The organism is Rhizobium sp. SG570 (assembly GCF_012275345.1).
Taxonomy (GTDB): domain Bacteria; phylum Pseudomonadota; class Alphaproteobacteria; order Rhizobiales; family Rhizobiaceae; genus Rhizobium; species Rhizobium lusitanum.
Window position 1 is genome coordinate 56,682 of sequence record NZ_JAAZQI010000004.1, and the last position, 54,910, is coordinate 111,591.

The 54,910-nt window shown below is 61.1% G+C and carries 56 protein-coding genes and 1 pseudogene (1 of these 57 running past the window's edge); 27 read left to right on the forward strand and 30 right to left on the reverse strand.

The window, feature by feature from the left end:
* From FHT28_RS10165 to FHT28_RS10175, 3 genes are all read right to left on the reverse strand, one after another.
* Positions 1-616: the 5' end (the start) of an acyl-[ACP]--phospholipid O-acyltransferase gene (locus FHT28_RS10165; RefSeq protein ID WP_168596165.1), read on the reverse strand. 2,780 nt of this gene lie to the left of the window's left edge; 616 of the gene's 3,396 nt are visible here — the first part of the coding sequence; its start codon is at positions 614-616; its stop codon lies beyond the left edge, outside the window.
* 90 nt (positions 617-706) lie between these two features.
* The gene (locus FHT28_RS10170) at positions 707-988 is read right to left on the reverse strand and encodes a YiaA/YiaB family inner membrane protein (RefSeq protein ID WP_034506376.1); all 282 of its coding nucleotides are present in this window, start codon (positions 986-988) and stop codon (positions 707-709) included.
* Positions 989-1,025: 37 nt separating this feature from the next.
* A complete protein-coding gene (locus FHT28_RS10175) occupies positions 1,026-1,715 on the reverse strand; it encodes a PspA/IM30 family protein (RefSeq protein WP_168596166.1) in 690 nt (229 codons plus the stop codon).
* Positions 1,716-1,825: 110 nt separating this feature from the next.
* Here FHT28_RS10175 and FHT28_RS10180 point away from each other — a divergent pair, with 110 nt between their 5' ends.
* On the forward strand, positions 1,826-2,428 hold the full coding sequence (locus tag FHT28_RS10180; protein ID WP_168596167.1) for a TetR-like C-terminal domain-containing protein: 603 nt from the start codon (positions 1,826-1,828) through the stop codon (positions 2,426-2,428).
* A gap of 22 nt (positions 2,429-2,450) precedes the next feature.
* Here FHT28_RS10180 and FHT28_RS10185 read toward each other — a convergent pair whose 3' ends face one another.
* From FHT28_RS10185 to FHT28_RS10220, 8 genes are all read right to left on the reverse strand, one after another.
* Positions 2,451-3,230 carry a polysaccharide deacetylase family protein gene (locus tag FHT28_RS10185; RefSeq protein ID WP_246704837.1) on the reverse strand — a complete coding sequence of 260 codons (780 nt, stop codon included), beginning with the start codon at positions 3,228-3,230 and terminating at the stop codon, positions 2,451-2,453.
* 307 nt (positions 3,231-3,537) lie between these two features.
* A complete protein-coding gene (minE, locus tag FHT28_RS10190; RefSeq protein ID WP_037192635.1) occupies positions 3,538-3,798 on the reverse strand; it encodes a cell division topological specificity factor MinE in 261 nt (86 codons plus the stop codon).
* The gene (gene minD, locus FHT28_RS10195) at positions 3,795-4,610 is read right to left on the reverse strand and encodes a septum site-determining protein MinD (protein WP_037192637.1); all 816 of its coding nucleotides are present in this window, start codon (positions 4,608-4,610) and stop codon (positions 3,795-3,797) included. The genes minE and minD overlap by 4 nt, the downstream gene beginning before the upstream one ends.
* A 29-nt stretch (positions 4,611-4,639) precedes the next feature.
* Entirely contained in the window at positions 4,640-5,371 is a 732-nt protein-coding gene (gene minC / locus FHT28_RS10200) for a septum site-determining protein MinC (RefSeq protein WP_047638396.1), read from the reverse strand.
* Positions 5,372-5,716: 345 nt separating this feature from the next.
* The gene (locus tag FHT28_RS10205) at positions 5,717-6,133 is read right to left on the reverse strand and encodes an organic hydroperoxide resistance protein (protein WP_037192642.1); all 417 of its coding nucleotides are present in this window, start codon (positions 6,131-6,133) and stop codon (positions 5,717-5,719) included.
* Positions 6,134-6,321: 188 nt separating this feature from the next.
* Positions 6,322-7,644, reverse strand: a complete 1,323-nt coding sequence (locus tag FHT28_RS10210; RefSeq protein WP_168596168.1) for a HAMP domain-containing sensor histidine kinase — start codon at positions 7,642-7,644, stop codon at positions 6,322-6,324.
* Positions 7,641-8,381: a response regulator gene (locus FHT28_RS10215; RefSeq protein WP_168596169.1), complete on the reverse strand. Its 741-nt coding sequence runs from the start codon at positions 8,379-8,381 to the stop codon at positions 7,641-7,643. Before FHT28_RS10215 ends, FHT28_RS10210 begins: the two co-directional genes overlap by 4 nt.
* A gap of 96 nt (positions 8,382-8,477) precedes the next feature.
* Entirely contained in the window at positions 8,478-9,527 is a 1,050-nt protein-coding gene (locus FHT28_RS10220; protein WP_168596170.1) for an alpha/beta hydrolase, read from the reverse strand.
* A 395-nt stretch (positions 9,528-9,922) separates the two neighbouring features.
* On the opposite strand from FHT28_RS10220, the gene FHT28_RS10225 reads away from it, so the two are divergent.
* Positions 9,923-11,689: a cytochrome c biogenesis protein DipZ gene (locus FHT28_RS10225; RefSeq protein WP_168596171.1), complete on the forward strand. Its 1,767-nt coding sequence runs from the start codon at positions 9,923-9,925 to the stop codon at positions 11,687-11,689.
* 46 nt (positions 11,690-11,735) lie between these two features.
* On the forward strand, positions 11,736-12,494 hold the full coding sequence (locus FHT28_RS10230) for an alpha/beta hydrolase (RefSeq protein WP_168596172.1): 759 nt from the start codon (positions 11,736-11,738) through the stop codon (positions 12,492-12,494).
* Between the two features lie 45 nt (positions 12,495-12,539).
* Here FHT28_RS10230 and FHT28_RS10235 read toward each other — a convergent pair whose 3' ends face one another.
* Positions 12,540-13,157 (reverse strand): class I SAM-dependent methyltransferase, encoded by a 618-nt coding sequence (locus tag FHT28_RS10235; RefSeq protein WP_168596173.1) that lies wholly within the window; start codon positions 13,155-13,157, stop codon positions 12,540-12,542.
* Between the two features lie 289 nt (positions 13,158-13,446).
* Positions 13,447-13,638 carry a hypothetical protein gene (locus FHT28_RS10240; protein ID WP_047554517.1) on the reverse strand — a complete coding sequence of 64 codons (192 nt, stop codon included), beginning with the start codon at positions 13,636-13,638 and terminating at the stop codon, positions 13,447-13,449.
* Between the two features lie 48 nt (positions 13,639-13,686).
* Here FHT28_RS10240 and FHT28_RS10245 point away from each other — a divergent pair.
* Positions 13,687-13,830 (forward strand): annotated as a pseudogene (locus tag FHT28_RS10245) (aldehyde dehydrogenase family protein); the annotation flags it as partial.
* 108 nt (positions 13,831-13,938) lie between these two features.
* The gene (locus tag FHT28_RS10250; RefSeq protein WP_047554515.1) at positions 13,939-14,457 is read left to right on the forward strand and encodes a cytochrome b/b6 domain-containing protein; all 519 of its coding nucleotides are present in this window, start codon (positions 13,939-13,941) and stop codon (positions 14,455-14,457) included.
* 96 nt (positions 14,458-14,553) lie between these two features.
* Here FHT28_RS10250 and solA read toward each other — a convergent pair whose 3' ends face one another.
* The 6 genes from solA to FHT28_RS10280 form a co-directional block, all read right to left on the reverse strand.
* Positions 14,554-15,702, reverse strand: a complete 1,149-nt coding sequence (solA, locus tag FHT28_RS10255) for an N-methyl-L-tryptophan oxidase (RefSeq protein WP_168596174.1) — start codon at positions 15,700-15,702, stop codon at positions 14,554-14,556.
* Position 15,703: 1 nt separating this feature from the next.
* The gene (gene hutH, locus FHT28_RS10260; protein WP_168596175.1) at positions 15,704-17,209 is read right to left on the reverse strand and encodes a histidine ammonia-lyase; all 1,506 of its coding nucleotides are present in this window, start codon (positions 17,207-17,209) and stop codon (positions 15,704-15,706) included.
* Positions 17,206-17,982, reverse strand: a complete 777-nt coding sequence (locus tag FHT28_RS10265; protein WP_037192671.1) for an ATP-binding cassette domain-containing protein — start codon at positions 17,980-17,982, stop codon at positions 17,206-17,208. Before FHT28_RS10265 ends, hutH begins: the two co-directional genes overlap by 4 nt.
* Positions 17,983-18,006: 24 nt before the next feature.
* The gene (locus FHT28_RS10270; protein ID WP_168596176.1) at positions 18,007-18,711 is read right to left on the reverse strand and encodes an ABC transporter permease subunit; all 705 of its coding nucleotides are present in this window, start codon (positions 18,709-18,711) and stop codon (positions 18,007-18,009) included.
* 10 nt (positions 18,712-18,721) lie between these two features.
* Positions 18,722-19,447, reverse strand: coding sequence for an ABC transporter permease subunit (locus FHT28_RS10275; protein ID WP_037192677.1), 726 nt, complete (start codon positions 19,445-19,447; stop codon positions 18,722-18,724).
* Between the two features lie 102 nt (positions 19,448-19,549).
* On the reverse strand, positions 19,550-20,389 hold the full coding sequence (locus tag FHT28_RS10280) for a transporter substrate-binding domain-containing protein (protein WP_037192679.1): 840 nt from the start codon (positions 20,387-20,389) through the stop codon (positions 19,550-19,552).
* Between the two features lie 194 nt (positions 20,390-20,583).
* Between FHT28_RS10280 and hutC the strand changes: the two genes are divergently transcribed.
* Positions 20,584-21,339, forward strand: coding sequence for a histidine utilization repressor (gene hutC / locus FHT28_RS10285; protein WP_037192682.1), 756 nt, complete (start codon positions 20,584-20,586; stop codon positions 21,337-21,339).
* Positions 21,340-21,375: 36 nt separating this feature from the next.
* Here hutC and FHT28_RS10290 read toward each other — a convergent pair whose 3' ends face one another.
* Positions 21,376-21,723: a hypothetical protein gene (locus tag FHT28_RS10290; RefSeq protein ID WP_037192685.1), complete on the reverse strand. Its 348-nt coding sequence runs from the start codon at positions 21,721-21,723 to the stop codon at positions 21,376-21,378.
* Positions 21,724-21,992: 269 nt separating this feature from the next.
* On the opposite strand from FHT28_RS10290, the gene FHT28_RS10295 reads away from it, so the two are divergent.
* A complete protein-coding gene (locus FHT28_RS10295; protein ID WP_037192688.1) occupies positions 21,993-22,250 on the forward strand; it encodes a hypothetical protein in 258 nt (85 codons plus the stop codon).
* 55 nt (positions 22,251-22,305) lie between these two features.
* On the opposite strand, the gene FHT28_RS10300 is transcribed toward FHT28_RS10295, so the two are convergent.
* Entirely contained in the window at positions 22,306-22,743 is a 438-nt protein-coding gene (locus FHT28_RS10300; RefSeq protein WP_047554502.1) for an Lrp/AsnC family transcriptional regulator, read from the reverse strand.
* Positions 22,744-22,885: 142 nt separating this feature from the next.
* On the opposite strand from FHT28_RS10300, the gene FHT28_RS10305 reads away from it, so the two are divergent.
* Together FHT28_RS10305 and FHT28_RS10310 are read left to right on the forward strand one after the other, a co-directional pair.
* Complete coding sequence (locus tag FHT28_RS10305) at positions 22,886-23,935, forward strand: ornithine cyclodeaminase (protein ID WP_168596177.1); 1,050 nt, start codon at positions 22,886-22,888, stop codon at positions 23,933-23,935.
* Between the two features lie 10 nt (positions 23,936-23,945).
* Positions 23,946-24,875 carry an arginine deiminase-related protein gene (locus FHT28_RS10310; protein WP_246704838.1) on the forward strand — a complete coding sequence of 310 codons (930 nt, stop codon included), beginning with the start codon at positions 23,946-23,948 and terminating at the stop codon, positions 24,873-24,875.
* A gap of 84 nt (positions 24,876-24,959) precedes the next feature.
* Here the strand turns inward: FHT28_RS10310 and FHT28_RS10315 are convergent, their stop codons facing one another.
* A complete protein-coding gene (locus FHT28_RS10315) occupies positions 24,960-26,279 on the reverse strand; it encodes an MFS transporter (RefSeq protein WP_168596363.1) in 1,320 nt (439 codons plus the stop codon).
* Positions 26,280-26,517: 238 nt separating this feature from the next.
* Between FHT28_RS10315 and FHT28_RS10320 the strand changes: the two genes are divergently transcribed.
* Entirely contained in the window at positions 26,518-27,402 is an 885-nt protein-coding gene (locus FHT28_RS10320) for a LysR substrate-binding domain-containing protein (RefSeq protein ID WP_168596178.1), read from the forward strand.
* Positions 27,403-27,726: 324 nt separating this feature from the next.
* A complete protein-coding gene (locus FHT28_RS10325) occupies positions 27,727-29,517 on the forward strand; it encodes a PAS domain-containing sensor histidine kinase (RefSeq protein WP_168596364.1) in 1,791 nt (596 codons plus the stop codon).
* 34 nt (positions 29,518-29,551) lie between these two features.
* Here FHT28_RS10325 and FHT28_RS10330 read toward each other — a convergent pair whose 3' ends face one another.
* Positions 29,552-30,016, reverse strand: coding sequence for an Lrp/AsnC family transcriptional regulator (locus FHT28_RS10330; protein WP_037192698.1), 465 nt, complete (start codon positions 30,014-30,016; stop codon positions 29,552-29,554).
* Positions 30,017-30,141: 125 nt separating this feature from the next.
* Here FHT28_RS10330 and alr point away from each other — a divergent pair, with 125 nt between their 5' ends.
* Both alr and FHT28_RS10340 read left to right on the forward strand, forming a co-directional pair.
* Positions 30,142-31,275 carry an alanine racemase gene (alr, locus tag FHT28_RS10335; protein ID WP_168596365.1) on the forward strand — a complete coding sequence of 378 codons (1,134 nt, stop codon included), beginning with the start codon at positions 30,142-30,144 and terminating at the stop codon, positions 31,273-31,275.
* A gap of 31 nt (positions 31,276-31,306) precedes the next feature.
* Positions 31,307-32,557 carry a D-amino acid dehydrogenase gene (locus FHT28_RS10340; protein WP_168596179.1) on the forward strand — a complete coding sequence of 417 codons (1,251 nt, stop codon included), beginning with the start codon at positions 31,307-31,309 and terminating at the stop codon, positions 32,555-32,557.
* A gap of 37 nt (positions 32,558-32,594) precedes the next feature.
* Here the strand turns inward: FHT28_RS10340 and FHT28_RS10345 are convergent, their stop codons facing one another.
* The 3 genes from FHT28_RS10345 to FHT28_RS10355 all read right to left on the reverse strand — a co-directional run bounded on the left by FHT28_RS10345 (position 32,595) and on the right by FHT28_RS10355 (position 37,322).
* Positions 32,595-35,621 (reverse strand): glycoside hydrolase family 38 C-terminal domain-containing protein, encoded by a 3,027-nt coding sequence (locus FHT28_RS10345; RefSeq protein ID WP_168596180.1) that lies wholly within the window; start codon positions 35,619-35,621, stop codon positions 32,595-32,597.
* 164 nt (positions 35,622-35,785) lie between these two features.
* Entirely contained in the window at positions 35,786-36,082 is a 297-nt protein-coding gene (locus FHT28_RS10350; RefSeq protein WP_168596181.1) for a hypothetical protein, read from the reverse strand.
* Positions 36,083-36,125: 43 nt separating this feature from the next.
* Entirely contained in the window at positions 36,126-37,322 is a 1,197-nt protein-coding gene (locus FHT28_RS10355) for an MFS transporter (protein ID WP_168596182.1), read from the reverse strand.
* 119 nt (positions 37,323-37,441) lie between these two features.
* Between FHT28_RS10355 and FHT28_RS10360 the strand changes: the two genes are divergently transcribed.
* The 6 genes from FHT28_RS10360 (at position 37,442) to FHT28_RS10385 (ending at position 42,755) form a co-directional block, all read left to right on the forward strand.
* Positions 37,442-38,254 carry a helix-turn-helix transcriptional regulator gene (locus FHT28_RS10360; protein WP_037192706.1) on the forward strand — a complete coding sequence of 271 codons (813 nt, stop codon included), beginning with the start codon at positions 37,442-37,444 and terminating at the stop codon, positions 38,252-38,254.
* A 102-nt stretch (positions 38,255-38,356) separates the two neighbouring features.
* Positions 38,357-39,133, forward strand: a complete 777-nt coding sequence (cobF, locus tag FHT28_RS10365; RefSeq protein WP_168596183.1) for a precorrin-6A synthase (deacetylating) — start codon at positions 38,357-38,359, stop codon at positions 39,131-39,133.
* Positions 39,134-39,233: 100 nt separating this feature from the next.
* Entirely contained in the window at positions 39,234-40,625 is a 1,392-nt protein-coding gene (cobG, locus tag FHT28_RS10370) for a precorrin-3B synthase (protein ID WP_246704839.1), read from the forward strand.
* A 2-nt stretch (positions 40,626-40,627) separates the two neighbouring features.
* On the forward strand, positions 40,628-41,260 hold the full coding sequence (locus tag FHT28_RS10375) for a precorrin-8X methylmutase (RefSeq protein ID WP_168596185.1): 633 nt from the start codon (positions 40,628-40,630) through the stop codon (positions 41,258-41,260).
* The gene (locus FHT28_RS10380) at positions 41,257-41,994 is read left to right on the forward strand and encodes a precorrin-2 C(20)-methyltransferase (RefSeq protein WP_168596186.1); all 738 of its coding nucleotides are present in this window, start codon (positions 41,257-41,259) and stop codon (positions 41,992-41,994) included. The genes FHT28_RS10375 and FHT28_RS10380 overlap by 4 nt, the downstream gene beginning before the upstream one ends.
* Complete coding sequence (locus tag FHT28_RS10385) at positions 41,991-42,755, forward strand: precorrin-3B C(17)-methyltransferase (RefSeq protein WP_168596187.1); 765 nt, start codon at positions 41,991-41,993, stop codon at positions 42,753-42,755. The genes FHT28_RS10380 and FHT28_RS10385 overlap by 4 nt, the downstream gene beginning before the upstream one ends.
* Here FHT28_RS10385 and FHT28_RS10390 read toward each other — a convergent pair.
* Positions 42,719-43,489, reverse strand: a complete 771-nt coding sequence (locus FHT28_RS10390; RefSeq protein ID WP_168596188.1) for a cobalt-precorrin-6A reductase — start codon at positions 43,487-43,489, stop codon at positions 42,719-42,721. The two genes, FHT28_RS10385 and FHT28_RS10390, sit on opposite strands and share 37 nt — an antisense overlap.
* On the opposite strand from FHT28_RS10390, the gene cbiE reads away from it, so the two are divergent.
* From cbiE to nikR, 3 genes are all read left to right on the forward strand, one after another.
* Positions 43,473-44,714, forward strand: coding sequence for a precorrin-6y C5,15-methyltransferase (decarboxylating) subunit CbiE (gene cbiE, locus FHT28_RS10395; protein WP_168596189.1), 1,242 nt, complete (start codon positions 43,473-43,475; stop codon positions 44,712-44,714). The genes FHT28_RS10390 and cbiE overlap by 17 nt on opposite strands.
* Before the next feature lie 19 nt (positions 44,715-44,733).
* Positions 44,734-45,492, forward strand: a complete 759-nt coding sequence (cobM, locus tag FHT28_RS10400) for a precorrin-4 C(11)-methyltransferase (RefSeq protein WP_168596190.1) — start codon at positions 44,734-44,736, stop codon at positions 45,490-45,492.
* 119 nt (positions 45,493-45,611) lie between these two features.
* Entirely contained in the window at positions 45,612-46,049 is a 438-nt protein-coding gene (gene nikR, locus FHT28_RS10405) for a nickel-responsive transcriptional regulator NikR (RefSeq protein ID WP_168596191.1), read from the forward strand.
* A gap of 35 nt (positions 46,050-46,084) precedes the next feature.
* Here nikR and FHT28_RS10410 read toward each other — a convergent pair whose 3' ends face one another.
* Positions 46,085-46,897 carry a TIM barrel protein gene (locus FHT28_RS10410; protein ID WP_168596192.1) on the reverse strand — a complete coding sequence of 271 codons (813 nt, stop codon included), beginning with the start codon at positions 46,895-46,897 and terminating at the stop codon, positions 46,085-46,087.
* 158 nt (positions 46,898-47,055) lie between these two features.
* Positions 47,056-48,084, reverse strand: coding sequence for a LacI family DNA-binding transcriptional regulator (locus FHT28_RS10415; protein WP_037192727.1), 1,029 nt, complete (start codon positions 48,082-48,084; stop codon positions 47,056-47,058).
* A gap of 149 nt (positions 48,085-48,233) precedes the next feature.
* On the opposite strand from FHT28_RS10415, the gene FHT28_RS10420 reads away from it, so the two are divergent.
* The 5 genes from FHT28_RS10420 (at position 48,234) to FHT28_RS10440 (ending at position 52,557) form a co-directional block, all read left to right on the forward strand.
* On the forward strand, positions 48,234-49,322 hold the full coding sequence (locus tag FHT28_RS10420; protein WP_168596193.1) for a fatty acid desaturase family protein: 1,089 nt from the start codon (positions 48,234-48,236) through the stop codon (positions 49,320-49,322).
* A 27-nt stretch (positions 49,323-49,349) separates the two neighbouring features.
* Positions 49,350-49,664, forward strand: coding sequence for a MocE family 2Fe-2S type ferredoxin (locus FHT28_RS10425; protein WP_168596194.1), 315 nt, complete (start codon positions 49,350-49,352; stop codon positions 49,662-49,664).
* A gap of 10 nt (positions 49,665-49,674) precedes the next feature.
* Positions 49,675-50,901, forward strand: coding sequence for an FAD-dependent oxidoreductase (locus FHT28_RS10430; protein WP_168596195.1), 1,227 nt, complete (start codon positions 49,675-49,677; stop codon positions 50,899-50,901).
* 81 nt (positions 50,902-50,982) lie between these two features.
* Entirely contained in the window at positions 50,983-51,543 is a 561-nt protein-coding gene (locus tag FHT28_RS10435) for an NADPH-dependent FMN reductase (RefSeq protein WP_168596196.1), read from the forward strand.
* A 126-nt stretch (positions 51,544-51,669) separates the two neighbouring features.
* Positions 51,670-52,557, forward strand: a complete 888-nt coding sequence (locus FHT28_RS10440) for a DMT family transporter (protein WP_168596197.1) — start codon at positions 51,670-51,672, stop codon at positions 52,555-52,557.
* A gap of 3 nt (positions 52,558-52,560) precedes the next feature.
* On the opposite strand, the gene FHT28_RS10445 is transcribed toward FHT28_RS10440, so the two are convergent.
* Entirely contained in the window at positions 52,561-54,903 is a 2,343-nt protein-coding gene (locus tag FHT28_RS10445) for a polysaccharide biosynthesis tyrosine autokinase (RefSeq protein WP_168596366.1), read from the reverse strand.
* Between the last annotated feature and the right edge of the window lie 7 nt (positions 54,904-54,910).

The following is a 54,910-nucleotide window of genomic DNA, read 5'->3' on the forward strand; positions in this document are numbered from 1 at the left end:
TGACGTTCCTATCGACGACAAGATCGGGCGCCTTGGAGCCGGTTGAGGGGATCATGCGTGCGGCAAACCAGCAGAGGACGGAAAGCCCCATCATCATCGGGCCGAAGATCCAGACGTTGTCCCCCTGCCGGAAGGCGACGGCCGAGACCATCGTGCCGGTGAGAATGGCGATGAAGGTTCCGCCCTCGATCCAGGCATTCGCCTTGGGAAGGTCCCTGCTTGCGAGGTGATCCGGCAGGATGCCGTATTTGATCGGCCCGAAGAGCGAGGAGATGACGCCGAAGCCGAAAAGGGCGAGCATCAGGATCCAGATGGACGAAAAGGCGATGCCCACCACCGAGATGGCTGCGACGACGAGTTCGCAGCGCTTCAGAAGCTCGGCTATCTTGGCTTTGTCGTATTTGTCGGCAAGCTCGCCGGCAATCGCCGAAAGCAGCAGGAACGGCACGATAAAGATGCCGCCCGCCAGCGTCACCAGCGCGGCACCCTGGGCTGCCATCTGCGCGAGAATGACGAAAATCAAAGTCTGCTTGAGAAAATTATCGTTGAAGGCGGTGAGGAACTGCGTCCAGAACAGCGGCGCGAATTTCCTCGATCTCATCAAATGGGTTTGCATGACGTTCCCCTTGTTCGGTGAACAAGACGCCACAGAGTGGTTACGCAAAGGTTGAGCGCGAATACAACTCTGTGGCGTCGTTAATAAAGGTTAGTCTTGACCGTCACGATTGAACTTAACGAGAAGCTTCTCGGTGCGGGCATCCTCCACCTTGCGGATCAATTTGTCAGCCTCGGAATTATCGCGAACCGTCTTGGTAACGTTGACCGTCGTCTGCACCAGCATCAGGATGCCCATGGCGAGATAGCCTTTGCCCCATAAGTCGATCGGCATCATGTAAAGGCCGACGAAGAGCATAAATGCGGCGGCGGCAAAGGAGACATAGGAAAAGCTGACCCAGGCCTGGGAATGTTTCTGGAAGCTGTCGTTCATGATCGTACCCTCTCTAATATGTTTGGTGTGTTCGGTTTCAGGCTGCTGAATTCATGCGCTCGCGCAGGCGGGCAAGCACGTCGTCGGCCGAGGGACCGAGCGGTGCACCGAAGCCGGCATTGGCGAGCTTTTCGATGATGATTGCGGGCCGGTTTGCGGCGTCCATTTCCTTCAGGGTTGACGTGGCAATTTCGCATCGATCCTGATAGGCGCGAAGACGGGCCAGCGTCTCCTCGGCTTCGTCCAAGTTCGCCAAACCTGAGCCATCATTGCAGACTGCATTCAGCTTCTGTGTCTGCTCGGTCGCACGCGCCAGGCGCTCGCCGCGCTGTAACCCCTGCAGGCGCGCTTCCGAGGACCGGACTGTCGCCTTGAGCTTGGCGATCGTCGTGGCGAATTGCGCCTGTGCCTTCTCGGAGGAACCGCGCTCGGCTTCAAGCTCGGCAATCGCCTCGGCCGCTTGCCGGGCGAGTTCGTCATTGCCCTTCTGCAGGGCCGCGACGGCCCGGGTTTCCAGATCCGCGATGCGACCGACGATCGCCGCGTGCTGGCTCTTTTCCTGCTCATTCTGTGCGACGGCGATTGCCACCGCCCGCCGCGCCGACTGAATGGCGCCGGCTGCATCGCGGATCTGCTGGGCAAGCAGAGGCATGGCGTTGCGATCGATGAACGCCTGCTCCGCATCATAGGCCCGACCGCGGATGAGCGTCAGAATTACATTGAACATTTGTCGTCTCCTGTTTATGAACGATGTTCACGAAGAGAGATATGCCAGACTCATGAACGTTGTTCAAGGATAATTTGAACAACGTTCAAAAAATCGGATCGGAATGGTTAATGGCGAGAAAAACCCAGGAAAAGCGCGAGGATCTGAAGCTGCGGCTGATCGAGGCGGCGCGCCATCGCATCGCGGCCGATGGCCTCTCCAACTTGCGAGCACGCGATGTCACGCAGGATGTCGGCTGCGCTCTCGGAGGACTCTATACCGTCTTTGCCGATCTCGACGATCTCGTCATCCACGTCAATTCGGCGACATTGAAAGCACTGGAGGCCTCTCTTGCTCTGGCTGAGGTCAAGGACCGAACGCCGGCGGATCGGCTGCGCAACCTTGCACGCGGCTATCTGCGATTCGCAGTCACCAACCGCAATCTATGGAAGGCGCTCTTCGACCATCGCCCGCCGGACGAACGCCCTACCCCCGAATGGCATCTGGAAGAGCATATGTTCCTGATGGGCATCATCGCCGAACCGCTTGCCGAGCTGCAGCCCGCCATGTCCGAGACGGCCCGCGCCATTCGCGCCCGAACGCTGTTCGGAGCTGTGCATGGCGTCGTCAGCATCAGCCTTGAGGGACGCTTCGTCGGCCTGCCCGTCGAAAGCCTGGAAAAGGAGCTCGACGACTTCATCCTGACGGTCGCGGCAGGGGCCGCGGTGCGGTAGCGCTATGCGTGTTTTGGGGCACTCAAGGATGTGACGGCGCGTATGTCCTGATATCGCCGAAGGCGTAGCCGCGCTGACGAAGCGTGCGGATAAGCGCCTGCAGGTTTTCCTGTCCATTGAATTGATCCTGAAACATCTCATCATGCATGAGCAGGATCATCTTGCCCGGCTGGGTAAAGCGGCCGTACTGAAAGAGGTGATCGATTTCGTTGATCAGATGGTCCACCGATTGCACCGGCTTGCCGTCATTGCTGTGCACCCATTCGAAATCCCAGCCATAGAGATAGAAGCCCGCTTCGGCGACGAGCTCGTAATCCAGCCATTCGCGCTCCCATTGGGCGACGTTGATGGAAAGATCCTCCCTGGAAACAGTCGGAAGCCGAAAGACGTCCCTGCCCGGCAATCGCGCATTCACCATCGGCGTGAGGCCGAGCACCTGGTTGGCGTGAAGCATGTCCGCGACGACAGCCTGGGTGTTGGAGTAATACCGCCTGTAGCGATTGTTGGCGTGGGTGTAGCTGTGATTGCCGACCGTCACCAGCGGCATTGCCTTTGCCTCGGCCAGCAAATCGCGGCCCGCAGGGATGGTTTCCACATGCAGGCCGACCATGAACATGGCTGCCGGGACATTTTCCTTACTCAACACGGAAAGGACGTTTTTCGTCCCCGGCAAGGGGCCATCGTCAAACGTCAGGTAGATCGTCCGGTCGGCGGCTGAGGCGCCGATGGCGCAGGCTGTGAGGAAGAGGCCCGCAAGCAGCCATCTGAACACCGCATTCCACGGGGAATTCAATCCGCCCAAACCTGCAACCTCCCGCTTCATTGCAGCAAACTGGCATATCGTTTCCGACAAGGAAAGCAGCATGGCGCCCCGAAAAGCAAAGGGCGCTCGACCCATTTCTGGGGAGCGCCCTTGCTTTTAACCCGGACAGCGAACACCGCGTCGACACAGAAATGTCAGCGCGGCAGGCCATCGATACAGGTGATGGCGTGCAAATAATAGCGAATCGCGCATTTTGCAAGAGCGAACTTCAAGGAAATGCTCAGGGTCCGCCAAAAGGGAGAATCCTTCGGCTTCGTCCTCGCATAACCGCGATATCGCGCTTCAATCAGGCAGCCTGAAGGGCTGCGTCCCTGGGAATCTCGACATCGATCTCCAGCATGGAGACATGCTCGTCGCGATCCATCTTGACCTGCACCTTATCGCGATCGACCTGAACATGCTTGGCGATGACGGCCAGGATTTCCTCGCGCAGAATGGATACGAGATCCGAGTCCACCGAGGCACGTTCATGGGCAAGGAGAATCTGCAGGCGCTCGCGCGCCATGGGTGCAGATTGCTGCTTGCGGAACAGTCCGAAAATGTTCATGCGGCCCTCCTTGCGAAGATCTTGCCGAAGATGCCCCGCTTTTCGCCGGGGATGGTGATCGGCAGCTGCTCGCCGGCAAGGCGGCGTGCGGCTTCGAAATAGGCGAGAGCCGGCGCACTGCGGGCATCCGCGAGCGTCACCGGCGAACCGATATTGGAAGCACGAAGAACATCCATGCTTTCCGGAATGATCCCGAGCAGGGGAATGGAGAGTATCTCCAGCACGTCATCGACCTTCAGCATGTCGCCGCGCTCTGCGCGAGCGGCATCGTAGCGGGTCAGCAGCAGGTGCTTCTCCATGCGCTCGCCGCGCTCGGCCTTCAGCGTCTTGGAGTCCAGCAAGCCGATGATACGATCGGAATCGCGTACCGAGGATACCTCGGGATTGGTGACGACAACAGCGACGTCGGCGTGCCGCATCGCAAGCGTTGCGCCGCGCTCGATCCCGGCCGGGCTGTCGCAGATGACCCAGTCGAAGTGGTTCTTGAGCTCATTGATGACACGCTCGACACCCTCGGGCGTCAGGTTGTCCTTGTCGCGCGTCTGCGAAGCCGGCAGCAGGAAGAGCGTTTCCAGCCGCTTGTCGCGGATCAGGGCCTGCGGCAGCCTGGCATCGCCATGGATGACGTTGACCAGATCGTAGACCACGCGCCGTTCGGCTCCCATCACCAGGTCGAGATTGCGGAGGCCGACGTCGAAATCGACGACGACGACCTTTTCGTTTCTCTGCGCCAGAGCCGCCCCCAATGCGGCAGTCGAAGTCGTCTTCCCAACTCCGCCCTTGCCTGATGTGACGACGATTACCTTGCCCATCTCGCTCTCCTGTTTTGGCCCGCTTCGGCTCAGATTAGTTTTTCTGCCATGATCGTCTCGCCATCCAGCCAGAGCTGGACGGGTTGTCCGCGAAGGCCGGGTGCGACGTCTTCCGCCATTTTGTAGATGCCATCGATCGCCAGCAGCTCGGCCTCGAGCTTGCGGCAAAAGATTCGCGCCGATGCATTGCCGATAGATCCGGCCATGGCCCGGCCGCGCAAGGTGCCGTAGATATGCACGGACCCTCCGGCGATGATTTCCGCGCCTGATGCCACCGATCCGATGACGGTGACATCCCCCTCCGGAAAGATCACCGACTGGCCCGAACGGACCGGCTCGCGGATGATCAGCGATTGGGTCACCGGGCGAACCTCGGCGGGCGCCGGCTTGCTTTCGCTGTTTCGCCGTTCGACGACCGGCTCGGTCTCGGTCACCTCGAAATCGGCTGCCGGACGACCGCCCTTCAGCACCGGCGGCATGCCGGCCCCGACGATGGACGGACGTCCGCCCTCGATGCCCATGATGCTGACATTGCGGGCGGCAAGCTCGCCGATCAGCTCCTTGAGCTGCGCACGATCGATCGGCAGATCGGTTATGTCGAGCACGACCGGCCGCCCAAGAAAGAAGCCGGCCGAACGGGCTGCAAGGTCATCGAGCCTTATCAACCACTGGTCCAGCGGCAGATCGGGCGAAAGCATGACCGCAAGAAAAGAGCGGCCCTTGATACGGATCGAGCGAGCGTCTGTTAGCACTTTGGTCATCTATGTGAATAAATCGTTGACCTTGTGTACCGTTGACATGGTTAACAGTTGGTTAACGTCCGCTGTGATTTAGGCTTGATCCGCCCCATACGGCGGCAATGCTCGCAAGCGGCGAGAGCTCTTTCGAACCAGGATCGTAGACGCACGGCGCGGCAAATATAGCTGCGGCGGCGAGAAGAAGAATAATTGGTCTCATGAGGCTCTCCAGATGCGAGGCCGGAGCCGATCCGCATCATCCCGCGAACGCGGAGGCGGCCCCGCAGGTTAAATTTTGCGGTGTCGACAACGACATTGCGCGCCGCGCATTCAAGCGAGCGGCGCGCAATATCAACGCTTAAGCGACGCTCAGGCGAGCTTCAGTTCGACATTGATGTTGCCGCGGGTCGCCTTCGAATACGGGCAGGTCTGGTGTGCTTCTTCGACGAGCGTCCTTGCCAGGTCGGGTTCGATGCCGGGCATGCTGACAGTCAAGCGTGCCTGCAGGAAATAGGCACCTTCCGTGGTCCCCAGATCCACTTCCGCATCGACCGCAAGATCGGCCGGGAGCTTGATCTTCCGCTTGCCAGCGGCAAGGCCCATCGCGCCGATGAAGCATGCCGACCATCCGGCCGCGAAAAGCTGCTCGGGGTTGGTGCCGGCGTGGGCGCTGCCGGGAGGCGAAAGCTGGACATCCAGTTGGCTGTCATCGCTGCGCGCGGAGCCATCGCGGCCACCGATGGTATGGGTTTTGGCGGTGTAGAGAACCTTGTCGATCTTCGTCATGGAACACTCCTTTTGTTGCGTCGCCCGCTTTGTTGTGTCGTCTGGGGCGACGTCAGTTGACGGAGTGGTTTTTGATGGACCGACGTATCCTGCATGTTTCCGAAATCGCCGGAAATGTCACGGAACGTACACCCATATCGGCCGGACACAATTGCTTACAAAGACGCTGAAAATCTTTTGGCAGGACATCAGGCGATCGCGACTTCAGCAGCCAGTCCGCCGCCGTCGCGATTGTAGAGCCTGACGGAGCCGCCAAGCGTCTGGGCCAATTGCTGGGCTATCGCAAGGCCAAGCCCTGTGCCGCCCGTATTGCGGTTGCGCGATTGCTCCAGCCGGAAGAACGGCTGCATGGCCGATTCTATCTGGTCTGGCGGAATGCCCGGGCCGCGATCGAGGACCGTTATGACGACGTCGCCTGTATCCCTGCGTTCCACGGAAATTTCCGCTGCCCCGGCGAACTTCAGGGCATTGTCGATGAAGTTGGTGAGGATGCGGCGAAGGGCATGCGGTTTTGTCGCCACTGTTCCCTGAATCAGGCCGAGAATCTCGACCGATTTGCCGGTATCCTGATAGTCATAACAAATGCTTTCGATGAAGGAGGCGAGATCGATGCGGGAGCTCTTCTCGCCGTTGCCGTGGGCGCTGCGCGCATAGGCGATGCCATCCTGCACCAGCCGCTCGATTTCGCCGAGATCCTGCAGCAGTTTCGTTTTCTCGGGCGATTCGTCGGCGATGTCAGCGCGCAGGCGCATGCGGGTGATCGGCGTCTGCAGATCGTGGGAGATCGCCGCAAGAATCTGCACGCGCTCCTCGAGATAATGCGCGATGCGATCCCGCATAGCATTGAAGGCCTTGGCGGCGTGGGCGACCTCGCTCGGCCCTCGATCGCTCAACGCCTCTCCCTTCTTATTGGGATCGAGCGCGTCGGCGGCCGCGGCGAACTCGGCGAGCGGGCGGATTGCCAGACGAACGGCAAACCACGTACACAGCACGATGACCAGCATCTGCACCACGAAGACGTAAGGCAGCCAAGAAGCGATCGGCATGATGCCCTTCGGCGTGACGTCGATCGTCAACGGGCTGCCGTCGCTCAAATTCAGATGCGCCTGCAGGCGCGAAATAGGACCAGGTATTGATTCGATGCGTATGGGAAAGCGATGGCCAACGGCATCCTCGATCTTGGCGGCAATTTCCGCGCCATGACCCGAGGTATCCGGCACGCCCGGCAGCCCCGGCCCCAGCTCGAAATGGTAATTGCCGCGGCTGAGCCAATCGACGAAGCCGGCCCTCTCGTCGGCCGGCAAACGGTCAAGCACCGCGATCGACGTCGCGACGTCACTCTCCAGCGTACCGAGCATGACGGCCTTTGCCGACATGTAGCGCTCGAGGTAGAGCACGCTGAAGGAAAGCCCGTAAGCGATCGCAAGTCCGACCAGCAGAATCATTGAAATGCGCGAGCGCAGGGTGCTGGGCCACGATAGGCTCCGGCGCAACAGGGCCGCCGTGCTCATGGGCGCAGCTCCGCGATCTCGACCGGAACGGAGAAGACATATCCCTCGCTGCGGACCGTCTTGATGTAGGTCGGCTCGCGCGCATCGTCGCCCAAACGCTGGCGAAGCCGGCTGACGAGCAGGTCGATCGACCGATCGAACAGATCTGCATCGCGGCCCTGGGTGAGGTTCAGCAGCTGGTCGCGATTGAGCACCCGCTGCGGGTGATCGATGAAGACGCGAAGCAGGCGGTATTCGGCGCCGCTCAAGGCGATTTCCGTTCCGTCCCGATCGAGAAGGTGGCGGCCGACCGTATCGAGCCGCCAGTCGCCGAAGACGAGCAATTGCCCGGCTTCGCTGATCTGCAGGTTGGGTGGCAGCATTCGCGTGCGCCTGAGCACGGCCTTGATGCGGGCGAGAAGCTCGCGGGCGGCGAACGGCTTGGGCAGGTAATCGTCGGCGCCCATTTCGAGCCCGAGGATCCGGTCCATCTCGTCGCTGCGCGCCGTCAGCATCAGAACAGGCGTCGCCTTATGCTTTCCCGCGCGAAGCTCACGGCAAAGCACCAAGCCATCGTCACCCGGCATCATGACATCGAGCACGATCAGATCGACCGAATTGGCCTCGAGAAAACTGCGCATCTGGCGGCCATCGGCCGCTGTCGTCGTCCTCAAGCCGTTCTTCGTCAGATAGCTCGACACCAGCTCGCGGATTTCACGGTCGTCATCGACGATCAGGATGTGGTCGATATGCTCCATTTGTCTTCTCACTCAATCACTATCGTAAGTGTCAGCCTACGAACATTCTTCGAGGCGCCGGCATATGCCAGCGCCCCCCCGCACACTATCGCCGAACTAGAAACGATCAACATCTATCACAGCCTGCGCAAACGCCTGCGGCGCTTCCTGGGGAAGATTGTGCCCAATGCCGCCGGTGATCGTGCGGTGCTCGTACTTGCCCGAGAACTTGGCCCGATAGGCTGACGGTTCCGGGTGAGGTGCGCCGTTCGCATCGCCTTCCATGGTGATGGTCGGGATCGAGATCACAGGTCCGGCGGCCAGTGTCTTTTCATAGGCATCGTACTTCGCCTCGCCTTCGACGAGGCCAAGGCGCCAACGGTAATTATGGATGACGACCTCGACATGGTCGGGATTGTCGAAAGCGGCAGCCGACCGGTCGTAGGTCGCATCGTCGAAGGCCCATTGCGGCGAAGCAGTGCGCCAGATCAGCTTGGCAAACTCATGCCGGTTTTCCTGATAGCCAAGGCGGCCGCGCTCGGTGGCAAAATAGAACTGATACCACCAGGCAAGCTCGGCCTTCGGCGGCAGGGGCTTGCGGTTGATCTCCTGGCTGCCGATCAGATAGCCGCTGACCGACACCAGCGCCTTGCAACGCTCGGGCCAGAGTGCCGCCATGATGTCGGCGGTGCGAGCGCCCCAGTCATAACCGGCAACGACGACTTTTTCGATCTTCAAAGCATCGAGAAGCGCGATCATGTCGGCAGCAAGAGCTGCCTGTTGACCGTTGCGCGGGGTCTGGCTCGAAAGGAACCTGGTGGTGCCATAGCCGCGCAGATAGGGGATGATGACACGATAGCCGGCGGCGGCCAGCACCGGTGCGACATCGACGAAGCTATAGATATCGTAAGGCCAGCCATGGAGCAGCAATACGACCGGACCATTTGCCGGGCCGGCCTCGGCATAGCCGATATCGAGTACGCCCGCATCGATCTGCTTCAGCGCACCGAAGGACGTGTGAGTGCCGGCCTTGACGGCGGGTACGGCAACAGAAGCCTTCGGCTGCTGCGCGGCGGCGATGGTCGGGAGGCCGAATTCGGCGGCAGCAACGGCGACTGCGGCGATGCCAAAAAAGCGCCGGCGATTATGGTTGATTTCCTCGTACATCAGTCTCTCCTGTGGAATGGATGTTGAGGGCAAGAAAGCCGGCCGCATGTGTCGCCGGTGTGTCGTTAGCCGCCCGATTTTGAATGCCCATGTAGCTTCCGGCGGCGCAGATACAGTCTGATACAATCGGCAGCCCCTGGCCGCGGGGTAATCGCTTATGAAATGAAGTCGTTGCGGCGCGACCCCTTCTCCCCAGCGGGGAGAAGGAGCTTGCTGCACTGGCATCGTTTCGTTTGTATCGCAGTGTATCGAAGCCGAAGACATCGACGTTTCGGTACATTCTCCCCTCCAATCAGACACACTCGAGATACGTCGCCAGCGGCAGATAGCGTCACTGCTGGGCACGGCACGTCGCCGTCCGCAGCCGGTCAATCCGTTCTAAAGGAACAAAGACGATGACGCTTCTCATCATTGCCTATCTCGGTGGCGCGCTGACGATCCTCAGTCCGTGCATCCTGCCTATTCTCCCCTTCGTCTTCGCTCGTGCCGGGCAGCCCTTCGCCAAGAGCACGCTGCCGATGCTTGCAGGCATGGCGATCACCTTTGCCCTGGTCGCAACGCTTGCCGCCGTCGGCGGTAGTTGGGCCATTCGCGCCAATGAATATGGTCGCCTTGTCGCGATCGTGCTGCTTGCACTCTTCGGCCTTAGCCTGCTGTCGCCGCGCGTGTCGAGCCTGCTTTCCCGGCCGGTTGTCGACCTCGGCAACAATCTTCTGAACGCCGTAGGCAAAGGCGGCGCCACATCGAGCGTCCGGAGCTCCTTCGTGCTGGGTATTGCGACGGGGCTGCTCTGGGCGCCCTGCGCCGGGCCGATCCTCGGGCTCGTGCTCACCGGCGCTGCCTTGAAGGGCGCCAACCTGCAGACGACATTCCTTCTGCTTGCCTATGGTGCCGGTGCGGCAACTTCGCTCGCCGTCGCCCTCTTCGCCGGCGGCAAGATCTTTGCCCGTATGAAGAACTCGCTCGGGATCAGCGAGCGCATCCGCCAATTGGCCGGCGCGGCCGTCCTGGCAGGGGTCGCAGCCATCGCTCTCGGCCTCGACACCGGCCTTCTCGCCCGGCTGTCCTATGCAAGCACCGGCTCGTTCGAGCAGGCCTTGCTGGAACGGCTGCATGCGAAGTCCACAGATAGCGCGCCGACCGAGATCGCCAGCAATATCGCAGTCGGCGATGCGGCGCGACCGTTCCACAGCAATCTTCCGATTGAAGGACCGGCCCCCTCGCTCGACGGCGCCGTGACTTGGCTGAACTCGCCGCCGCTGACCACCGCCGACCTTCGCGGCAAGGTCGTGCTCGTCGACTTCTGGACCTATTCCTGCATCAACTGCATCCGTACCATCCCCTATGTTCGTGCCTGGGCGGAAAAATATAAGGATCAGGGTCTCGTCGTCATCGGCGTCCATGCTCCCGAATTCGCCTTCGAGAAGAATGTCGATAACGTCAAGAAGGCGATCGCCGACTTCAAGATCGGCTACCCGGTCGCCATCGACAACGACTATCGCATCTGGCGTGCCTTCGAGAACAACTACTGGCCTGCCCATTACCTGATCGATGCCAAGGGACAGATCCGCTACCAGCATTTTGGCGAGGGCAACTATCCCCAGACCGAGCAGGCGATCCAGGATCTTCTGCGCGAGGCAGGCAGCGACATGGCGCAGAGCGCCCCTGTCGTACCGGATGCAAAGGGTGCAGAGGCCAGCCCCGATCTCGGCGACATCCGCTCCGGCGAAACCTATGTCGGCTACAGGCAGGCGACGGGTTTCGTCTCCCCCGAGAACCTGAAGGCCGATACCGCCGCCAACTATTCGATTGCCAATCCGGGCCTCAACCAATGGGGATTGGCAGGCACATGGACAGTCGGCCCCGAGCAGGCATCGCTCGACAAGGCAGGCGGCGGCATAAGCTACCGCTTCAGCGCCCGCGATCTGCATCTCGTCCTCGGGCCGGCGGCGGACGGCAAACCGATCCGCTTCCAGGTGACCGTCGATGGAAAGGCGCCGGGTGCTGACCACGGCTCGGATATCGACGCTGCCGGAAACGGGACCGTTACAGGAACCAAACTCTACCAGCTCGTTCGCCAGTCCGGCGACGTCATGGCACGCAACTTCGAAATCCGCTTCCTCGATCCGGGGGTCCAGGCCTACGCCTTCACCTTCGGATGAACCCTCCCCAACCCCGCATCAACCTTTACCGACAGGAGTCCTACCCATGAACAACCGCTTTCTTTCCGTCGTCGCACTTGGCCTCGCCGCAAGCACCTTGGCGTTTGCAGCCCAGGCTGCCGAGATCAAGAACATCGTCATCGTCCACGGCGCGCTCGCCGATGGATCCGGCTGGCGCAAGACCACCGAGATCCTCGAAAAGCACGGCTTCAACGTCTCGATCGTTCAGGAGCCCATAACTTCACTTGCCGACGACGTTGCGGCAACGAACCGCGTGCTCGATCTGCAGAACGGGCCCAGCTTGCTCGTCGGCCACAGCTATGGCGGCATGGTCATCACCGAGGCGGGGAACCGGCCCGATGTCGCGGGGCTCGTCTATGTCGCAGCATTTCAGCCCGAAAAGGGCGAGAGCTTGATCGGTCTTGCGAGCTCCAAGCCGGCCGGCAGCATGAATATCCGCGAGACGAAGGACGGCCAATATCTCTATCTCGACCCGGCAACTTTCGCTGCCGATTTCGCCGCGGACCTTCCCAAGGATGAAGCCGACTTCATGGCGAAATCGCAGGTGTTTGCCGCCAAGGCAGCCTTTACGGCAAAGGTTGATGATCCGGCCTGGCGATCGAAGAAGAGCTGGTCGATCGTGGCAAGCGACGACCGCTCCATCAATCCCGAGCTTGAGCGGGACATGGCAAAGCGGGCGGGCAGCGAGGTGACCGAAATCAAGGCGAGCCACGCCGTCTTTGCCTCTCAGCCTGAGAAAGTCGCCGCCGTCATCGAAAAGGCGGCCAAGGACGCAAGCAAGTAAAGCCAAACCGGCGGCGGCCTCATGAACGGGGCCGCCGCCCGCTCTTTATACTGGATCGTATCGGCTGACTTCGATCCCTGAACCGACAGGCAGGAGCACGGAGGTCATTCCCGGCTTGGCGCGAACGGCCTCGCCATAGCGTTTTACGTCTTCGTTGCCCGGCATCAGCATGTTGTCGGCAACGATGATCGCGCCGGGGTTGAGCTTGGGATAGAAAGCTTCCAGGCAGGGGACGTAGAGATCCTTCCACAAGTCGACGAGGACGAAGTCGACGCCCGAAGGCAATGCCTTGATCATCTCGACCGCGTCGCCGATCTGGAAATCGATATGCTCCGACAGGTCTGCCTTGTCAGCCATTTCCTTGGCGAACTCGGCCTTGTAGGCGTGCAATTCCATTGAGATAAGCCTTCCGCCGCTTGCGCGCGCAGCGTCGGCAAGCCAAATGCCGGAATAGCCGAAGGAGGTGCCTAGCTCCAGAATGGTAGGAGCTTTCAGGCTTTTCGCGACTATGTTGAGAAAGCGGCCGGTCTCCGGTCCAACGGCCCTCAGCCGGCGATCTTGACCGCCATCTCGCCCGCCCGGCGGCATCTCTCTCGGCTTGCTTTGCTCTTCGCGAATAAGGACGTGGTAGCTCTCGAGAACGGCTTTGATCTTCTTGTCCATGACAAACTCCTGCGTGAGTTGATTCTTCGCCAGCGGTCGCCGACGCGTTCTAACAGCGCGCCATGGTGCAGGCCGCCTCATCCAAAGCGGCAACGATCGCGTGAGCAGCAGTCGCTCGCCGCAGTCAAAACAGCTGCTTGCCGCCCGTCTACTATGGTGATGCTTGTGTCTGCGACGCTTGAGGAACTCGCGCTCATCCTCAGAGGGATCGTCGTGATGATGTTTCAGGCGATAGGGATATATTTCTATATATCCGCACTCAAGATATATCGAGATATATGTCTGAAATTTAATCTGCCAACCGCGACCCACGAGAGAGATCGATCAGGACACGAAGCCTTGCCGGCATCTGGCGCCGCTGGGCGAAATAGTGGCTGTGCCCCGGATAGGGCGGGCTCCAATCCTCCAGAACGGTGATCAATTTGCCTGTCGTGACATGAGCGACAGTGACTGCTTCGCTGATATAGGCGAGCCCCGCCAACCGCGGCCGCCGCCACCATGGTCATCAAGCTCATCGGAAATGAGCGCGATCGAGGCGGGCCGCGTCGTCATCAACGGTGCACCGCATGAACCGCTCGCACCCTTTGGCGGCTTCAAGCAATCCGCCATGGGCCGCGAATCCGGCTCATATGGCCCGGAATCGTTTCTCGAACCTCGTGCCGTCTTGAGTTGATACCGATGCGGGCGTCGCGGATGGCAACCGCGGGTCAGGTAGATCGCGTTCAGGTTCCTGTTATAATCATGCTCTAGTCGTAGGGTAATTCCAATCTAAGGGAATCTGATGCCTGTCCGATCCGCTTATTCCGTTCCGCAGCGCCTGCTCCATTGGCTTGTTGCCCTACTCGTTTTTTTCAATCTGCTGTTTCCCGACGGCATGAATGCATGGCGTCACCTGGTCCATCGTGGCCAGACGCCCTCGCCTGGCGACATCGCCAGCGCCAATATCCACGCCTATGCCGGCATCGCGGTCCTGTTGCTCGCGATCGTTCGGCTGGCTGTGCGCTTCTCCTCCGATGCTCCCGAAAAGCCGAATGGTCAGCCGGCATTCCTGCATCACATCGCGCACGTGACGCATGTGTTGCTCTATGTCCTGATCTTCGCGATGCCGGTGTCGGGAATTGCGGCTTACTATCTCGGCGTGGATACGGCAGGCTCTGTCCACGGCGGACTTATGAAAATGTTGCTTTGGATCGTCGTCGTCCTGCACATATTCGGCGCGCTCGTTCAGCACTTCTATTTCAGATCGGACGTCCTGCGACGGATGACGATCGGCGAGAGCAATTCCAGGAAAAGTGCGTAGCGGTTTTCCGTCCGGAATTGCGTAAAAACAATAGCATAGAGCGGTCAGGCGATCCCGTGAAACGCGTAACCGCTCTAGAATCCTCGAGATGGCCGCTTATATCATGTGGCCGCCAAAATGCTTCTCGAAAGAGAACAAGTCCGTCGGCAATGCGCTTGCGCCCTGAAGCGCCAGATCGGCGAGAATCTCGCCGACAACGCTTGCAAACTTGAAGCCATGACCGGAGCAGGCCGAGGAAACCACCACGTTCGGCTGCCCCGGCAGCGTGTCGATCAGAAAGTCTTCGCTCGGCAGCATGGTGTAGCGGCAGGTCGTCGCCCGCACCCGAAATGATGCTGCATCCGGCAGACGCTTGGCGACGAAGCCGTCAAGCAGCGCCGTATCGGTGTCGTTGACAGCCGGATTAGGCGCCTCGGGATCGATAGGCTCCCTGAAATGCGCATGGCGGCCGACCTTGACGCCATCGATACCGATCGCCGGAAAACCGAAGAAGGAACCGTTGGAGCCCTCGTCCCGCAGAAAGCAGGGCATGCGCTGCGGCTCGGCGACGAAGCCGTCCCTGGGCTGATACCAGGCGACCACTTGGCGGATCGGCTGGGCATGGGGCCTCAGTTGCGGCACGAGTTCGGCAATCCATGCGCCGGTCGCGACGATCACCTTGCGAGCGCGATATCGTCCTGTCGTGGAAACAATCGTCACGCCTGCATCGTCAGGCTCAATGGCAACGACCCGCTCGCCGAAATGCAGCGCCGCTCCGTCTTCGGCCGCAAGCTTCAGATAGCCCATGATCGCGGCCTCGGGTCTGACATAGCCGCCCTGCGGGTCGAGCAGGCCGACTTCACCATCCTCAAGCTCGAAGGCCGGGAAACGGCGTTTCATGGCACCCTTGTCGAGCAGTTCATGAGGCAGTCCATGCATCTCGCAGGAAGCGCGCGTGCCGCTGACGATCTTGCTCTCGGGCGCTCCGATCTGCAGGACGCCGGTAACAGTCAATATTTCGGCGCGCAGCCGTGCCTCCAGCGAGCGCCAGTTTTCATAGGCGCGTTTTAGCAAGGGGACATAGGACGGATCCTCGAAGTAGCCGAGGCGGATCAGCCGGCTGTCGCCATGGGAGGAGCTGAGCGCATGCGCCGGAAAATGCGCTTCTATGCCGATCGCCTTTGCGCCACGCGCAGCGGCAGACGACAATGCCGCGCTCCCCATCGCGCCAAGACCGATGACGGCGACGTCGAATTCCACGGACATTCTATGCTCCAGTTTCACTGTCAGCGGGCGGTGCGGTCTGAGCGATCAGATCCCGCAAGCTCTCCATGTCAGCATTTAGCGGCCGATCGTCGCCATAGAGAGGAACGCGCGAACGGACCACAGTGTAGAGGCGATCCGTTCCCGGCGCTCTTGTACCCTCGGAAACGAGGAAATCATGCGCCTGCGCCGCCGCCATGAGTTCGATCGCCAGGATATATTCGGCATTGTCGAGGATGGTGAGCAGCTTGCTGGCAGCAGCCGTCGGATGCGCAAGAAAATCCTCCTGCTGGCCGGAGGTGAGGCCGCCGTCGAGCGATGCGGGGGCGGCCAGCCGCCGGTTGTCGTTGCTCAGGGCCGCAGCCGTATACTGGGCGATCATGAAGCCGGAATGGCTGCCGGCATCGCTTGCGAGGAAGGGCGGCAGGCCGCTGACCAGCGGATTGACGAGGCGATCCATCCGCCGCTCGCTCATGGCGGCAATCTGCGCAATCGCGATCGCCAGACTGTCGGCCGCCTGACCGAGGGCCGGTGCGACGGCATGCGCCTCGGAGGAGACGACGGGTTGCTCCGGCGTGCCCGAAACAGCCGGATTGTCCGTAACCGAAGCCAATTCCTGATCGACGATGCGGGCGGTCTGTTCGAAGACATCCCAGGCCGCGCCATGCGCATGCGGAACGGCTCTCAAGCTCAAGGCATCCTGCGTTCGCCTCCCGAAGGCTGCGGCGACGAGACCGCTGCCGTGCAAGCGGCTGCGCAGCCTGCGGCCGACCTTGGCAATGCCCGCCGATGGGCGAAGTGCCAGCACCGCCTCGTCGAAAGCCGCGATCTGGCAGCCGGCCGCCTCCAGCGTCAATGCGGCGATCGCATCGGCCCAATCAAGCAGGCGCTCGGCTCGGCAAACGGCAAGCGCCGACAATCCCGTGGCGCAGGCCGAGCCATTGACGAGGCTCAGCCCCTCCTTGGCGCCAAGCACCAATGGGCTCAGACCGATCGCGGCAAGCGCCTGCGCTCCGGTCATCGACTTCCCCTTCACGACTGCGCGGCCTTCGCCGATCAGCACGAGGGCGGTATGGGCGTTGTGGGTCAGATAGCCGGCAGAGCCTTTGGAGGGGACCTCGGGAATGCAGTCCCGCTCGAGAAATGCTGCAAGATGGCTGACGATCTCGGGCCGCACGCCGGAATGACCATGCGCGAAATTGGCGATCTGCGCCGCGATGATGGAGCGGACCTCGCGGACCGGCAGCAGAGGTCCGACGCCGCAGGCATGGCTCATGATGATATTGCGCGAAAGCCGGCTCTGCGAGGCGCGGTCGACGACCGTGTCGGACAAGGCGCCGACGCCGGTATTGACGCCATAAGCACGCACGCCCGTCTCGACGATGCGCTCGACGATGCGGCTTGCCTGCGCGACACGCTCCCAGGCGGCCTCCGATAGGGACAGCGGTTCGCCGCCACCGACGCGCGCGACATCACGCCAACGCAAAGACTTGTCGATGGTGACAGTCATTGTCCGGTTCCGAAATGGCCGATGAACTGACGGAAGGCCGGCGACGCGCCGCCGCCGAACATCTCGTCCGGAGCGCCGCTGCTTTCGACGAGCCCTTCTTTCATGAAGACGACGCGGTTGGAGACGTTGCGGGCAAAGCTCATCTCGTGAGTGACGACCAGCATGGTCATGCCCTCCTCGGCAAGCGCGCGCATGACGCGCAGCACTTCCCCGACGAGTTCGGGATCGAGCGCCGACGTCGGCTCGTCGAACAGCATGACCTTGGGCTTCATGGCAAGGGCGCGAGCGATCGCGGCACGCTGCTGCTGACCACCGGATAGATGCGCGGGATAGGCATGGCGCTTGTCGGCGATGCCGACTTTCTCGAGAAGCGCTTCGGCTTCGGCGATGCACTCGGCGCGCGGGCGCTTCAAGACGTGAACTGGTCCCTCGATCACGTTCTGCAGGATCGTCATGTGGGACCAGAGATTGAAACTCTGGAAAACCATGCCAAGCTCGGAGCGGATGTGATCCACCTGCTTGTGGCTTGCCGGGCGGCTGTATCCGTTCTTGTGGATCATGCGGATCTGCTCGCCGTCCACCCAGATCTCGCCATCGGTGGCGATCTCAAGCAGGTTGATGCAGCGAAGGAAAGTCGACTTGCCCGAGCCGGAGGCGCCGAGCAGCGAAATGACGTCGCCGTCCTGGGCATCGAGAGATATGCCACGCAAAACTTCATGGGTGCCGAAGCTCTTGCGGATGTTGCGGACTGAAAGTCGGGTGACACCTGGCATGATTTGCCTGCTCCAATGAAGTTTTTAGGCCTTCAACGCCGGCGGGATAGCTCGGCGATGGCGGGACAGCGAATATTCCAACAGGGCCATGCCCTGCAGAATGATGAAATTCAGCACCAGGTAAATGATCGCCGCGCAGAGAAAGACTTCCATCGTGCGATAGGTGTGCGAGATCAGCCTTTGCGCAACGCCTGTCACCTCCCAGACCGTGACCAGGCTGGCGAGCGCGGTCGACTTCATCATCAGTACGATTTCGGTCGAATAGGCCGGCAGCGCGTGTCGGAAGGCGATCGGCGCGATGATGCGGCGCACGAGCAGGAGGCGAGACATGCCGATCGAGCGCGCCGCCTCGATCTCCTTTGGCGAAACGGCCCGGATGCCGCCGCGAAAGATCTCGGCCGTATAGCCGGCGGTGCACAGCGCGAGCGAAAGGATCGCACAGACCACGGGCTCGCGCAGAAACGGCCAGAGAAACGAATAGCGGATGAAGGAAAACTGCGCCAAGCCATAGAAAACAAGGAACATCTGGATCAGCAACGGCGAGCCGCGGAAGATGAAGATGTAGCCCTTGGCAAAACCCATCAGGATCGGATTGCCGCTCACACGCATGGCGACGATGACGAGCGCCAGAATACCGCCTGACACGATCGACAGAGAGAACAGCAGCAACGTCATCGGTACTGCCTGCAACAGGGTGATCATGGTGCTCGAGAGGAAGGTGAAATCCATGTGCCGCTCCTCAAGCCTGGCCGATGGTCGCGGCCGGCATGCTGCGATTGGCGCGTCGTTCCGCCCTGTTGAAGACGCGATCCGACAGGCTGGTCAGGATCAGGTAAAGCGCGCCGCCGACGATGAAAAACAGGAAATACTGGCGGGTGGATCCGGCAGCGACCTGGCTGGTACGCATCAACTCGGCAAGGCCGGTAACGGAGATCAAGGCGGAATCCTTGAGGCTGAGCTGCCAGACATTGCCGAGGCCGGGGATGGCGAAACGCACGACCTGCGGGATGATGACACGGCGCAGGCGCAGGCCGCTGTGCATGCCGATCGCCGACGCCGCCTCCAGCTCACCCTTGGAAATGGCAAGATAGGCGCCGCGGAAAACCTCGGCCTGATAGGCTCCGGAAATGATACCGACGGCAAGCGCCCCCGCTGCAAAGGAGGGCAGGCCGAGAAAACCCTCATAGCCGAGCCATTTGCCGACCGAGGTGACCGCTGAAGAGCCGCCGAAATAGATGAGATAGATGATCAGCAGTTCCGGCACGCCGCGAAAGACTGTCGTGTAGACATTGCCGAGCGTTTTCAAGAGCAGATTGCCGGAGAGCTTTGCGGACGCGACGATTGCGCCCAACACCGCCCCGATCGCCAGCGCCGTCGCCGTGACGGCAAGCGTCACCAAAGTAGCAACGAGGAGCAGAGCGCCCCACCCGTTCGAGCCGAAGCCCAGCAATTGCAAGCTTGCCATAGCGTCCATTCCCCGTCCGTGGCAGTTTCAGGCGTCAGGATATCATACGGTCTCCAGCCGCAAAGCCGGAGACCGATGGCAACGACCCGAAGGTCGTTGTGTTTATTCCGGGCTGACGTCGACCTTGAACCATTTCATCGACAGGTTCTTGATGGTGCCATCGGCAAGTGCGGACTTGATCGCTTCATTGAACTTGTCGCGCAGATCGGTGTCGGCCTGGCGGATGCCGAGACCCTCACCCTCGCCCCAGATGGAGCCGGCGACTTCCGGGCCAGTGAAGGCCAGCGTGTCGTTTGCGCTGGCGAAGGCATTGCTGAAATAGACAGCATCGTCGAAACCGAGATCGATACGGCCGTTCTGTAGATCGAGATCGCGGTCGGCGCCGGTCTTGTATTCACGGATCGTGGCGATCGAGCCGAAGTTGTCATAGACGAACTTGGCATAAACCGTTGCTGCCTGGATGCCGATGGTCTTGCCCTTGAAGGCTGCCTTCAACGCATCGATTTCTTTGACGCCGGTCTGGCCGGGCGTCATCTTGATGGTGGTGCCGGTGCCTGCAGCATTGGCAAGCGGGCTGTCCTTGGCGGTTGCGAAAGCGGCGGGCGTTGCAGCGTAAGGAACGGTGAAGCCGATGACCTGCTTGCGCTCATCGGTGATCGAGAGCGCGTCCATGATCACGTCGAACTTGCCGGCATTCAGCGCCGGGATCATCCCGTCCCAATCGGAGGCGACGAGTTTGCAGTCGATCTTGGCCCGCTCGCACAGGACCTTGGCGAGTTCCGGCTCGAAGCCGCCGAGCGATCCGTCGGCGTTCGTCATGTTCCAGGGTGCATAGGCACCTTCCAGAGTGATCGTCGCCGTCTTCCAGTCCTTGGCGACAGCCGGCGCACCGAAAGCGGCGGCGGCCATGGCGCCAGACAAGAGAATTGCACTGAATTTCATAGTGTAGAGCTCCTCTGAGGTTGAAACGGGCCTTGCGGCACTTCCTACCGATCTGCGCCGGCTTGCTCGCCTCTCCTATTTAATTTTTAGGATTGATTGCGAGGTTGTATAGGGTACCATATGAGATAATTTATGATATGCAAGTGGGAAAGTTGTTTTTGAGGCAGATTCAGTCCGTGCAAAGGGAATAGGCAATGAAGCATTCCGGCGAGATGAAACGCGAACTGGCGGAAAACGACGCCGCGCCTCTCTATGCTGGGGTCAAGCAGATGATACTCGATCGCATCCATAGCGGCGAGTGGCCTCCCAAATATCGCGTTCCCTCCGAAAACGAGCTGGTCACCGAACTTGGCGTCAGCAAGATGACGGCCAATCGCGCGCTGCGCGAACTCGCCAATGAGGGCGAACTGGTCCGCATTCAGGGCGTCGGCTCTTTCGTTGCCGAACGCAAGGGTGCATCCGCCTTGTTCGAGGTGCGCAACATTGCCGAGGAGATCGCCGAGCGTGGTCATTCCCATGAGGCAACGGTGATCGTACTGGCGCAGGAGGCGGCGTCGCCTGAGGTTGCCGACGCATTGGGGCTGGCTATCGGATCGCCCGTTTTCCATTCGCTGATCGTTCACAGCGAGAATGGCGTGCCCGTGCAGATCGAGGACCGCCATGTCCATCCGGAGGCCGCGCCCGACTATCTGCAACAGAACTTTACGGGAATGACGCCGAATGCCTATCTTTCGGACGTCGCCCCGCTCAGCGGCTCGGAACATGTGGTCGAAGCGGTCATGCCGCAGGCCTGGGAATGCAAACTGCTGACGATCCTGAAGACCGAGCCCTGCCTGACGATCAGACGCCGGACATGGTCGGCGCGCGGCGTCGTCTCCGTGGCGCGTCTCGTTTATCCCGGAAACCGATACCGATTGGAAAGTTACAACGGCAAGACTTCGGATCGTTAGTTGTATATGGAACAGCGGAGGTTCTTTGCGGCAGCGCTAGGAAACCAGGTGCGTGAACTGCACGAGCAACGCGCCCACCAGCAGGCCTGAAACTGTCGCAAGCACTTTCAGGAGCGCGCGCTCGATCCGCAAATGCCGTCCGGGCAGGACCAATGCCAGCGACTCGCTTGCCGCTGCGGTCACTATGCATAAGAGAGCAACGACGCGGCGATCCTCAGGGTAAGCCATGACGAACAGAAGTCCGAGCAGGCCAAACGGGATCACGCTGTCGATATTTGCCATTGCCATGAACGGATGCTTCGCCCCGACCGGGACGACCGTCGTAAACGCGACCAGACCAAGGACGATCCAGCCAAGAGCGTAGGCTAACAGAGTAAGTTCCATACGAAATCATAACAACAAGCAACGCGTTTTCAAGCTGCCCCGTACAGCGCGCGATGGGTCGTTGCTCAGCCTATCTGAATGTTGCCATCAACCGGGTTGCCCTTGCCGAAAAGAACCCAATAATGGATCCTGAAACCGGCTCCGTATCCACGATGTTCAGCCTCCTCCCTCATTGACAAAGCGCTTCTGCAAACGAAGATTCATGCGCGGCTCGGTGATTGTCGACGCGCTCTCGCCGCTATCTTTCAAAGACACGAGGAAATCCGATAATGCCTGACACAGAAGCCGTGAAGCAGCCAGCCACGTGGCGCATCGTAATTGCCGCCATCTTTGACTTCCTGACTGCCTTTTTTGTTTTCGGCTACATCATTGCCTCGATCTTCGGCGGTAGGACGGAGGACGGTTTTAAGCTCAACGGTCCGCCGGCTCTCCTGCTTTTCGCCCTCATCTTTGCCTATTTCATCGTGTTCAACCGATATCTGGGCGGCACGATCTGGAAGCGCATACTCCGCGCCCGGCGCCCGTAAGCCGGGCGAACGCATGCCACGCCATCGCGATCGGCTGCGCGGGTAACGCAAACCCTCAAAGGCTGCTGAGCAGCAGACTGGTTTCGCTGTTCGCAACGCCATCGATCATGCGCACCTCGCGCAACACCCGATCGAAATCCGACAGGCTGGTTGCTCTAATATTGGCGACGAGATCCCAATTGCCGTTCGTTGTGTGAAGCGAATAGATTTCTGGCAGACCGCGCAGCTTGCGTATGACCTGCGTCGTCGATTTTCCCACCACTTCGATCATCATGACGGCATGTACCGTCTGCTCGTCATAATCCTCCCGCACCCGAATGGTGAAGCCCAGCAGCGTGCCGGTTTCGATCAAGCGATCCAATCGGTTCTGCACCGTGCCGCGAGCGACACCCAGAACATCCGACAACTTGGAGAGCGAAGCACGACCGTCCGCGCGCAGATGAGCGATGATGCGCCGATCGAGATCATCGGGAATATATTTGGCAAGGGCCATTGCAAAATCCGGACTCTGTCATTTTCACAATAAGTGCTATACAATTTGTATAATAACATACCAGAACTGGCACAGTTTTGCGATTTCAGTCAATCGGCCCGCTTGTTACCCTATGGGGAATAATCTGATCGAGGACACCAGAATGCCCGCACTGCTTCCGTCGGAAAAAGCCTTCATCCCCTTCGTCAGCGTCGAAAACATGATGCGGCTCGTACACCATGTCGGCATCGAAACCATGCTGATCGGGCTGACCGAGGCCGTCGAGGCAGATTTTCGTCGCTGGGATCTTTTCGACAAGACGCCACGCGTCGCCTCCCATTCCCTTGACGGGGTCATCGAGCTGATGCCGACCTCGGATGGCGCTGTCTACAGCTTCAAATATGTCAACGGGCACCCGAAGAACATGGCGCAGGGCCTGCAGACCGTGACCGCCTTCGGCCTGCTGGCCGAGGTGTCGACCGGCTACCCCGTGCTGCTCACTGAAATGACGCTCCTGACCGCACTGCGTACCGCCGCCACCTCGGCCATGGCCGCACGCCATCTCGCGCCGGCAAAGGCTCGCTGCCTGGCGCTGATCGGCAACGGCGCGCAAGCGGAATTCCAGGCGCTGGCGATGAAGGCGGCTCTCGGGATCGAAGAGGTCCGTCTCTATGACATCGATCCGAAGGCGACGGAAAAGACCATGCGCAATCTCGCAAATATGGGTTTGCGATTGGTTCCCTGCGCATCGGCGCAGGCTGCCATCGAAGGAGCTGACATCATCACGACCTGTACGGCCGACAAGCAGTTCGCCACGATCCTGACAGACAACATGGTCGGTGCCGGCGTCCACATCAACGCGATTGGCGGCGACTGCCCCGGCAAGACGGAGCTTCATCGCGACATTCTGCTGCGTGCCGACACCTTCGTCGAATATCCGCCGCAGACCCGCATCGAGGGAGAGATCCAGCAGATGGATCCGGATTATCCGGTCACGGAACTGTGGCAAGTGGTGAGCGGCCGAGCACAAGGGCGCCGAAGCGAGGCACAGATCACGCTGTTCGACAGCGTCGGCTTCGCCATCGAAGACTTTTCAGCTCTGCGGTATGTTCGCGAAAAGCTGGTGGGCACGGACTACTTCCAGAAGCTTGATATCATCGCCGATCCGGACGATCCCCGCGACCTGTTCGGCATGTTGCAGCGCGCCGGTTGAGGGAAGGCCGATGACGCATGCAGCCTATTCCGCGCAGGCGCCGTCTGCCGTCGTCATGGTTCGCCCGCATCATTTCACCGTCAACACCGAAACTGCTGCCGACAATCGCTTCCAGCTTTCGACTGATTGGAGCGACGAACTCGCATCAAGGGCTTTCGACGAGATCACGCTTGCGGCGGAGACGCTCGAAAGCCATGGGGTGACGGTCCATCTGTTCGAGGATAGCGGCATAGACGCGCCTGACTCGGTGTTTCCCAACAACTGGTTCTCCACCCATGCCGGCGGCCATATCGCGATCTACCCTATGAAGGCGCCAAGCCGGCGTCGCGAACGGCGCAGCGACATCATCGAGATGCTGAAGCAAAACTATCGCGTCCAGGACGTCATCGATTATTCCGGGCTTGAGCCGGACGGTATCTTCCTCGAAGGGACCGGCGCTATGGTGCTCGACCATATCGATCGCGTCGCCTATGCCGCGCGTTCGGACCGGACCGACCCGATCGCGCTCGAACGCTTCTGCACGCATTTCAATTTCGAGCCGATGGTGTTCGACGCCCGTGACGGAGACGGCGTGCCGATCTATCATACCAATGTGCTGATGTGCGTGGCGACATGTTTCGCCGCGATCGGAACCGGCATGATCACGGACGCAAGACGGCGTAACGAAGTCGTCGCACGCCTGCAGCGCTCCGGCCGCGACATTGTGCACTTGAGCAACGCGCAGATCGACAGTTTCGCAGGCAATGCCATCGAACTGCAGGGCAAGGAGAGCCGAATTCTGGCACTTTCGACGACGGCGCTGGCCGCGCTCGGCGATGACCAGCGCGCTACGATCGAAGCAGATACCAGGATTATCGCCCTCGATATCCCCACAATCGAGCGCGCCGGAGGCTCGGTGCGATGCACCCTTGCGGGCATCCATCTCACCGCGAGAAACTGATATTTTAAAGATCGGCCGATGGGCAGCGACGGCGGCCAAATTCATGACCGCCATCGAATTCGTTGGCTACCGCTTCGGACGATTTCAGCCTTTGCCGCCTGCAACCACAAGTTCCGGCTCACGCACTCGGCCATTCAACGAAAAGGCCAGCAGTGCGGACAACAGCATCAGACCACCCACAATGAACATGGGCAACTCGTAGACGCCGGTCGCATCCTTGATGAGGCCGGTCACATAGGGTGCCGCAAACCCGGCGATGTTGCCGATCGTGTTGATGAGAGCGATGCCGGCTGCCGCAGCCGGTCCCGCCAGAAAACGCGACGGAATGGCCCAGAAGTTCGGCAGGGCCGCGAAGATCGCGCAGGCCGTCAGCGTAATCATCGCGATCGTCGCCTCCGGTGACCCCATGTAGAGCGCGGCGGGGATGCTGAACGCTCCCACCAGGGCCGGGATGCCGATGTGCCACGGCCTAACGCCGCGCTTCGATGCATCGCGGCTCCAGAAGAACAGGACGACAGCCGCGGGCAGATAGGGGATCGCCGTGATCAGGCCCTTGTCGAAGACATCGAACTTCGTGCCGAACTTCGTCTCGAAACCACCGATGATCGTCGGCAGGAAGAAGGCCAGCGCATAGAGCCCGTAGATCAGGCCAAAATAGATGACCGACAGCAGCCATACCCGGCCGTCGGTCAGCGCCAGACCCGTCATCTTGCCATGCGCCGCGGCCTTGGCCTTTTCTTCACCGGCAAGTTCACGGTTCAGCCAATCCTTCTCTGCCTGGGTCAGCCACTTGGCATCATTCGGCCTGTCGGCAAGATAGAACCAGGTGACGATACCGATGACGATGGCAGGCACCGCGACACCGAAGAACATGACGCGCCAGCCCTCGAGGCCGAAAAGGCCATGCATCTGGATCAGCATCGCGGCAAAGGGAGCACCGATCACCGTCGTCAACGGCTGGGCAAGATAAAACAACGCCAGGATCTTGCTGCGATGCCTCGCCGGCACCCACATGCTCAGAAACAGGATGGCTCCGGGGAAGAAGCCGGCTTCGGCAACGCCGAGCAGGAAACGCAGAACGTAAAGCTCCGTCGCGCTCGATACCCAGGTGAACAGCAGCGCGACGATGCCCCAGCTAACCATGATGCGGGCCAGCCACCGGCGCGCGCCATATTTGTGCAGCGCCAGATTGCTTGGGATTTCGAGCACGATATAGCCGAAGAAGAAGATGCCGGCCGCAAAACCGAACTGCGCCGCCGTCAAGGCGAGATCGGTCGTCATGCCATTCGGGCCGGCAAAGGAGATCGCTGTGCGATCGAGGAAGTTGATGAAGAACATCAAGGCGATGAAGGGCACCAACCGCTTCGACACCTTGGCGATGGCCGAACGCTCGACCTGTGACATTTCCTGATTGTCGGGCTGCAATGAAGCTCCTCCCCCGTTCTAGACTTTTCCCGGCGCGACGATCCGTCTGCGTCGTCGGCAGAATGGAAACTCCGACTTCCCCTCCAGGAATTGCCTCCGACCGCATGCGCCTTCCAATAGCCTCGATCTCTAACGGGATGGACAAGTAGCGAGCAAACGATTTAATCTCTCCGTCATGTGAGGAAAAATCACATCACTGGATAATTGGGATCCTGAAATGCGCGGCCCTCTGCCATCGTTGAATGCGCTCAAGGCGTTTGAAGCGACCGCCCGGCACCGCTCGATGACGCTCGCCGCCGACGAGCTCTGCGTGACCCATGGTGCGATCAGCCGCCACATTCGCGGCCTTGAGGAGACGCTTGGCGTCATTCTCGTCACCCGTAGGGCGCATTCAACGGAGCCGACGCCGGAAGGATCGCGGCTGGCCGAGGGACTTGCAAGCGCCTTCGGCCTGATGCAGGCAAGTGTCGAGCGCGTGCGGCCGAGCCCGCTGACGCTATCCTGTTCATCGTCGATCATGATGGGATGGATCATTCCGCGCATCGGCCAATTCCATGAGCGCCATCCGCAGATCGCTCTGCAGTTCAACATGAACTACGACCAGATCGACTTCGTCCGGGACAAGATCGGCCTTGCGATCCGCTCCAGCGTCATCGAGCCGCCGAAGGACGCAATCATCCGGGAGCTCGGTGGCGAAGCGATCGGCCCGGTCTGCTCGCCGGAATATTTGAGCCGGGCCGGCATCCATTGCCCCAAGGATATCGAGGGCGCCACGATCCTGTCGACACGGACCCGGCCGGAGGCATGGCGCGATTGGCAGGCGGCCGCAGAGAAGACGGAACTGGATCTCCCCAACCATTCGGCTTTCGATCACTTTTACCTGCTGATACAGGCTGCAGCCTGCGGGCTCGGCATTGCGGTCGTGCCACAGATGCTGGTGCTCGATCAGCTGGCCTCGGGGCGACTGGTGGCGCCGTTCGGCTTCCTGCCCGGACCTCGGCGCATGGTGCTCTGGATCGCGCCGCACATCGCAGGCCGGCCGGACGCGCTGGCACTTGAAAAATGGCTCACGGCTGAAATGCGAGCAAGGCCCGACAACTGAGGAAATCCAGCCGGAAAACGTCCATGCCGCTATCGAAAGGTGCACCCCGATAGCAGTAACTCGGTCAAAAAACTTCGGCGGCGCATGCAGGCACGTACGATACCGGAGCGGACGCCAAAAATATTCAGAAAAATCAGTCTATGTTGCTTAAAACGCATAGAAATTAGTAAATTTTAACGCTGCACTTCGTCACAAAGAATATGCTATGAATCCCGCCCGGAGAACATGAGTGAGATGGGACGCTCCGTAGTAGAATTGTCATCGTTCAAGAGGGAGGATAGTACCCTGAATATCGTGCCCGAACTTGCAGGCAATACCGGCGAGATGGCAGCGCGTATTTTTGGCTTCGACTGGGAGAAGACCAGTCTGGGCCCAAGGTCGGCCTGGCCGCATTGCCTGGTATCCGCAGTCGATATCATGCTCCCCGCCCAAGCCGAGATCGTCATGTTCTGGGGCGAGGATTTTGTCGCGCTTTACAATGATGCCTACGCGCCGACCATAGGCGACAAGCATCCGCAGGCGCTGGGCCGCCCTGCACGCGAAAGCTGGGCTGAAATGTGGAGCGACCTCGAGCCGCTTCTGCGCGCTGTCCTCGAAGACGGCAAGACAATCGTCGCCAAGGATCGGCCCTTCTATATCGAGCGTCACGGCTATCCGGAGACGGCCTATTTCGACATCTCCTACTCGCCTGTCCGCGACAGCGACGGCAAGGTGCAAGGCGTCCTTTGCATCGTCAACGAAACGACGAAACGCGTGCGCTCCGAGGAGATATTGCGGGAGAGCGAGGAGCGGGTTAGCGCAATCATTTCCCAATCGGCGGCCGGGATTGCCCAATATGACCTCGATGGCTGCTTCTCCCTCGTCAACAGACGCTTTTGCGAGATAGTCGGTTACTCGGAAAGCGAACTTCTCGGCATGCGGATGCAGGACATCACCTATTCGGACGATCAACACGACACAGCACGGCTGTTTGAAACGATGTTGGCGACCGGCGAAAGCTTTGAGATCGAGCAACGATATGTCCGCAAGGACGGCAGCCTCGTCTGGGTGACAAACTCAGCTTCAGGTGTGCGCGATAGTTCTGCCGGCAGGATCCGGCGAGCTGTGAGCGTCGTCATCGATATCAGCGAGCGTAAGCGGGCGCAGGAGGTCGAGCGACGCCTGGCCGCCATCATCGCTTCCTCCGACGACGCGATCCTCAGCACCGATCTCAACATGGTGATCACAAGCTGGAACCTCGGTGCAGAAAGGCTCTACGGCCATTCGGCCGAAGAAGCGATCGGCGGCTCGGTGATGATGGTCGTCCCCGATGATCGACGCGAAGAGGAGCCGGCGATTCTCGCGCAAATCCGCGCCGGGCAGAAAGTCGAACCGTACGAGACCAAGCGGCGATGCAAGAATGGCCGGCTCGTCGATGTGCTGCTGAGCGTCTCCCCGATCTACGATACCTATGGCCGGATTGTCGGGGCATCGAAGATCGCCCATGACATCAGCGCGAAGAAGGAGGCCGAACGCCTGCAGACGGTTCTTGTCGGCGAGCTCAATCATCGCGTCAAGAATGTGCTGGCTACAGTCATGGCCATAGCGCGCCAGACATTGGGACGCAGCGATGTCGACAGAACGTCCGTGGAGACGTTCGACGCGCGGTTGACCTCCATGGCGAGAGCCCATGACCTGCTGATCCATGGCAATTGGGAGCAAGCTGAACTGACGGCGGTCGTGCGCCAGGCTCTTTCTCCATATCCGAAGGAAAAGTTCGAAATCCACGGCCCAACGATGCAGCTTGCGCCTCGGGCTGTCGTTTCCATATCGCTCGCGCTGCATGAGCTGGCGACGAATGCCGCCAAATATGGAGCACTCTCCGTACCAGATGGCCGCGTGGCGATCGTATGGTCGCTGGAGGGTAACGGGTCCGATCGCCTCAGATTGCGCTGGCAGGAAGCGGGAGGACCGACCGTCACACCGCCCACGCGCAAAGGCTTCGGCTCCCGATTGATCGAAAGTCTTCTGGCGGCCGAGTTGAACGGCGAGGTTCAAGTCAGCTATGAACCAAGCGGACTGATCTGCGAGGTTCGCGCGGCCGCCGGCGTCAGCTGGGAGCAGGCGCGAGACTGAGGCAGTCTCTCATATCGGGTTGGTGTTGAGCCCCTCAACGCTGCCCTTTCGATCGCGTCGCAAGCACATTGCGGATCGAGAAGCTCGAATGAATTCTCAGCACCCCCGGCAAGGTCGAGAGAATATCCTTGTGGATACGCTCGAAGTCGCCGGGGTTGGCGACCTCCACGCGCAGGAGGTAATCGGATCCACCCGTCATCAGAAAGCATTCGCGGATCTCCGGGTGCTTGCGCACCGCCGCCTCGAAACGGTCGAGATGATCCTCCGTCTGCCGTTCGAGCGTGATGTTGATAATGACGGCGATCGCCGTTTCGGCCTGGGAGGTATCCACGAGCGCCGTGTAGCCCCGAATTACGCCCGCCTGCTCCATCAATCTGATGCGCCGCAGACAGGCGGACGGCGAGAGCCCTACCTCGCTTGCCAGCCTTGCATTGCTGAGGCGGGCATCGAGGCGAAGCAAGCGAAGAATATTGCGATCGATCGCATCAAGCGCCGCCATGTGGATTCTTTCAAAAATTCGCGGATCGTTTCAATATCTGCCCAACTACACAATAATCAATCACTGTTCGATGAGCAATTTCACGATCATATCAATAATCTCACCTCAGGAAAACGAGGGTGAACATGGACGGCGGCATAGTGGATTCCCGGGGGCCAAAACTGGCGATCGATAGCGGAGCTTGCGGTTACCTCGCGATCGACCTCAAGGCCCTGTGCAGGAACTACGACAAGCTTTCCTCCATCGTCGCGCCCGCACGAGCGGCGGCTGTCGTCAAGGCCGATGCCTACGGGCTTGGCGCAAACCAGGTCTCCAAGGCACTTTATGGGCACGGCTGCCGCCATTTCTTCGTTGCCCATTTCATCGAAGCTTTGCGGCTGCGGCCGCAATTGCCGCGCGATGCATCGATCTTCGTGCTGAACGGCCTGTTGCCGGACAACGAGATCGCTTGCGCGGAAGGCGGCATCATCCCCGTCATCAATTCGCTCGATCAGCTGCGACAATGGGTCGAGGTTGCACGCTCCTTGCGCCGCAAGCTTCCGGCGGTCCTCCAGTTCGACACCGGCATGTCGCGGCTCGGCATACCCATGGAAGACAGAAGCGCCGTTGCTGCCTGCCTTAAGACATGCGGCGACATCGACATTCTGTTCATCATGAGCCATCTCGCCTCCGCGGACGATGGCGACAGCGAGCAGAATGCCGACCAGCTTGCGCGGATGCGTCGCGTTGCCAAGGACTTCCCCGGCTACGATATCTCCATTGCGAACTCCGGCGGCATCTTCCTTGGCAGCAACTTTCATGGCGTACTCGCGCGGCCGGGCATCGCCCTTTACGGTGGCGCTCCGACCGGCGGCGTGGCCAATCCGGTGGAACCCGTCGTTCGGCTCGATGTGGCCGTGGTACAGACCCGCACGGTTCCCGCAGGCGCTCGCGTCGGTTATGGCGGCGTGCATGTGACGAAGGCACAGGCCCGGCTTGCGACGATTGCCGCCGGCTATGCAGACGGTCTTCCGCGCAGCCTCAGCGATCGAGGCGCGGTCTACTATGGCGGTGTACGGTTGCCGATCGTCGGCCGCGTTTCGATGGACAGCACGACAATCGATATCAGCGCCCTGCCGGAAGACGCGCTCTCCTTCGGAAGCCTGGTGGAAGTACTGGGGGATCATCAGACTTTGGAGGATCTTGCGCGGGATGCCGGCTTGATTTCCTACGAGATCCTCACCAGTCTCGGCCATCGCTTCCATCGCCAATACGTCTGACCTCCTTACCGCTCAATTCACTGGGGACAACATGAAAGTCGTCGTTCTGGGTGCCGGCATCGTCGGCGTGACATCCGCCTATCAGCTCGCCAAGGCGGGCCACGAGGTCACGGTCGTCGACCGGCAGCAGGGGCCGGCGCTGGAGACAAGCTTTGCCAATGCCGGCGAGGTCTCCTTCGGCTATTGCTCGCCCTGGGCGGCTCCCGGCATTCCCATGAAGGCGCTGAAATGGCTGTTCATGCACCATGCGCCGCTCATCCTGCGCCCGAAGGTCGATGCCGCCATGCTGTCATGGCTCGTGAAGATGCTGTCGAACTGCACCTCGAAACGCTATGCGATCAACAAGAGCCGCATGCTGCGCCTTGCCGATTATAGCCGCATCTCGTTGGCTGCGGTTCGTGAAGAGACTGGTATCGCCTATGACGAGCGCATGCAGGGCACGCTACAGCTCTTCCGGACGCAGCAACAGCTCGATGCCTCCGCCAAGGACGTCAAGGCCCTGGCCGCCGACGGCGTCCCCTATGAAGTTCTCGACCGCGACGGCTGCATCCGCGTCGAACCGGCGCTACGGCATGTCCGCGACAAGCTCGTCGGCGGTCTGTTGACGCCGAAGGACGAGACTGGCGACTGCTTCAAGTTCACCAATGCGCTCGCCGCAAAGGCGGCGGAACTCGGCGTGCGTTTCCAATACGGCACGACGATCAAAGGGCTCGACATCCAGGGCGGCCACGCACGCGGCGTCGTTACCGAAGGTGGACGCCTGGACGCCGATGCTGTTGTCGTCGCACTCGGCAGCTATTCGCCGCTGCTGCTCAAGCCCCTCGGCATCAAGCTTCCGGTCTATCCGGTCAAGGGCTACTCCCTGACGATCCCGATCACCGACGCGTCGCGCGCGCCGGAATCGACCGTGATGGACGAGACCTACAAAATCGCCATCACCCGCCTCGGCGACCGCATCCGCGTCGGCGGCATGGCTGAGATCTCCGGTTACACCAATGATCTCGGCCTTCCCCGGCGACGGACGCTCGAACATTCCGTCACCGATCTCTTCCCCGGCGGCGATGTCGCCAAGGCCTCCTTCTGGTCGGGCCTGCGGCCGATGACCCCGGACGGGACGCCGGTGATCGGACCGACGAAGATCAAGGGGCTGTTCCTCAACACCGGGCACGGCACGCTCGGATGGACCATGAGCTCCGGCTCCGCGCGGGTCATCAGCGACCTCGTCAGCGGCCGCAAGCCTGATATCGACGCGACGGACCTTACCATCAGCCGGTACGCCTGATCTAAGGCCTTTGTTGCAGTTGGTGGCTATAGCCTGATCATCCGCGCCTCACCCTCCAGCTCCTGACCTCGAATGGCAGGATACCGGGGCCGGCATCGCGTGTCTGCGGCTCTTCCATCAGCGTGATGGCTTCGCCGATCTGCCAACCCTTTGCCGCGGTGACGGTCAAGCCACCCCGACGGCCGGCTGGCTCGTAGACGCGCAGGACAAGTCCGTCACCATCTTCAGCCGGCTTGACGGTCGAAAGCACGACCGGGGTTCCCGTTAGATCGAGTGCGGCAAATGAGGCTTCGGCCAGGTTCGAGGCAGCCGCCACAATCAACGGCTGGTTCAGATCTTCGGCTTCCTCGCGTACACCGCCGCTATGCCACTCGCCGGTATGCGGCATGAGCGCATAGGTGAAACGCTGCTCGCCTTCATCGGCCAGGGGATCCGGATAGATCGGTCCGCGCACCAGGCTGATGCCGAGCACATTGTCGCGGGCGCTATGGCCGTATTTCGCATCGTTGAGCAGGGCGACACCGAAGTCTGGCTCGCTCATGTCGATGAAGCGATGCGCGGCCGCCTCGAACATCGCCGCATCCCAGCTGGTGTTGGTATGCGTCGGCCTGCTGACGATGCCATAGGCGCATTCGAAGGTCGCCGTGCGCGAGCGGATCGCAACCGGGCTCAGCGACCGCAGCAGCGCGCGGCGGTCATGCCAGTCGACGCTGGTTTCAATATCGAGCCTTCGCGAATTGGCCGTCAAAACATAATGCTGCACGATGCTGGATTCGCGATAGCGATGCACGACCTTGATGGAGGCCCGATGCGGCCCTTCTTCGACAAGCTCGATGCTTTCCGGTTTGTCGAGGCGAATGCCGACCTCGGCATAGTCGGCATCGATGTCCCAGGCATCCCAGTTGCGCGGCTTGTCGACGGGGTAGACCCAGAGCTGGTTGGCCGGTTCCGCCAGCGCCTCGCGCCCGCTCGCCTTGTGAATGAGGCTTTGGACAGCGCCATCGGCTCCGATGACAACGGCAAGATGCTCGTTCTCCAGACGATCCGCCGTTGCTCGCAACCCTGTTGCCGGTTTCAATGCGGCTCGGTCGAACACGCGGGCTGACAGAGGCTCGATGCTGTCGGCCGTCGAAAGTATGGTGCCATCGGCAAGCACGGCGTTGAACGACCGACGATCGAGAGAGGGATTGACGACGACGAGGGCATCCGCGAGATCGCCCCTCGGCAAGAGGGACGCGATCGCGTCCATGGCTTGCCGCTGAACCGTCTTGGCATGGTCGATGACCTCGGAAAGCTCCCGCTCCGCATCCTGATAGACTTCGCGAATGCTCGATCCCGGCAGGATGTCGTGGAATTCGTTCTTCAGCGTCAGGCGCCAGTCGGCTTCCAGGCTCACCGGTTCCGCCGCCCCGGCCATATGGGCAATAGACGCCAAGGTCTCGGCCGTGATCAAGGCTCGTTCGGCCCGGCGATGCAGCCGTTTCACCCCGCTCTGGCTCGTCAGCGTGGCGCGATGCAGCTCGAGATACATTTCGCCGGACCAGGTGGGAAGGCGCTTTTCGCTGGCGGTCAAATGGGCGCTGGTAAAGAAATCCCCGACCTTGCCCCAACGCGCCTTCGGGATCGCCGGGAATGCGCGTAATTGCTCCTCACGCTCGACCATCTCCGGCGTCACGCCACCGCCACCATCGCCATAGCCGACCGCCAGCAGCGACGTGTCATGCAGCGTCTTGGCGCGGAAATTCTTCCAGGTCGGCAGGAAACAATCCGCCTGCACGAAGCCGTTATAGCCCTCCATCGGATTGTTGAAGACGTGGCTCAGGACACGGCTGCCATCCAGGCCTTCCCACCAGAAGAGATCATAGGGGAACCTGTTGGTTTCACTCCAATTGACCTTGATGGTGAAGAAGCTTTCGATGCCGCCCTGGCGCAGCAATTGCGGGAGAGCGCCGGAAAAGCCGAAGCAATCCGGCAGCCAGCATATTGTGTGGCGGGTACCGAAGGTCTTCTCGAAATAACGCTGGCCGTAGAGGATCTGGCGCACCAGGCTCTCGCCCGTCGGCATGTTCGTGTCGGGCTCGACCCACATGCCGCCGATCACCTCCCAGGAACCGTCGGCAACCCTCTCCTTGATCCGGGCAAACAAGTCCGGATCGTCGGCTTCGATCTGGGCATAGTATTGCGCGGTCGATTGGTTGAAGCGGAAATCGGGCGAACGCTCCATCAGTGACAGGGCCGTGTGGAAGGTGCGACGCATCTTGCGGCGCGTCTCGTCATAGGGCCAGAGCCAGGCAAGATCGATATGGGCATGGCCGGTCAGCAGCAACTCACCGTTTTGCGGATAGCGCTGCTGCAGGGTGCGAAGGCGAGCGAGCAATTGCTCATGGGCATCTGCCACGCTTTCGCGCTCACGGTCGGAAAGGGATGCCGGGTTCTGGACGAGCTCCGGCAATTCCCAGATTTTCCGTTGCCACTCGGCATTGGCCGTGCGCGAGATATAGGGCTCGGTCGCAGACGGCCAATCGAGGCTGCGGAGCGCCGCTTCGGCTGCATCCAAAATGTGCGGCACAGCCTCGTGTTCGCCGAGAGCACCGACCGCTTCAGCGATCTGTCGCAGTAGAAGATGCAACCGGTGCACCGGCATATCCAGCCAGGCGAGCTGCGCACGGTTCAGTTTCGGTTGCCGGTTCGGCTCGCCAAAGGGGAAACGGGCAACGCTATCGGTTGAAATCGCGAGATTGCGGCCCTTCAGCGGAAACTCCTGGTGGTAGGGATCAAGGCCGAAGCGTTCTTCCTGCCCCTCCCCGAAGTCCAGCGTGATCAGGCTCTCCCCGCCGAGATCGAGCTGCAGGCGCGTTTCGTCCAACGGCCAGCCGGCGGGCGCGCTCGCCTGTGCCGCGAAATGCACCACCCCCTTGCGACGCGGCCAGGCCTGGCCGATCGCAATCTTTTCGCCGTCGAAGCTCCAGTTCTCGATGGCGAGCGTAGCGCGTTCGCGCCAATGGCTGAGCTCTGCCGTACGTACCTTGAGGCGGTCCAAACGCTGGGCGGTCGTAAGATGCATGGCATGTCCTACATGGTTTGATGTCGACGCGGACCGGATGTGCGGCCGTGGTTTCGAATATGTGGCGCAGTTCAACGAAAAATAGGGTGATGGCGGCAGGGGTTAGCCCCCAAACGCTCGATCAGGCCGTCAAGGCAACGAGACCCGAGGCCGGCATGGGTTCTTCAGCCCTTCGCGATTGGAAACGATGATATCACCAGCCATATATCCTCCCAGGCCGACTTCGATTTCAGCGCGCATTCAACACCCTCCTCCGGCATGAAACTAGTGTAACTTAAGATGAAGGTGCGTCGGATGGCCAGCGCCAAAAGACAAAAATCCACCGCATGCGACGAAATTGCCGCAGCCAGGAAGTAAAAGCGTAAACGAGACACGACCAAGCTGTCACGATTTCGGCCGGCGACCGGGCTTCCCCGATCATCCGGCCGGCCAATCATGGCGCCATAACGAGAATGGCGCATTTTCCATGGAGAGCGGCAAGGCAGGATGCCCTGCCGTCCAGCGTCAATGCCTCGGTATTCGCGGCAGGAAGATCGTGAACAGGCCAAGCAGCGGCAGATAGGAGCAAAGCGTGTAGACGAAGGGGATGCCATGCGTGTCGGCAAAATCACCGAGCGCCGCCGCGCCAAGTCCGCCCGCTCCAAAGGCGAAGCCGAAGAAGATGCCGCCGATCAGCCCGACGCGGCCGGGGATCAGCTCCTGAGCGAAGACGACGATCGCAGGGAAGGCCGAGGCCAGCACCAGGCCGATGATGACGGTCAAGACACAGGTCCAGAACAGGTTTGCGTATGGCATCATCAGCGCGAAGGGAATGACGCCAAGGATCGAGAACCAGATCACGAAGCGCGCGCCGAAACGATCGCCGACCGGGCCACCCATGATCGTTCCGGCAGCAACCGAGCCCAGAAACAGGAACAGCATCAGCTGCGCATCACGAACATCGAGATGGAACTTGTCGATGACATAGAAGGTGAAATAGCTCGATATGCTCGCCATATAGACGTTCTTCGTCGCCGTCAGCAGGATCAGGATCGCAAGCGCCCACATCGCCTTGTTGCGCGCGATCGGCAAGTTGCGGCTGGGTGCGGGACGTGCGGCGTGCTGGCGGCGGTGATTGACATACCAGGTGCCGACCCAGCTGAGCACGATGAAGCCGATGACGGCCAGCACCGAAAGCCAAGCGACGCTCTTCTGGCCATGCTGAAGGACGAAGAAGGCGGCAATCAGCGGGCCGATCGCCGAACCGGCATTGCCGCCAAGCTGGAACAGCGACTGGGCCAGGCCATGACGGCCGCCGGAGGCCAGACGCGCCACCCGCGAGGCTTCCGGATGGAAGACGGCCGAACCGAAGCCGATGAGGCTGGCGGCAACCAGCAGCATGCCGAAACTTCCGGCATAGCCGAGCAGCAAAAGGCCCGAAAATGTGCTGACCATTCCGACCGGCAGCGAATAGGGCATCGGCCATCTATCCGTGACGATGCCGACCACCGGCTGCAGCAGCGACGCGGTGATCTGGAACATCATCGTCAACAGCCCGATCTGAACGAAATCGAGCGCGTAGTTCTCTCGGAACATCGGATAAAGCGATGTCAGCAGCGATTGCATGATGTCGTTCAACAGGTGGCAGGTGCTGACCGCCACCACAATCGAGATCGTCGTCTTTTCAAATCGGGCTTGCGCACCCGAAAATGCCGCAACCATTGGGATTCCTTCCTGCGCCGGCGACTCCTTGCCGACCATATTGTTTGATCCGCCTTTTACACGGCTTGCGGGTGACCTTCTTTCGTGTTTTGGTCCAATAGTTTCTCGATTGGGCCAAAATGGAAAAACTCTCAAAACAATTGCTGGCAACGCTCGACAACAGCCACGTGCAACATCTGCGGTGGATAGAAGACGCGAACGCCGACGTCGTCGTCCATAGTTCGGAACCACCGCAGGGCTATACCGTGCCGTGGCATCATCATCGCCGCACGCAATTGCTCTGCGTCTTTGCAGGCGTTGCGCTGATCGTTACGGCCCGAGGACGATGGATGGTGCCGCCCGGCCATGCTCTGTTCATCCCCGCCGGTCTGGAACATTCGATCGAGATCCAGAGCGATGTCAGCATGAAGTCCGTTTACGTGACGCCACGTGGCGAAATCCCGACGGATGAGGTGCCGCGCGTGGTGGAGGTGACGGATCTCGCCCGCAGCCTGTTGCTCGAAGCCATCCGGCTCAGGGAAGCGCCGGTCGGCCACCGCAAGGCCGAGCTGGTTCTGTCGCTGCTCGTCGAGGAAATCGCGACACTGCCGGAGCGGCCGCTAGGCCTCCCCTTCCCGTCCGAACGGCGGCTGACCGCGCTCTGCCGTGACTATCTCGCAAACCCGACACCGAACGCCAGATTGGACGACTGGGCCGAAAAGCTGGCGATGAGCCGCCGGACCTTCACAAGACAGTTCCGCAAGGAGACCGGCATCAGCTTTACGACCTGGCGTCAGCAGGCGAGCGTCTTCGCGTGCCTGCCACAACTCGCCGAGGGCCAGCCCGTCACCAATGTCGCGCTTGAAGCCGGATATGAGAGCGTGGCCGCCTTTACCACCATGTTCCGGCGCATGCTCGGCACTTCGCCGCGCACCTATATGGTCAACCGCTGAACTTCGATCGCCTACGACAGACAGGGCGATCGACTTGGGTGACCTCCCCCTTGAAATCATCGGGCGCTTCCGGCAAACAGCGCTGAGAGCGAGGACAAGCATATGCGGCATATCCATATCGTCGGCATTGGCACGGGAAATCCCGAGCATCTGACCGTGCAGGCGATCAACGCGCTGAATGCAACCAATGTGATCCTCATTCCCAGCAAGGGTGCCGCCAAGACGGAGCTCGCCGATGTGCGCAGGGATATCTGCCAGCGTTACGTCACCAACAAGACGACCCGCTTTGTCGACTATGACGTGCCATCGCGCCAGATTGCCGATCGCAGCTATGTGCAAAGCGTCGATGACTGGCATGAGGAGATTTCGGCGACCTATGAGCGGCTGTTTCTCGAGCACCTGGCGGAAGACGAAAGCGCGGCCTTCCTGGTCTGGGGCGATCCCGGCCTCTACGACAGCACGCTGCGCATCATCGAACGCGTCACGGCGCGCGGCAAGGTCCCGCTCGACTACAGCATCATTCCCGGCATCACCAGCATCCAGGCGCTGACTGCGAGCCACCGTATTCCCCTCAACCTCGTCGGCAAGCCGGTGCAGATCACCACGGGCCGGCGGCTGGCCGAGAGCTTTCCCGGCATCGCCGAAACAGCCGTCGTCATGCTCGACGGCGAACAGGCCTTCAGCAAAATCGACGATCCCGACGCCTATATCTATTGGGGCGCCTATCTCGGCACGAAGGACGAGATTATCATCGCCGGCAGGCTCGCCGACGTATCGGAGCGCATTCTCGCGACGCGCGCGCAAGCCCGTGCCGAGCACGGGTGGATCATGGACATCTATCTCTTGCGCAAGGGGCAGGATTTCGACGACCGCGCATAAGCACCGTCCGTGCCAAATCGTTTGCTCGCAGAAGGGGATTGTGCGAGGAAATGTCCCCTTATGTAAAGGCAGTTTCATGGTTGTGACAGACGGACAAAGGATGGAAGGGCAAGCGTGCTTCTCGCAAGAGAACATCGATCGGCTTGTCGATGTATCGCCCCTCCCCTCCATGGTCCGTGGCGCCTGCCCATCGCTGAGCACGCCGATGCAGACGGGCGACGGCCTGCTCGTGCGGCTGCGCCCGACAACGCCGGGATTGACCGTTGCGCAAGTTCGCGCGCTGGCCGAAGCCGCCGAGATGCATGGCAACGGATTGATCGAGATCACGGCGCGCGGCAATTTTCAACTGCGCGGCATGCGCCCGCAGAGCGTGGACGGGCTCGCTGCCGATATCGACCGCGCCGGCATCATTCCGGAGAGCGGCGTTACCATAGAGGTCCCGCCGCTCAATGGGCTTGATTCTCTTGAGATCGCTGACGCCCGCGATATCGTCACTCGCCTGCGAAAGGTGATCGATGCGCTTGCACCAGCGCCGCTGCTGGCGGCCAAACTCGCCATCATCATCGATGGCGGCGGACGACTGACACTGGACGGGCTTTCGGCCGATATTCGACTGCGCGCAGGAATGTCCGCCGATGGCACGCACCTTTGGACCCTTTCGATAGCGGGCACCGCCGCAACGGCAAAGCCGATTGCGGCGGCACTCTCGGACGAACAGGCGATCGCAGCCGTGATCGCGCTGTTGCAAACCCTTGGAGACGTCGGCCCTCGCGCTCGTGGCCGTGACCTTGATGCCGAGGTCCTGCGTGAGCAATTTCAATTCGATGAAGCCAAGATGGGCGACGCGCGCGGTCCATCTGTCTCCCCCGTCGGCGTCATCCAGCTCGATGAGACGCGCAATGCGCTCGGGCTGCGCCCATCCTTCGGCCAGATCCATGCAGCAGATCTTCGCCGCTTTCTTGCCGTCGCAGAGATGGCAGGCGTCAGCGAAATCCGCACCGCATGGGATCATACGCTGCTGTTGCTGGGGCTTACGCCGAGTGCGATGGAACATGTGCGCACGGTGGCGGCCAGCTGCGGTTTTAGAACCCGCGCCGACGACCCGGCAAATTACGCCATTCCCTGCTCTGGGGCAGGTGCTTGCGCATCCGCCCATTATGCCACCCGGCAAGCGGCAACGGATCTCGTTGATATCGCCCCCGAACTGCTCGACGGTTCGCTCAAGGTGCATTTGTCAGGCTGCGGAAAGGGCTGCGCCCATCCGGGCCAGACGACGCTTGTGATCGTTGGAGCTGCAACAGGCTATGGGATTGTCGTAAATGGGTCAGCATCGAGCGAGCCCGTGGCTTACATCGGTAAGGAAAAGCTAAAATCAGGACTGGCCGAGCTCGGCAGGCTGGTGCGGAACAACAAAGCTGCTGGCGAATCGGCGCAGCAGTGTCTTAAACGGCTCGGCCGGGACGCAATCGCGACGGCTTTACGACAGGAATAGAAATGCCTGACTATGACTATATCCGCGAAGGGGATGCGATTTACGAACGCTCCTTCGCGATCATCCGCAGCGAAGCCGATCTCTCGCGCTTTTCCGAGGCGGAGGCCGATGTCGCCATCCGCATGATCCATGCCTGCGGACAAGTGGAAGCAGCGCGGCATTTTCTGTTTTCGCCTGATTTCGTTATTGCAGCACGCAAGGCGCTGTCTGACGGCGCACCGATTTTCTGCGATGCCGAAATGGTCGCCCGTGGCGTTACTCGCGCCCGCCTGCCGGCTGCCAATGAGGTGATCTGCACACTGCAGGATCCGCGCACGGCAGACATCGCAAAGTCGATCGGCAACACGCGCTCGGCTGCCGCCATGCATCTTTGGACAGAGCGTCTCGCCGGCGCCGTCGTTGCCATCGGCAATGCGCCGACTGCCCTTTTCCATCTGCTGGAGATGCTGCGCGACGGCGCTCCGAAGCCCGCCGCCATCATCGGCATGCCCGTCGGCTTCGTCGGGGCAGCCGAATCGAAAGATGCCCTTTCGAAACATTCCTACGGCGTTCCCTTCGCCATCGTGCGGGGCCGGCTCGGTGGCAGCGCCATGACGGCAGCCGCTCTCAACGCCCTGGCGAGGCCAGGCCTATGAGCGCGCCTTCGAGCGGCCAGTTGATCGGCGTCGGCACTGGCCCCGGCGATCCGGAATTGTTGACCGTCAAGGCCGTCAGGGCCTTGGAGCGCGCCGACGTCGTCGCCTATTTCGCCAAGCAGGGCAGAGGCGGCAACGGAAAGGCCATCGTCGGCGAACTGCTGAAAGCGGATGTAACGCTGCTGCCGCTCTACTATCCGGTCACGACAGAGATCGATAAGGACGCACCGGAATATGGCAGGCAGATCACCGCCTTCTACGACGCTTCGGCCGAGATGGTGGCCGCGCATCTGCGGGAAGGAAAGACCGTTGCGGTCCTCAGCGAAGGCGATCCGCTCTTTTACGGCTCCTACATGCATCTGCATGTCCGCCTTGCCGATCGCTTCCCGACCGAGGTCATCCCCGGCGTGACCGCCATGTCCGGCTGCTGGTCGCTCGCCGGCCTGCCGATGGTGCAGGGAGACGACGTTCTCTCCGTTTTGCCGGGAACGATGAAGGAGACCGAACTGGTCCGACGCCTCGGTGACACCCAGGCAGCCGTGATCATGAAGGTCGGCCGCAATCTGCCGAAGATCCGCCGCGCCCTTGAAGCCGCCGGACGCCTGGAGGAAGCCATCTATGTCGAACGCGGCACGATGACGAACGGGGCGATGACGCCGCTCGCAAGCCGCGACGACGCCGAAGCTCCCTATTTCTCGCTGGTGCTGGTTCCGGGTTGGGAAAGCAGGCCATGAGTGGGCGCCTCTATGTCATCGGCACCGGCCCCGGCAATCCCGCGCAGACGACGCCGGAGGCGTTGGCCGCAGTCACGGACGCCACCGAATTCTTCGGCTACGGCCCCTATCTCGATCGCCTGACGCTGCGCGCCGACCAGATCCGCCATGCCTCGGACAACCGCGAGGAGCTGGACCGCGCCAGGGCGGCGCTGCAGCGGGCGGCGACCGGAGCCAATGTCTGCGTCGTCTCGGGCGGCGACCCCGGCGTCTTTGCCATGGCGGCTGCTGTCTGCGAAGCGATCGATCATGGGCCGGAGGAGTGGCGTGCCATCGATCTCGTCGTCGTGCCGGGAATTACCGCCATGCTCGCCGTTGCCGCACGCATCGGCGCCCCGCTCGGCCATGATTTCTGCGCGATTTCGCTGTCGGACAACCTGAAGCCCTGGCCCATTATCGAAAGCCGGCTTCGTGCGGTCGCAGAAGCCGGGTTCGTCATCGCGCTCTATAATCCGATCAGCAAGGCACGGCCCTGGCAGCTCGGCGCAGCCTTCGAAATCCTGCGCACCATACTGCCTGCTGATACGCCGGTTATTTTTGGACGTGCCGCCGGCCGGCCTGACGAGCGCATGGCGGTGGCGCGGCTTGCCGATGCCGAGGCATCGCAGGCCGATATGGCGACCTGCGTCATCATCGGATCGGCCGAGACGCGTGTCATAGCACGCAAAGGACGCGCGGATCTGGTCTATACGCCGCGTTTCATCAGGGAAGATGCGAAATGATCGACCCGATTGAGCGCAGCTTCGAGTGTTTCGACCGCCGGCAGGCCGGTTGTCTCGGCGCGTTGGATCATGATCACCTTGATGCCGAGCTGCCGCGCCGCCTCAATCTTCGCATAGGTCGCCGCGCCGCCACTGTTCTTGGCGATGATCACCTCGATGCCATGCCTGCGCAGCATCTCCAGCTCGCCCTCCAGGCGAAACGGCCCCCTGCTATGGATGTAGCAGACATTGGGCGCCGTCAGCGGCGGCTCGACGGGATCGACGCTACGGACCCAATAGTGGTGTTGAGGAGCAGTATCGGCATAACAAGCCTCCTGCCGTCCGGTCGCCAGGAACACCCGCAACGAGGTCGCACCAAGTGCCGCGATGGCTTGCGGGACACTCTGCACGGAAACCCAGTCATCTCCTTCGACAGGCGTCCATGCCGGCCGGCGCAGGGCAAAGGCTGGAACACCGCTCTGAGCCGCCGCTTGTGCGGCATTGGCGGAGATGCGGGAGGCGAAAGGATGAGTCGCGTCGATCATCAGATCAATGGCTTCGTCACGCAGATAGCGGGCAAGACCCTCTGCGCCGCCGAAGCCGCCGCTGCGCACTGGAACCGGCTGCGGAGCCGGATCGGCGGTTCGGCCTGCGAGCGACAGGACAACATCGAGATCGGCGCGGGAGGCGAGTGCCGCCGCGAGCGAGCGGGCCTCGGTCGTGCCGCCCAGGATCAGTATGCGGGCCTTGCCCATGGCTGAGACACCTTCAATTCAACGCTGGCTCACTCTTATCGGCATCGGCGAGGACGGTCCAGCCGGCCTTGGCGACGAAGCCAAGCGTCTGATTGCTTCCGCACCGGTCGTCTTCGGCGGCGCGCGCCATATCGAATTGATGCAGCCGCTGATCACAGGCGAGGCGCATACATGGCTGAGCCCCTTCGAGAAGTCGGTGGAAGCGGTGCTCGCACACCGCGGCATGCCGACCGTCGTTCTCGCCTCGGGTGATCCCTTCTTCTATGGCGTCGGCGCGACGCTCTCGCGGCATATTCCCGCCTCTGAAATGAGCGTCATTCCGGCACCCTCGTCTTTCAGCCTTGCCGCTTCGCGCCTCGGCTGGCCCTTGCAGGATGTCACCGTTCTTTCGCTGCACGGACGTTCGATCGACCTCATCCGTCCGCATCTGCACCCGGGTCGCAGGATCCTGGCGCTGACATCGGATGGCAAAGGCCCGGTCGATCTGGCTGCCCTGTTGCTTGCGGTGGGGTTTGGTCAGTCAACGCTAACGGTTCTCGAGGCGCTCGGCGGCCCGCATGAGAAGGTCTCGCAGCAAAAAGCCGCCGACTTTGCTCTTGTCGATATCAACGATCTCAATATCTGCGGCATCGAGGTCAAGGCCGACGCGAACGCCCGCATCCTTCCGGTAAGCGCCGGTCTTGCCGATGAGCTTTTCGAACATGACGGCCAGATCACCAAGCGGGAAATCCGCGCGATGACCCTATCGGCGCTGGCGCCACGGCGCGGCGAACTGCTGTGGGACATCGGCGCGGGCTCCGGCTCGATCGGCATCGAATGGATGCTTGCCGATCCCTCGCTGCGCGCCATCGCGATCGAGGCCTCGGGCGAGCGTGTCGCTCGCATCCGCCGCAATGCCGGGGCTTTCGGCGTACCGGGTGTGACCATTATCGAGGGAGAGGCGCCGGGTGCCCTTGCGGGATTGCCGACACCGGATGCCATTTTCATCGGCGGCGGCGGCAGCGATGCGGGCGTGCTCGATGCTGCCATCAGCCGGTTGAGACGCGGTGGACGGCTGGTCGCCAATGCGGTCACGACCGAAATGGAAGCCGTCCTGCTTGCCGAGCATGCACGGCGCGGCGGCTCCCTGACCCGCATCGATATCGCCCGCGCAGCGCCCGTCGGCCGCATGACCGGCTGGCGGCCGGCCATGCCGGTGACGCAATGGTGCTGGATCAAGCCATGAATAGAGACGAGGTAGAGCAATGACGGTGCATTTCATCGGCGCAGGCCCAGGTGCCGCGGACCTGATCACGGTGCGCGGCCGCGATCTGATCGGCAAATGCCCGGTCTGCCTCTATGCCGGCTCGATCGTTTCGCCGGAATTGCTGCAATATTGCCCGCCCAGCGCACGTATCGTCGACACGGCGCCGCTGTCGCTCGACGAGATCGAGGCCGAATATCTGAAAGCTGCCGCCGCTGGCGAGGATGTCGCCCGCCTGCATTCCGGCGACCTTTCCGTCTGGAGCGCTGTCGCCGAACAGATCCGCAGGCTTGAGCAGCACGGCATCGACTATACGCTGACCCCCGGCGTTCCGGCTTTCGCAGCCGCCGCCTCCGCGCTCGGACGCGAGTTGACCATCCCGGCCGTTGCGCAGAGCCTCGTTCTCACCCGTGTTTCCGGTCGTGCCTCGCCGATGCCGAACAATGAGACATTGGAAAGATTCGGCGCCACCGGCGCGACGCTCGCCATCCATCTGGCGATCCATGCGCTCGCAAAAGTCGTCGAGGACCTGACGCCGCTTTACGGTGCCGATTGCCCGGTTGCGATCGTCGTCAAGGCCTCCTGGCCGGACGAGCGGATCGTTCGCGGCACGCTCGCCACGATCGAGGCGCAGGTGGCGGCAGAGCCGATCGAACGGACCGCGCTCATTTTTGTCGGCCCATCGCTTGGCGCCAGCGATTTTCGCGAGAGCTCGCTCTATGACCCGACCTACCAGCGCCGCTTCCGTGGTCGGCAATAGAGCGCTTCCCTCGCTCCGTTAAGACCGAAGCGCTCGAGAGCGCCGGGACACCGTTGCAATCTCCGCCGAAATTTCCTCTAGTCGATCCCAGCTTGCGACGGGCGAACGAGGATCAAGAGATGCAGCGTATTACCATCACGATCGATGACGATCTTCTCGAGACAATCGACAAGATCAGCACGCAGCGCGGCTATGCCAGCCGTTCGGAAACACTGCGCGACCTCGTTCGCGACGCCGTCACGCGCGCGCAGCCGGCCATCGATGGCGAGGCAAAATGTTATGCAGCACTTACCTATGTCTATGAACACGAAACTCGCGACCTGTCACGCCGCCTGACGACGACGCAGCACAACCACCATGATCTTTCGATTTCGACGCTTCATGTCCATATCGACGGACATGATTGCCTGGAGGTCTCCGTGCTGAAAGGCAAGGTCGACGAGATAAAGACCTTTGCCGACAGCGTGGTCACCCAACGCGGCGTTCGCTTCGGAAACCTGCATCTCATCCCTTCAGAACATGGCACGCATCACCCCGAGGGGCATTCGCACGATTGAGCGACCAGGCCAGTTGCCGCGGACAACTGCGGCCGTCAGAGCTGACCCGTGATATAGGCCATGCTTTCCTTGATCGCCGCCACCGGATCCTTCAGGGCATGGACCTCCGGAGCAAAGGGTTCGAAGGAGGCAGGACCGGCATAGCCGGCTGACAGCAGCGCCCGCAATTGCCCGACATTGTCGAGACGGTCGCTGGCATCGACGAGAACCCGATGCGGATCGCGCATGTCGGCAACCGATACAGCGGGATCGCTGACGCCGGAAATATGGACCAATCCCGTCAGTTCAGGGAAAATCGCGGGCTCTCCGGCCAGATGATGGTGGAAGGTGTCGTGAACGAGGCAGAAGGTCGCCTTTGCGCCCAGCTCTTCGATCGCCTCAGCCGCTTCGCTCTTCAGGCGCAAGGAGCAAATCTCGAAGCCGAGCGGTTCGACGAGGCCGACAATGCCGGCGGCTTCCAGCATCGGCTTCAAGGCCGACAATGCTTTGCGGAGATTGGCGCGGCGCGCCTCCGGATCGCGGCCGCTGCCGTCATTGACGGGAACCAGCACCAATGCCCTGGCACCGCAATCGCGCGCATAGCCGATCAGCTCAGCCGCTTCCCGCGCCCGCTCCTCAGTCCATTCGTTGAACCGCTGCAACGCGTTGATTGAGATGATGGCAAGCCCGTGGCGCGCCGCAAGCTCTCTCACGGTCGCTGCCGGCGTGCCATCCAGGATCGCGTTTCCAGCCAAGTCATTGCGGATCTCGACGCTTTCGATGCCGAGCTGCTTTGCCGCGGCAAAGAACGATTCCACGCCGAGCGACGGCGCGCACATATGATTGAGCGCAAAACGAACGGAACTCATGGTGGGCACTCCTCCTCAAGGCGACCGGCTGTAAAAGACATCCCAATCCGCCGCGCCTGCCAGCGAATGACTAGCGAGATTCATGCCAGCGATCTATCGGCCTTCGCCATCATTCCTGATAGAATTATCAGCGCAATGATGGAATTCCATCATTCGCGCTAGATGTTTTCCGAGACGAAGATTTCGAAGGGCAGAAAGCTTTGTCCAGGCACAGCCGTCTCGTCGCTTTCAACGGATTTGATCATCAGGCTCATCAACTCCTTGCAGAGCGCAGGCAGTGGCGTGCCGATCGCCATGGCGACGACATCGTCGGCGAGTGCTGCCTTGGAATCCGGCGTCAGTTCGTTGACGACGACGATCAGCTTGCCAGACAATCGCTCCTCGCGGATCGCTGAAATGGCGCCCTCCATGCCGCCGCCGCAGACATAAAAGCCAATGAGATCAGGGTGCTTCTGGAGAAGATCGAGCGTCGCCTCATGGGTAATTTCAGGCGTATCCAGATTGATCAGCGTATCAAGCACCTCGAACTCGGGCGCATTTTCGCGGAAATAGCTTCGAAAGCCGATCTCGCGCAGTTCATGACCATGAAAGCGATGGCTGCCGACGAAGCAGGCGACCTTGCCTGGACGACGGGCCGAGCGGGCGATGACCCAGGCGGCGGTACGCCCGACCTTGCGATTGTCAACGCCGATATAGCCTTGACGGACGCCGGTCGAGAAATCGGAAAGCAGGGAAAAGACCGGAATACCCCTTTCCTTCAGCTCTTCGATCGCAGCCGTCACGGCCGGATAATCGGGCGCAACCAGCGCAATTGCCTGGCTGCGCGCGGCCATCGCCTTCAATTTCTCGACGATCGCCGTCGGCGTCGAGGCGGCGACGAAATCGACCTGGGCGTTTATGCGCGCCGTGGTGACCGCCTGTGCCGCGACGACGATTTCCTTGGCGAAGGTCTGATAGAAGGATTGAACCGGCTTCTGCAAGACGAAGCCCAAACGATACTGCGGCAGATCCTCAAAGACGCGCTGACGCAGCAGGCCGATGGCGTGATAGCCGATCTCCTGCGCTGCTTCAAAGACCCGTCTTGCCGTTTCCTCTCGAACGCGATGACGTCCGTTCAGCACGCGATCGATCGTGGCGACACTGACGCCTGATGCCTTGGCGAGATCTGAAATGGTCGGGCGACGCATGGTTGCTCCTGAGATATGCCATCATTTATGACATCAGAATTTGATATGTTTTGATAGATTCCATCATTCCGGCATTGAGGCAAGCGAAAAGTCGATCTATCGTTTTCGGCATGAGGGCGGCGCGCTGTTGCGTGCCGCGGGAGATAGCGATGACCGAGACAAAGAAACGGGACTACAGCCTGCTTGGCGCCAGCGGCAAAATGGCGGTGGAAACCGGGCTTGCCGCTGCCGAATGGTATCACACGGATGTCACGCGCAAGGACATGAAGGCGCTGATGCAGCGTTCCGACGCGCCGGCCATTCGCGACACGATCATCTGGCTCGGCAGCATGGTGCTTTTTGCCGGCCTGGGCGTCTATTTCTGGGGATCGTGGGCCTGCATTCCCTTCTTCCTGGCTTACGGTGTGCTCTACGGCTCCGCCTCCGACAGCCGCTGGCATGAATGCGGCCATGGCACGGCGTTCAAGACCCGCTGGATGAATGATGCGGTCTATCAGATCGCCTGCTTCATGATCATGCGCAATCCGATAACCTGGCGTTGGAGCCATGCCCGCCATCATACCGATACGGTCATCGTCGGCCGCGACCCGGAGATTGCCGTCATGCGGCCGCCGGATCTCCTCCGCCTCATCCTCAATTTCTTCGGCATCCTGGACGCCTGGCATGCTGTGATCGACATGCTGCGCAATGCCTCCGGCATCGTCAGCGCCGAAGAAAAGACCTTCATTCCGGAGATGGAGCAGCCGAAGGCCGTCCGGATCGCCCGCATATGGCTGGCAATCTACGTCGCCACCATCGCAGCGGCGATCGCCATGGGCTCGATCCTGCCGCTGATGCTCGTCGGCTTGCCCCGGCTTTACGGTGCCTGGCATCACGTGCTCACCGGCCTGTTGCAGCATGGCGGCCTCGCTGACAATGTCATTGATCATCGGTTGAACAGCCGCACCGTCATGATGAACCCGGTAAGCCGCTTCATCTATTGGAACATGAACTATCATGTCGAACATCACATGTTCCCGATGGTGCCCTACCACGCCCTGCCGAAGCTGCATGCGATGATCAGGCATGATCTGCCGGCCGCCAACCCATCCATCTGGTCGGGCTATCGCGAGATGATACCGGCCTTCCTGCGGCAGTTGAGCAACGAGGACTACTTCCTGAAGCGCGAATTGCCGCCGACGGCGCGGCCCTATCGCGGGGAGTTCCATGGCGGGGCGCTCGCCGAGGCAGCGCAATAATCACCGAACATGCAAAGGGAGGAAAACATGAGCAGCAACTGGATCGAGGTCTGCGCCGCCGACGCGATCGACGAGGAGGATGTCATCCGCTTCGACCATGACGGACGAACTTTCGCCGTCTATCGCAGTCACGAAGACGATTATTTCGCCACCGACGGCCTGTGCACGCATGAAAAGGTTCATCTTGCCAACGGTCTGGTCATGGACAACATCATCGAATGTCCCAAGCACAATGGCCGTTTCGACTACAGAACCGGCGAGGCCAAGGGCGCACCCGTCTGCGTCAATCTGCAGACCTATCCGGTCAAGGTCGAAGACGGCACCGTTTTCATTGGACTGTAAGGAAGAGGCCATGCCGCATTTCGTCATCGTCGGCGCCGGAGAATGCGGCGCACGCGCCGCCTTCTCGCTCCGAGAAAAGGGGTTCGACGGCGACATCACCCTGATCGGCACCGAACCGCTTGCCCCCTACGAGCGCCCGCCGCTGTCGAAACAGGCCCTTGTCGAGACCATCGAACCGAAGTTCGTGGCTGCGCTGGAGCGATACCAGGAACGAACGATCGATCTGCGGCTCGACACGACGGTGGCCGCTATCGAGCCCGTTTCCAAAACAGTCAGGCTCGCTGACGGACAGACGCTCGGTTATGACAAGCTGCTGCTCGCAACCGGCGCCTCGCCGCGCGTCTTTCCAGGCATTGACGACACAGCCCGGCGCATCCGCATGCTGCGCACCCATGCCGATGCCCTAACCCTGCGCGCGGCTCTTCATCCCGGCCGGCACATCGCCATCATCGGCGGCGGCTTCATCGGCCTGGAGCTGGCAGCCACTGCACGCAAGCTGGGCGCCAACGCCACCGTCATCGAAAGTTTGCCGCGCGTGCTGAAGCGCGGCGTGCCGGAGGAGATTGCCGAAATGATCACCGCGCGTCACCGGCTGGAAGGCGTCGACATTCGTTGCGGCCTCGCCATCGAGGCAGTGCGGGAGGAGACGGAAAGGGCCAGCCTTCATTTGGCGGATGGCCAGGTGATTTCGGCCGACCTCGTGCTGATCGGCATCGGCGCCTCGCCGAATATTGCGCTTGCCGAGACAGCCGGCCTCGCGATCGACAATGGCATCGCCGTCAACGAGCGGCTGGAAACCTCCGCCGCCGATATTTACGCGGCGGGCGATTGCTGCTCCTTTCCGGTGGCGCTTTATGGTGGACGGCGCGTCCGCCTCGAATCCTGGCGCAATGCGCAGGACCAGGCAAATCTGGCCGCCGCCAACATGCTCGGCGAAGGGATGGAAATCTCGGCCGTGCCGTGGTTTTGGTCCGACCAGTATGACCTGACATTGCAGATCGCCGGCCTCGCCGACGGCGCGGCCAGCCATGTGCGGCGCGATCTCGGCGACGGGTCGTTCATCCTCTTTCATCTCGACGCAAGCGGCAGACTTCTCGCCGCCAGCGGCATCGGCCGTGGCAACGCTGTCGCCCGCGACATCCGCCTTGCCGAGATATTGATCGCCGCCCGCGCTCATCCGGCCAGCGATGCCTTGGCGGCAAGCAGCGTCAAGCTGAAATCCCTGCTTGCCGCATGAAGCGGGCTGAGCTCGCCTTCAGCCCTTGACGAACAGCCGCGAACCATAAATGTCTCCTCCTGAGATAAACAGGGGAATGCGATGAAGATACTCGGCATATCGGGCAGCCTGCGCAAGGGCTCCTTCAACACGGCTTTGCTCCATGCCGCCGTCGAACTTGCGCCGGCCGGCGTCGAGCTCGTCGCGCGCACCATTCATGGCGTGCCGCTTTATGATGCCGATCTCGAAGCAGCCGAAGGCATTCCGGAGAAGGTGCAGGAGCTGAAGGGGCTCGCCATATCCGCCGATGGGCTGATCCTGTTTACGCCGGAATACAACAACTCGCTTCCCGGCGTATTCAAGAACACCATCGACTGGATGAGCCGGCCATCCAGCGACATCGCCCATGTCTTCGGGGCAAAACCGATCGCCGTGCTCGGAGCCTCCCCCGGCAATTTCGGCACCATCCTCAGCCAAAATGCCTGGCTGACGGTGTTGCGCACATTGGGCGCCGATCCGTGGTTCGGCGGCCGGCTGATGGTGTCGCGCGCCGGCAGCGTCTTCGATGCCGAAGGCCTGATCGTCGACGAGAAGGTGAAGCAAAACCTCGCCAAATTCATCGAAGGTTTCGCCGCCTTTGTCGCGGATCACAAAAAGAGCTGACCCCACCTGCGGCGCATGGGCAAAAGACGAAAGCAATGCCTATGATTGCGAAAGCGGATAGCCTAGTGTGACCGCTGCGTCGGGCGACCGGCGCCTCCGGGGTCCGCACATCTTCTTCGAACCGAAATGAAATCCAATACCGCAGGTTATGTCTTCACGCTGTTGGCGATCAGCATATTCGCCATACAGGACGGCATCTCCAAACATCTGGTCAGCGCCTATCCGCCGCTTCTGGTGGCGATGATCCGCTATTGGGCCTTCATGCTCTTTGCCGTCGCGATGGCCTCGCGCTCGCCGGGCGGTCTGCGCTCCGCCGTCAGAACCAAACGGCCAACGCTGCAGATTGCCCGCGGCCTGTTGCTTGCCGCGCAGATCGTCGTGGCCATCTCGTCCTTCGTCATCGTCGGCCTTGCCCATTCGCAGGCGATCTTCTCGTCAGGACCCTTGATGGTGGCGATGCTGTCCATACCGATCCTCGGCGAAAAGGTCGGCTGGCGGCGTTGGCTGGCGATCTGCATCGGCTTCGTCGGCGTTCTGCTGATCCTGAAGCCGGAAAGCGGCCTCTTCGACACCCGCTTCCTCGTGCCGCTTGGCGGCGCACTGCTATTCTCGTTCTATGTCGTCCTCACCCGCTATGTCAGCCGCGAGGATAGCGCCATGACCAGCTTTTTCTATACTGGCGTCGTCGGCGCGGTTGCGATGAGCTGTATCGGTCCATTCTTCTGGACGACCATTGCACCACATGACTGGGTCTTCATGAGCATCCTTTGCCTGACCGGCGTGTCGAGCCACTATTTCCTCATTCGCGCCTATGATCTGCTCGACGCGGTGGTGATCCAGCCGCTCACCTATCTACAGCTCGTCTTCTCCGCCATCATCGGCGTCGCCATATTCGGCGAAAGGCTGAATGCCACGATGATCGCAGGCGCGGTCATCGTGGTGGCGGCAGGCATCTTCACGATCTGGCGTGAACATGCCCTGGCCAGAGCTCGCCTCAAGATGGAGAGGACATAAAGGTTACGCATCCACCTGAGCGGGTGGCTGCGCTTCGGTGTAGTAGCTTACATATTTCTGTCGGTAGCGTTCCGTTCCGCCGAAATCGCTATAGCGCGGCAGTTCCGACATGTCGGTCTTATTCAGGATAACGCCGAGAATGCGCGAGTTGATCTGGGGTTCCTGCTCCAGAACGTCGCGCACCAGGTTGGTTGGCGTCGCACCCCATTCCGTCACGAGTATGAAGGCATCGACCTGCGGCGCAAAAGCCTTGGCATCGATGACGGGTCCAAGCGGCGCAAGATCGACGACGATATAATCGAACATCTTGCGCGCATGTTCCATCAGATGCTGCATGCCCTGCGACGACAGAAGCTCGCTGGTGTGCAACAGGTGATCGCGCACGACGACCGGCAGGATGGCAAGCTTGGTGCGCGGATCGACCTTGACGACATTCGTCCAGGGCACCTCACCGAGCACGGCCTCGATCAGCCCGGCTTGCGGCGGCGATTTCAGCGTCCGGCTCAAGCCGGGATTGCGCAAGTCGGCATCGATCAGCAGCGTACGTTTGCCGCTGCTGGCCAAGAGGGCGGCGAAATTGGCTGCCGTCGTCGACTTGCCCTCGCCCGGCAGTGCCGATACGACGCCGATGACGCGGTCGGGGCGGCCCTGCAGCATGACGTCGCTGGCGAGCTTGGCGTTTCGCAGGGTCTCGGCGAAGATCGACCGCGGTGCTTCGACCGAAACACGCATGATCCGTTCAAAGGCGACACCAGGCTCGACATCTTCAGCGGTTGCCGGGTCAGACCCGATAATGCCCTTGCGCCGTCTCTTCTTACCGGTGCTCTGCTGGCCGAGCAATGGCAGGTAGCCGAGGAATTTCAAGCCGAGAGCGGAGCGCACATCGGCTTCGACGCGGAAAAAGCGATCGCGGAATTCCTGGAAGGCGGCGAGACCGGCGCCGGCCATCAGGCCGAGGATCACCGAAAGCGCTATCACCAGCGTCTTCTTCGGGCTCGACGGTGCAGTCGGGACGCCGGCGAGCGAGATGACGCGCGCCTTGGCGATCGGGAAGGATCGCTGCTGCGACGCCGCCTCGAAACGGCCGAGATAGGATTCATAGAGCGTCTTCAGCGCCGTCGCCTTCTGGTTTAGCTCGTTGAGATGCACCAGCGATCTATTGGCTTCCGAATTCTTGCCGACCACACCCTCGATGCTTTCGCGGAGCGACGCCGAACGCGACTGCGCGACATCGAGCTCGTTCTTGTAGCTGGCCGTGAGCTGCTGAAGCTCCTGATAGATCTGCCGGGTGATGTCCTGTCGCTCAGCCCTCAGCGCAACGGCCTGAGGATGTTCGGCACCGTAATTCTGCGTGACATCCTGCTCTCGCTTTTCGACAGCGAGGTAACGCGTCTTCAGGTCCTGCAGGACCGAGTTGTCGGTCTGGCTGGACGAGATGGTGGCGTTCTTGACCGCATTGTCCGGCCCCTGGTCGATAATCGACTTGTATTGATTGTAGCGCGCCGATGCGCTGGCCGTATCGGCCTGGGCAATGATCAGCTGCTTGTTGAGATCGGAAATCTGCTGTTCCGACATCAGCTCGCCGCCGGTCGAGGTCAGGCCGTTGTCCGCCTTATATTTCTCGACTTCGAGCGAAGCCTCCTGCGCGCGCTGGCGCAGATCGTTCAAGCGTTCCTGCAGCCAGACGGAGGCGCGTTCGGTCGCGTCGAAATTGGCGTTCAACTGGTCGGTCAGATAGGCGTCTGCATAGGCGCGCGTGACCTTTGCGGCCAACAGCTTGTCGGTCGAGTTGAAGGACACGGCGACGACCGAGCTTCGCGTGACGCGCTCCACCTTGAGGCCATCCTGCAATACGGCGGCGACCTTTTGGCGCTGCGCCTCCCGCATCTCTTCCGGCGTCATCGGCGGACGCCCCGGCGTGAATATGCCGACAATCAGCCCCACACCCGATTTGAGCAGGGCAGCCGGCGACTGCGGCGGATTGAGCAGGATGTTATTATTGGCAAGATCGGCCGTGTCGACGACGCGCAAAGCCATCTCGTTCGATTTCAGGATTTCGACCGCGCTGGCAATCTCCATGTCCGCCTGCTGGCTGCTGGCAGCCGGCGGCTGATCCTCCGCATATTTCGTCATGCTTTCGTCGAGCAATATCTGTGTCATCGACGTGTAGCTGGGCGTGGCGATCAGCAGATAGGCAACGGCCAGAATGACAAAAGCAGCCATGGCGAAGATGATGGTGCGGATGCGACGTGTCACGATCGCCATCAGCCGATCGAGATCAATGAAACTGTCCTGCGCTTCACCCTGGGGAAGAGCGCTTTGGAAAGTGAAGTTCTTCTGATACATGGCGACC

What these genes read in the sequence shown, in the direction of transcription:
- FHT28_RS10170 (WP_034506376.1), bottom strand. Translation starts at nt 988, where the DNA reads ATGAACGACAGCTTCCAGAAACATTCCCAGGCCTGGGTCAGCTTTTCC.
- FHT28_RS10175 (WP_168596166.1), bottom strand. Translation starts at nt 1,715, where the DNA reads ATGTTCAATGTAATTCTGACGCTCATCCGCGGTCGGGCCTATGATGCG.
- FHT28_RS10180 (WP_168596167.1), top strand. Translation starts at nt 1,826, where the DNA reads ATGGCGAGAAAAACCCAGGAAAAGCGCGAGGATCTGAAGCTGCGGCTG.
- minE (WP_037192635.1), bottom strand. Translation starts at nt 3,798, where the DNA reads ATGAACATTTTCGGACTGTTCCGCAAGCAGCAATCTGCACCCATGGCG.
- minD (WP_037192637.1), bottom strand. Translation starts at nt 4,610, where the DNA reads ATGGGCAAGGTAATCGTCGTCACATCAGGCAAGGGCGGAGTTGGGAAG.
- minC (WP_047638396.1), bottom strand. Translation starts at nt 5,371, where the DNA reads ATGACCAAAGTGCTAACAGACGCTCGCTCGATCCGTATCAAGGGCCGC.
- FHT28_RS10205 (WP_037192642.1), bottom strand. Translation starts at nt 6,133, where the DNA reads ATGACGAAGATCGACAAGGTTCTCTACACCGCCAAAACCCATACCATC.
- FHT28_RS10210 (WP_168596168.1), bottom strand. Translation starts at nt 7,644, where the DNA reads ATGAGCACGGCGGCCCTGTTGCGCCGGAGCCTATCGTGGCCCAGCACC.
- FHT28_RS10215 (WP_168596169.1), bottom strand. Translation starts at nt 8,381, where the DNA reads ATGGAGCATATCGACCACATCCTGATCGTCGATGACGACCGTGAAATC.
- FHT28_RS10220 (WP_168596170.1), bottom strand. Translation starts at nt 9,527, where the DNA reads ATGTACGAGGAAATCAACCATAATCGCCGGCGCTTTTTTGGCATCGCC.
- FHT28_RS10225 (WP_168596171.1), top strand. Translation starts at nt 9,923, where the DNA reads ATGACGCTTCTCATCATTGCCTATCTCGGTGGCGCGCTGACGATCCTC.
- FHT28_RS10230 (WP_168596172.1), top strand. Translation starts at nt 11,736, where the DNA reads ATGAACAACCGCTTTCTTTCCGTCGTCGCACTTGGCCTCGCCGCAAGC.
- FHT28_RS10235 (WP_168596173.1), bottom strand. Translation starts at nt 13,157, where the DNA reads ATGGACAAGAAGATCAAAGCCGTTCTCGAGAGCTACCACGTCCTTATT.
- FHT28_RS10250 (WP_047554515.1), top strand. Translation starts at nt 13,939, where the DNA reads ATGCCTGTCCGATCCGCTTATTCCGTTCCGCAGCGCCTGCTCCATTGG.
- solA (WP_168596174.1), bottom strand. Translation starts at nt 15,702, where the DNA reads ATGTCCGTGGAATTCGACGTCGCCGTCATCGGTCTTGGCGCGATGGGG.
- hutH (WP_168596175.1), bottom strand. Translation starts at nt 17,209, where the DNA reads ATGACTGTCACCATCGACAAGTCTTTGCGTTGGCGTGATGTCGCGCGC.
- FHT28_RS10265 (WP_037192671.1), bottom strand. Translation starts at nt 17,982, where the DNA reads ATGCCAGGTGTCACCCGACTTTCAGTCCGCAACATCCGCAAGAGCTTC.
- FHT28_RS10270 (WP_168596176.1), bottom strand. Translation starts at nt 18,711, where the DNA reads ATGGATTTCACCTTCCTCTCGAGCACCATGATCACCCTGTTGCAGGCA.
- FHT28_RS10275 (WP_037192677.1), bottom strand. Translation starts at nt 19,447, where the DNA reads ATGGCAAGCTTGCAATTGCTGGGCTTCGGCTCGAACGGGTGGGGCGCT.
- FHT28_RS10280 (WP_037192679.1), bottom strand. Translation starts at nt 20,389, where the DNA reads ATGAAATTCAGTGCAATTCTCTTGTCTGGCGCCATGGCCGCCGCCGCT.
- hutC (WP_037192682.1), top strand. Translation starts at nt 20,584, where the DNA reads ATGAAGCATTCCGGCGAGATGAAACGCGAACTGGCGGAAAACGACGCC.
- FHT28_RS10290 (WP_037192685.1), bottom strand. Translation starts at nt 21,723, where the DNA reads ATGGAACTTACTCTGTTAGCCTACGCTCTTGGCTGGATCGTCCTTGGT.
- FHT28_RS10295 (WP_037192688.1), top strand. Translation starts at nt 21,993, where the DNA reads ATGCCTGACACAGAAGCCGTGAAGCAGCCAGCCACGTGGCGCATCGTA.
- FHT28_RS10300 (WP_047554502.1), bottom strand. Translation starts at nt 22,743, where the DNA reads ATGGCCCTTGCCAAATATATTCCCGATGATCTCGATCGGCGCATCATC.
- FHT28_RS10305 (WP_168596177.1), top strand. Translation starts at nt 22,886, where the DNA reads ATGCCCGCACTGCTTCCGTCGGAAAAAGCCTTCATCCCCTTCGTCAGC.
- FHT28_RS10310 (WP_246704838.1), top strand. Translation starts at nt 23,946, where the DNA reads ATGACGCATGCAGCCTATTCCGCGCAGGCGCCGTCTGCCGTCGTCATG.
- FHT28_RS10315 (WP_168596363.1), bottom strand. Translation starts at nt 26,279, where the DNA reads ATGTCACAGGTCGAGCGTTCGGCCATCGCCAAGGTGTCGAAGCGGTTG.
- FHT28_RS10320 (WP_168596178.1), top strand. Translation starts at nt 26,518, where the DNA reads ATGCGCGGCCCTCTGCCATCGTTGAATGCGCTCAAGGCGTTTGAAGCG.
- FHT28_RS10325 (WP_168596364.1), top strand. Translation starts at nt 27,727, where the DNA reads ATGGCAGCGCGTATTTTTGGCTTCGACTGGGAGAAGACCAGTCTGGGC.
- FHT28_RS10330 (WP_037192698.1), bottom strand. Translation starts at nt 30,016, where the DNA reads ATGGCGGCGCTTGATGCGATCGATCGCAATATTCTTCGCTTGCTTCGC.
- alr (WP_168596365.1), top strand. Translation starts at nt 30,142, where the DNA reads ATGGACGGCGGCATAGTGGATTCCCGGGGGCCAAAACTGGCGATCGAT.
- FHT28_RS10340 (WP_168596179.1), top strand. Translation starts at nt 31,307, where the DNA reads ATGAAAGTCGTCGTTCTGGGTGCCGGCATCGTCGGCGTGACATCCGCC.
- FHT28_RS10345 (WP_168596180.1), bottom strand. Translation starts at nt 35,621, where the DNA reads ATGCATCTTACGACCGCCCAGCGTTTGGACCGCCTCAAGGTACGTACG.
- FHT28_RS10350 (WP_168596181.1), bottom strand. Translation starts at nt 36,082, where the DNA reads ATGCGCCATTCTCGTTATGGCGCCATGATTGGCCGGCCGGATGATCGG.
- FHT28_RS10355 (WP_168596182.1), bottom strand. Translation starts at nt 37,322, where the DNA reads ATGGTTGCGGCATTTTCGGGTGCGCAAGCCCGATTTGAAAAGACGACG.
- FHT28_RS10360 (WP_037192706.1), top strand. Translation starts at nt 37,442, where the DNA reads ATGGAAAAACTCTCAAAACAATTGCTGGCAACGCTCGACAACAGCCAC.
- cobF (WP_168596183.1), top strand. Translation starts at nt 38,357, where the DNA reads ATGCGGCATATCCATATCGTCGGCATTGGCACGGGAAATCCCGAGCAT.
- cobG (WP_246704839.1), top strand. Translation starts at nt 39,234, where the DNA reads ATGGAAGGGCAAGCGTGCTTCTCGCAAGAGAACATCGATCGGCTTGTC.
- FHT28_RS10375 (WP_168596185.1), top strand. Translation starts at nt 40,628, where the DNA reads ATGCCTGACTATGACTATATCCGCGAAGGGGATGCGATTTACGAACGC.
- FHT28_RS10380 (WP_168596186.1), top strand. Translation starts at nt 41,257, where the DNA reads ATGAGCGCGCCTTCGAGCGGCCAGTTGATCGGCGTCGGCACTGGCCCC.
- FHT28_RS10385 (WP_168596187.1), top strand. Translation starts at nt 41,991, where the DNA reads ATGAGTGGGCGCCTCTATGTCATCGGCACCGGCCCCGGCAATCCCGCG.
- cbiE (WP_168596189.1), top strand. Translation starts at nt 43,473, where the DNA reads ATGCGGGCCTTGCCCATGGCTGAGACACCTTCAATTCAACGCTGGCTC.
- FHT28_RS10390 (WP_168596188.1), bottom strand. Translation starts at nt 43,489, where the DNA reads ATGGGCAAGGCCCGCATACTGATCCTGGGCGGCACGACCGAGGCCCGC.
- cobM (WP_168596190.1), top strand. Translation starts at nt 44,734, where the DNA reads ATGACGGTGCATTTCATCGGCGCAGGCCCAGGTGCCGCGGACCTGATC.
- nikR (WP_168596191.1), top strand. Translation starts at nt 45,612, where the DNA reads ATGCAGCGTATTACCATCACGATCGATGACGATCTTCTCGAGACAATC.
- FHT28_RS10410 (WP_168596192.1), bottom strand. Translation starts at nt 46,897, where the DNA reads ATGAGTTCCGTTCGTTTTGCGCTCAATCATATGTGCGCGCCGTCGCTC.
- FHT28_RS10415 (WP_037192727.1), bottom strand. Translation starts at nt 48,084, where the DNA reads ATGCGTCGCCCGACCATTTCAGATCTCGCCAAGGCATCAGGCGTCAGT.
- FHT28_RS10420 (WP_168596193.1), top strand. Translation starts at nt 48,234, where the DNA reads ATGACCGAGACAAAGAAACGGGACTACAGCCTGCTTGGCGCCAGCGGC.
- FHT28_RS10425 (WP_168596194.1), top strand. Translation starts at nt 49,350, where the DNA reads ATGAGCAGCAACTGGATCGAGGTCTGCGCCGCCGACGCGATCGACGAG.
- FHT28_RS10430 (WP_168596195.1), top strand. Translation starts at nt 49,675, where the DNA reads ATGCCGCATTTCGTCATCGTCGGCGCCGGAGAATGCGGCGCACGCGCC.
- FHT28_RS10435 (WP_168596196.1), top strand. Translation starts at nt 50,983, where the DNA reads ATGAAGATACTCGGCATATCGGGCAGCCTGCGCAAGGGCTCCTTCAAC.
- FHT28_RS10440 (WP_168596197.1), top strand. Translation starts at nt 51,670, where the DNA reads ATGAAATCCAATACCGCAGGTTATGTCTTCACGCTGTTGGCGATCAGC.
- FHT28_RS10445 (WP_168596366.1), bottom strand. Translation starts at nt 54,903, where the DNA reads ATGTATCAGAAGAACTTCACTTTCCAAAGCGCTCTTCCCCAGGGTGAA.